General features: G+C 38.5%; 32 protein-coding genes (1 of these 32 only partly in view). 12 read left to right on the top strand and 20 right to left on the bottom strand.

Annotated elements, in window-relative coordinates; translation table 11 throughout:
• Nucleotides 1-46: 46 nt before the first annotated feature.
• Together DBR40_RS09830 and DBR40_RS09825 are read right to left on the bottom strand one after the other, a co-directional pair.
• Nucleotides 47-2,596, bottom strand: coding sequence for an ATP-dependent Clp protease ATP-binding subunit (locus DBR40_RS09830; protein ID WP_124559574.1), 2,550 nt, complete (start codon nt 2,594-2,596; stop codon nt 47-49).
• A 716-nt stretch (nt 2,597-3,312) separates the two neighbouring features.
• Entirely contained in the window at nt 3,313-5,766 is a 2,454-nt protein-coding gene (locus tag DBR40_RS09825) for a mechanosensitive ion channel family protein (RefSeq protein ID WP_233603845.1), read from the bottom strand.
• Nucleotides 5,767-5,920: 154 nt separating this feature from the next.
• Here DBR40_RS09825 and DBR40_RS09820 point away from each other — a divergent pair, with 154 nt between their 5' ends.
• A complete protein-coding gene (locus DBR40_RS09820; RefSeq protein WP_124559573.1) occupies nt 5,921-6,766 on the top strand; it encodes a hypothetical protein in 846 nt (281 codons plus the stop codon).
• A 258-nt stretch (nt 6,767-7,024) separates the two neighbouring features.
• Entirely contained in the window at nt 7,025-8,704 is a 1,680-nt protein-coding gene (ettA, locus tag DBR40_RS09815) for an energy-dependent translational throttle protein EttA (protein ID WP_124559572.1), read from the top strand.
• Nucleotides 8,705-8,809: 105 nt separating this feature from the next.
• On the opposite strand, the gene DBR40_RS09810 is transcribed toward ettA, so the two are convergent.
• The 7 genes from DBR40_RS09810 to DBR40_RS09780 all read right to left on the bottom strand — a co-directional run bounded on the left by DBR40_RS09810 (nt 8,810) and on the right by DBR40_RS09780 (nt 15,200).
• A complete protein-coding gene (locus DBR40_RS09810) occupies nt 8,810-9,196 on the bottom strand; it encodes a hypothetical protein (RefSeq protein WP_124559571.1) in 387 nt (128 codons plus the stop codon).
• A 19-nt stretch (nt 9,197-9,215) separates the two neighbouring features.
• Complete coding sequence (locus tag DBR40_RS09805) at nt 9,216-9,563, bottom strand: hypothetical protein (RefSeq protein ID WP_124559570.1); 348 nt, start codon at nt 9,561-9,563, stop codon at nt 9,216-9,218.
• Nucleotides 9,564-9,805: 242 nt separating this feature from the next.
• A complete protein-coding gene (locus DBR40_RS09800) occupies nt 9,806-10,543 on the bottom strand; it encodes a GDSL-type esterase/lipase family protein (protein ID WP_124559569.1) in 738 nt (245 codons plus the stop codon).
• A 51-nt stretch (nt 10,544-10,594) separates the two neighbouring features.
• The gene (locus tag DBR40_RS09795; protein ID WP_124559568.1) at nt 10,595-13,288 is read right to left on the bottom strand and encodes a TonB-dependent receptor domain-containing protein; all 2,694 of its coding nucleotides are present in this window, start codon (nt 13,286-13,288) and stop codon (nt 10,595-10,597) included.
• Complete coding sequence (locus DBR40_RS09790; protein ID WP_029274124.1) at nt 13,272-13,505, bottom strand: DUF1456 family protein; 234 nt, start codon at nt 13,503-13,505, stop codon at nt 13,272-13,274. The genes DBR40_RS09795 and DBR40_RS09790 overlap by 17 nt, the downstream gene beginning before the upstream one ends.
• A 121-nt stretch (nt 13,506-13,626) precedes the next feature.
• Complete coding sequence (locus tag DBR40_RS09785) at nt 13,627-14,931, bottom strand: DEAD/DEAH box helicase (RefSeq protein ID WP_124559567.1); 1,305 nt, start codon at nt 14,929-14,931, stop codon at nt 13,627-13,629.
• 50 nt (nt 14,932-14,981) lie between these two features.
• The gene (locus DBR40_RS09780) at nt 14,982-15,200 is read right to left on the bottom strand and encodes a hypothetical protein (RefSeq protein ID WP_124559566.1); all 219 of its coding nucleotides are present in this window, start codon (nt 15,198-15,200) and stop codon (nt 14,982-14,984) included.
• 216 nt (nt 15,201-15,416) lie between these two features.
• Here DBR40_RS09780 and DBR40_RS09775 point away from each other — a divergent pair, with 216 nt between their 5' ends.
• Together DBR40_RS09775 and DBR40_RS09770 are read left to right on the top strand one after the other, a co-directional pair.
• Nucleotides 15,417-15,890 (top strand): ribonuclease H-like YkuK family protein, encoded by a 474-nt coding sequence (locus tag DBR40_RS09775; RefSeq protein ID WP_124559565.1) that lies wholly within the window; start codon nt 15,417-15,419, stop codon nt 15,888-15,890.
• Between the two features lie 112 nt (nt 15,891-16,002).
• Nucleotides 16,003-16,470, top strand: coding sequence for an SRPBCC family protein (locus DBR40_RS09770; RefSeq protein WP_233603844.1), 468 nt, complete (start codon nt 16,003-16,005; stop codon nt 16,468-16,470).
• 14 nt (nt 16,471-16,484) lie between these two features.
• On the opposite strand, the gene DBR40_RS09765 is transcribed toward DBR40_RS09770, so the two are convergent.
• The 5 genes from DBR40_RS09765 to DBR40_RS09745 all read right to left on the bottom strand — a co-directional run bounded on the left by DBR40_RS09765 (nt 16,485) and on the right by DBR40_RS09745 (nt 22,605).
• Entirely contained in the window at nt 16,485-17,066 is a 582-nt protein-coding gene (locus tag DBR40_RS09765; protein ID WP_124559564.1) for a DUF4468 domain-containing protein, read from the bottom strand.
• A 95-nt stretch (nt 17,067-17,161) separates the two neighbouring features.
• The gene (locus DBR40_RS09760; RefSeq protein WP_124559563.1) at nt 17,162-18,181 is read right to left on the bottom strand and encodes a porin; all 1,020 of its coding nucleotides are present in this window, start codon (nt 18,179-18,181) and stop codon (nt 17,162-17,164) included.
• Nucleotides 18,182-18,218: 37 nt separating this feature from the next.
• Nucleotides 18,219-19,628 carry an ammonium transporter gene (locus tag DBR40_RS09755; RefSeq protein ID WP_124559562.1) on the bottom strand — a complete coding sequence of 470 codons (1,410 nt, stop codon included), beginning with the start codon at nt 19,626-19,628 and terminating at the stop codon, nt 18,219-18,221.
• Between the two features lie 346 nt (nt 19,629-19,974).
• Entirely contained in the window at nt 19,975-20,922 is a 948-nt protein-coding gene (locus DBR40_RS09750; RefSeq protein ID WP_124559561.1) for a TIGR01212 family radical SAM protein, read from the bottom strand.
• A gap of 240 nt (nt 20,923-21,162) precedes the next feature.
• Nucleotides 21,163-22,605: an APC family permease gene (locus DBR40_RS09745; RefSeq protein ID WP_124559560.1), complete on the bottom strand. Its 1,443-nt coding sequence runs from the start codon at nt 22,603-22,605 to the stop codon at nt 21,163-21,165.
• 263 nt (nt 22,606-22,868) lie between these two features.
• Between DBR40_RS09745 and DBR40_RS09740 the strand changes: the two genes are divergently transcribed.
• From DBR40_RS09740 to DBR40_RS09725, 4 genes are all read left to right on the top strand, one after another.
• Nucleotides 22,869-25,115 (top strand): sodium-translocating pyrophosphatase, encoded by a 2,247-nt coding sequence (locus DBR40_RS09740; protein ID WP_124559559.1) that lies wholly within the window; start codon nt 22,869-22,871, stop codon nt 25,113-25,115.
• 115 nt (nt 25,116-25,230) lie between these two features.
• A complete protein-coding gene (locus DBR40_RS09735; RefSeq protein WP_124559558.1) occupies nt 25,231-26,706 on the top strand; it encodes an amino acid permease in 1,476 nt (491 codons plus the stop codon).
• Between the two features lie 81 nt (nt 26,707-26,787).
• The gene (locus DBR40_RS09730) at nt 26,788-28,137 is read left to right on the top strand and encodes a porin (protein ID WP_233603843.1); all 1,350 of its coding nucleotides are present in this window, start codon (nt 26,788-26,790) and stop codon (nt 28,135-28,137) included.
• A gap of 79 nt (nt 28,138-28,216) precedes the next feature.
• Entirely contained in the window at nt 28,217-28,783 is a 567-nt protein-coding gene (locus DBR40_RS09725; RefSeq protein WP_124559579.1) for a MarC family protein, read from the top strand.
• A 264-nt stretch (nt 28,784-29,047) separates the two neighbouring features.
• Here DBR40_RS09725 and DBR40_RS09720 read toward each other — a convergent pair whose 3' ends face one another.
• From DBR40_RS09720 to DBR40_RS09700, 5 genes are all read right to left on the bottom strand, one after another.
• Complete coding sequence (locus DBR40_RS09720; RefSeq protein WP_124559556.1) at nt 29,048-30,208, bottom strand: RsmB/NOP family class I SAM-dependent RNA methyltransferase; 1,161 nt, start codon at nt 30,206-30,208, stop codon at nt 29,048-29,050.
• A 27-nt stretch (nt 30,209-30,235) separates the two neighbouring features.
• Nucleotides 30,236-31,450, bottom strand: a complete 1,215-nt coding sequence (locus tag DBR40_RS09715; protein WP_124559555.1) for an ABC transporter substrate-binding protein — start codon at nt 31,448-31,450, stop codon at nt 30,236-30,238.
• Between the two features lie 111 nt (nt 31,451-31,561).
• Nucleotides 31,562-33,091, bottom strand: coding sequence for a glutamine-hydrolyzing GMP synthase (gene guaA / locus DBR40_RS09710; protein WP_124559554.1), 1,530 nt, complete (start codon nt 33,089-33,091; stop codon nt 31,562-31,564).
• A gap of 345 nt (nt 33,092-33,436) precedes the next feature.
• Nucleotides 33,437-33,895, bottom strand: coding sequence for a deoxycytidylate deaminase (locus DBR40_RS09705; RefSeq protein WP_086547433.1), 459 nt, complete (start codon nt 33,893-33,895; stop codon nt 33,437-33,439).
• A 65-nt stretch (nt 33,896-33,960) separates the two neighbouring features.
• Nucleotides 33,961-35,397, bottom strand: coding sequence for an MFS transporter (locus DBR40_RS09700; RefSeq protein ID WP_124559553.1), 1,437 nt, complete (start codon nt 35,395-35,397; stop codon nt 33,961-33,963).
• Between the two features lie 143 nt (nt 35,398-35,540).
• Here DBR40_RS09700 and DBR40_RS09695 point away from each other — a divergent pair, with 143 nt between their 5' ends.
• Nucleotides 35,541-36,167 carry a LysE family translocator gene (locus DBR40_RS09695; protein ID WP_124559552.1) on the top strand — a complete coding sequence of 209 codons (627 nt, stop codon included), beginning with the start codon at nt 35,541-35,543 and terminating at the stop codon, nt 36,165-36,167.
• 398 nt (nt 36,168-36,565) lie between these two features.
• Here DBR40_RS09695 and DBR40_RS09690 read toward each other — a convergent pair whose 3' ends face one another.
• Nucleotides 36,566-38,467 carry a class II glutamine amidotransferase gene (locus tag DBR40_RS09690; protein ID WP_124559551.1) on the bottom strand — a complete coding sequence of 634 codons (1,902 nt, stop codon included), beginning with the start codon at nt 38,465-38,467 and terminating at the stop codon, nt 36,566-36,568.
• Nucleotides 38,468-38,689: 222 nt separating this feature from the next.
• Here DBR40_RS09690 and DBR40_RS09685 point away from each other — a divergent pair, with 222 nt between their 5' ends.
• The 3 genes in view from DBR40_RS09685 to DBR40_RS09675 are tightly spaced (at most 34 nt apart) and all read left to right on the top strand, a layout consistent with a single transcriptional unit that may run on beyond the window.
• Complete coding sequence (locus DBR40_RS09685) at nt 38,690-41,470, top strand: TonB-dependent receptor domain-containing protein (protein WP_124559550.1); 2,781 nt, start codon at nt 38,690-38,692, stop codon at nt 41,468-41,470.
• A 3-nt stretch (nt 41,471-41,473) separates the two neighbouring features.
• On the top strand, nt 41,474-42,805 hold the full coding sequence (locus DBR40_RS09680; RefSeq protein ID WP_124559549.1) for a DUF4876 domain-containing protein: 1,332 nt from the start codon (nt 41,474-41,476) through the stop codon (nt 42,803-42,805).
• Nucleotides 42,806-42,839: 34 nt separating this feature from the next.
• A protein-coding gene (locus DBR40_RS09675; RefSeq protein ID WP_124559548.1) for a DUF6850 family outer membrane beta-barrel protein crosses the window boundary here: on the top strand, nt 42,840-43,358 show its start. Its footprint extends 1,038 nt past the window's final position; 519 of the gene's 1,557 nt are visible here — the first part of the coding sequence; its start codon is at nt 42,840-42,842; the stop codon falls past the right edge of the window.

Genomic DNA, 43,358 nt, shown 5'->3' with positions numbered 1-43,358 from the left:
CCTGGCACACAACAAAAAACTCCCGATTTCCATCGGGAGTTTTGAGTTATTTAGCAGATGAATCTTCTTCTGCTGATTGTTCTTTCTTCTTTTCGCCTTTTTTGTGATTTACCGAAATCAGATCTGTTGTTTTATCATAATCAATTTCTAAAACATCTCCTTCGGTTAATTCGCCTTTAAGGATTTCTTCTGCGATCGGATCTTCAAGGTATTTCTGGATAGCCCTTTTTAAAGGACGGGCACCAAAATTACTATCAAAACCTTTCTCAGCAATGTATTCTTTTGCATTTTCGGTTAAAGCAATATCATAACCTAAAGTATGTACACGACCGAATAAAGCTTTTAATTCGATATCGATAATTTTGAAGATTTCTTCTTTACCTAAGCTATTGAATACAACCACATCATCAACGCGGTTTAAAAACTCTGGTGCAAAAGCGCGTTTTAAAGCACTTTCAATTACACCGCGGCTGTGCGATTCGGCCTGATTGTTTTTTGCCGAAGTAGAGAAACCAACCCCCTGACCGAAATCTTTCAACTGGCGTGCGCCAATGTTAGAAGTCATGATGATGATCGTATTTCTAAAATCAACTTTACGGCCTAAGCTATCGGTTAATTGTCCTTCGTCTAAAACCTGCAATAAGATATTGAATACATCAGGATGTGCTTTTTCAATCTCATCCAATAAGATTACCGCATAAGGTTTTCTTCTAACTTTTTCAGTTAACTGTCCACCTTCTTCATAACCTACATATCCCGGAGGCGCTCCTACTAAACGCGATACTGCAAATTTCTCCATGTACTCGCTCATGTCAATCTGAATCAGCGAATCGTCGCTATCAAACATGAAACGGGCCAGTTCTTTTGCCAATTCTGTTTTACCTACACCAGTTGGACCTAAGAAAATAAACGAACCAATTGGTTTTTTAGGATCTTTTAATCCGGCTCTTGTACGTTGGATGGCTTTGGTTAATTTCTTAATCGCATCATCTTGGCCGATAATTTTCTCGGCCACTTTGTCGTACATATTCAATAGCTTTTGGCTATCGGTTTGGCCAACACGTTGCACCGGAATACCTGTCATCATGGCTACCACCTCTGCTACATTATCTTCTGATACTTCGTAACGTTTGGTTTTGGTTTCAGCTTCCCACTCTGCTTTGGCTTTATCTAATTCTTCAATTAAATTTTTCTCTGTATCGCGGAGCTTCGCAGCTTCTTCGTATTTCTGACTGCGAACAACCTTGTTTTTCTCTAACTTGATATCTTCAATTTTAGCTTCGATATCAATAATGTTTTGAGGAACATGGATGTTGGTTAAGTGAACTCTCGATCCTGCCTCATCCAAAGCATCAATAGCTTTATCAGGCAAGAAACGGTCAGAAATATAACGCGATGTTAAAGTAACACAGGCCTGAATTGCCTCGTCTGTATAAGTTACACCGTGATGCTCTTCATACTTATCTTTAATACGGGTTAAAATCTCTACAGTTTCATCAGGAGTTGCTGGCTCAACCATCACTTTTTGGAAACGACGGTCTAAAGCACCATCTTTTTCAATGTACTGACGGTACTCATCTAAAGTAGTGGCACCAATACATTGAATTTCACCCCTGGCCAAAGCTGGTTTAAACATGTTTGAAGCATCAAGCGAACCCGATGCACCTCCTGCGCCAACAATGGTATGAATCTCATCAATAAATAAAATTACATCAGTAGATTTTTCAAGCTCGTTCATCACGGCTTTCATACGCTCTTCGAACTGACCACGGTATTTTGTACCGGCCACCAGCGAAGCTAAATCTAAAGTAACTACACGTTTGCCAAATAGCACACGCGAAACTTTACGTTGTACAATACGTAAGGCCAAACCTTCTGCAATTGCCGATTTACCAACGCCCGGTTCTCCAATCAAAATCGGGTTGTTCTTTTTTCTACGAGATAAAATCTGTGATACGCGTTCAATTTCTTTCTCGCGGCCAACAATCGGGTCTAAGCGACCTTCTTCTGCTGCCTTGGTTAAATCTCGACCGAAATTATCTAAAACCGGAGTTTTCGATTTTATATCTGAAACCTTTTTAGGTGTACTAAAGCTTTCTTCTTCGCGATAATCATCATCACCACCTGTAGAGGCACTGTTCGAAATATCGTCTCTGAATCCGTTCTTATTTACTTCTACCTCTTGTTTAAAAACATCATAAGTAACGCCATACTGTAACAAGATTTGTGAGGCAATGTTATCATCATCTCTCAAAACCGATAGCAATAAATGTTCGGTGCCAATTAAATCGCTTTTAAATATTTTAGCTTCTAAGTAAGTAATCTTTAAAACTTTTTCGGCCTGTTTCGTCAACGGAATATTGCCTAAGTTTACTGTAACACTCGATGTACCGCGAACGGCATCTTCAATTGAGCGGCGCAATTTACCAGTATCAACTCCTAACGATCGTAAAATTTTTATTGCCATACCATCGCCTTCGCGGATGAGGCCTAATAATAAATGCTCGGTTCCGATGTAATCGTGCCCTAAGCGGAGCGCTTCCTCCCTACTAAAAGAGATTACATCTTTAACCTGTGGTGAAAATTTTGCTTCCATAATACCTTTCTTAACAGCTACGTCCCTAAACTATAAAATAAATTATAAAAAGAGTAGGTGCTGTTTTCTTTATTTTATCAACAATTGCGCCATACGGGTGGATAAAGCGGCCTTTAAACGCCTGAAAGGCTTAAAATCAATGTAAGAATGTCGTTTCGATAAATATTATTTTATTTGTATTTATCTACGTAATAAGTGCAATAAAGGTTTTAAAGCGGGTTTTGCCAAAAACATACGCTAAAAATAATTTTATTGTCGGTTTATTGTAAGTATTTTTCCTCACTTAAAAACTGACAAAATGTATCTATTTATATAGGCAATTTACAAGTTTTGACAGAAAATTAAAAGTATCATGCCATCATTTAACATTTTCATTAGATAAAAATCAACAAGCTAATGCTGCCATTGTATTGTTGCGTTAATTACTATACGGCAATAACCTTAATTAGGTTGTTTTTGTTTTCAGAAAACAGGGCCAAAACTTAAGCGTACCATTAAGTAAAAAAGCCTTTCAATCCTGAAAAGCTTTTTAAATTTACTAACGTTTACGGTATCTACTAAGAATTAATCCGTGTTTTAAAAGTAAAACATTTATTCATCAAGTTATCAATCAGATGGTATTATGAAAATTTGCTGATAATTAAATTAAAACAAAGTTAGAAACTGGTTCATCAACCTTAAATTCATACAAATTTAGCCTGGTCCAAACACTCCTGCTATTCTTCTTTAGGATAGCGTACCGTAATTTCTTGCTGCTGAAAAGGAATACTGATATCATTAGCTTTGAAAGCCTCGTTAATGGCAACAATAAGATCGCTTTTAGTTGAATTTGCCTGACCAATGTGCTTAGTCCAAAAATAAATTCTAATATCAATGGCACTACTGGCAAACTGTTCAAACTGCACCAGCGGCCCCGGATTTTTGGCAATGCGCTCTTCGTCTCCCAATACCTGCATTAAAACCTTTCTGGTTTTTTCAAGATCAGTTTGATAGGCAACGCCAACAATTATGGATACCCGTTTACGGTTTCCGCCCAACGACCAGTTGATAAGGTGTGCGTTTAGCAAATCGCCATTGGGCATTACCACGTCGGCACCATCCCAGGTCGAAATTACACTACTTCTAAACCCAATCGATTTCATGGTGCCACCCTGGCCGTCAACATCCACAATATCGCCAACATTTACCGGTTTTTCGAAGGCAATAATTAACCCGCTCACCAGATTGTTTACCAAAGTCTGTAAACCAAAACCAATACCCACACCCAAGGCGCCCAGGATAATCGTAATCCGATCTACCGGTATACCTGCAGCTGCAATGGCCAAAAACAGGCCAACGGCCAGAATGGCAATACGAACCAAAAGCAACCAGCTGCCTATGCCATAGCTTTTTTGATCGTCTTTATGCTCTAAATGTTTATCGGTAGCAAAAAACGATACGACCTTCGAAACAATTAATGAGATTACGATAATTACGATAAACAATAAAACCGTATTGATACTAAAAGTATAATCGCCTATGGTTCTATCATTGCTAAAGAACTCTTTTAATGGTTTCGAGAAATAGTTATAGGCCGGAAAATTACGACCGAAAAGTACCAGCCAGCCTGCTACAAGCAATCCATAAAACAATAGCGGTGCCCGTTTACCTACTTTAGAAAAATTGAGGTAAAACAGCTTTTTATCTTGCCCCGAGTAGATGTTGAAAGCTAAAAACAGTCCTTCGTTAATTAGCCTAACCGTCCAGAGGAAAAGTATTGCTACCACCACATTTAGGTAACCGCTTATAAAAAGTGTTTTAGCCAGATTATATCTGCCCAATATATTCGCAAGCATCGAGAATGCCTCTAACACTACCATAAAACCAATCGAATATACAATCCATTTCTCTCTTAGCGTATCCCTTTTACCCCTTAACAAAGTAAACAAACCAAAAATTACTCCGGCACAAGAAATAATCAAAATCTGCCACCTTTCTGTTCGTGAGGCCTGCAATACCAGATTATCAACCGCAGCGAGCATAAAAAGTATAACCATGGTTATCCACACATTCATCCAGTACTTATTGATGAACTTTCTGAAAATGATACTTAAGGACAGACAGGAAGTTATCCAGAATATGACATTGAGAATAAAGGGTGGTGACCTGAAAATGAACTGAAATATGCTGGTAACAATTAGCAATGCCGATAAAAACGGATACCTGATTACCAGTTGACCGTCCATATCCGGGCGCAACAAATTCGATTCGATATAAATACTTTTAAGTGATTTAAGATAAGTGCACGATAAAAAAACCAGCAGCATCAGTGTCAGTAATTTTCCATAATTATTTTCGGCATAAAAGCCTAGGGTCATTACCCCTTTGACCCAGGAGTGGGTCAGTATTTCGCCAAACGGTCGATAATGTCCTTCCGGTCCTAAAATATTACCAAATTCACGTTTAAAACTATTGCCTGCCATTTCTTCCTGATAGGCTGCTATTTCTTCTAAATGGTTTTGTAATTTAAAAACGGTAACATTTACCTGCGCTAATAAATTTTGAATATTGGCATTCGCAATTTTAAGCATACTATCAACCGGCTTAATCTCTTTAGCTACAAGCACAACCTTCTGCAGGTATTTCATTAATGAAACCGAATCTTGCGGAAACTTAAAAAGCGCAGGTTCGCTCGACAAAGAATCCAGCTGATAACGAAAATTATTGAGTTGTTGCTGACTGGCATCCAAGCTGAGTTTTCGGGCACTCGCTTTATTAAGCAGTTCGGTTAATATTTTGGAAGTTGCCGTTAGGTTGCGAAAAGTTTGTGATGTACCCTTATTTATAAACACCCCATCACTCGCCCGCGCAAAATCATCATCTATCTCTCTCAATTGGGTTTTTATTCCCGGCGTATCTAAACCGTTGTTCAGGTAGTTTTTGGCCTTTTGTATGGCTTTCCTGGCTTGTTCAAATATCCTAATCTGATCGATTGTTGCTTTATCTGCTGCTAATTCAGCCTTGCTTTTTTTAGCCGAACTTTTGGCAAAATCCTGCATCCGCTCTACAAAGCTCCGTTTCAAACTATCAGCAGGCTTAAGGATATTTACGCTATCCTTATTTTGTGCCCGGGCCATGTTTAAGACAAACGGTAACATAAAGAAGAGAAGCAACAGTTTTTTGATTTTCATAAGCGGCGTAATTAATATCAATAATACAAAATTATATCAATTAGTTTTAAGTACCTGCATTTTGAAATTTCACTACAGAATTGACTTGATTTTCATCACAACCCCTAAAAATTCAGGCATGTTATAATTATATTTGGGTCATAAACCTATTAACATGAAAAAAATACATTTATTTATTTTAGCGATATTGCTCTCGTTCAATGTTGTTGCACAAACTAAAACTACCAGGGTAGACATTATTCAAAAAACCAACGGAGAAGAAATGAAGGGAAAAGTAACCCGGATTACCGATACTGATATTTCTTTTGTTTATGCCGGCGAAACCCTCGAGTATTCAATCAAAAAATCTGACATCCAGAAAGTAACCTATGCCAGTGGCCGTACCGAAGTTTTTAGCCAGGCTAGCCTTCCGGCGCAAGACCGTCAAAAAGATCAGGTAACCATGAACGCAACACCTGCCGATCATCATAACAAAATTGCTATTTTACCTTTTACATTTCTAATGGATAACCAGCCTGGTGCCGATGAAGTGGGCTATAAAGCACAGGAAGATACGTACAGCATCCTGTCTCAACATTCCGCAGGTTACACCATATTAGATCCGCGCACTACCAATGCTAAATTAATACAGGCGGGCATTACCAAAGAAAAAATCAGGGGGTTTTCGATGAAAGATATTTGCGATGCCTTAGGAGTAGAATATATTATTGATGGCAGCATTACCCAAAATAAAGGTTACCAAACCAGTTCTACCAGTGATAATTCCAATACCAAAATCAAAAGAAACGACAATGATAAAATTAGGGGTGGCTCAACTTCGAGTTCGAGTTATAGCAGTGCGGCGCAGCGCTATGATGTAAGTGTTGGCCTTCACATTTATATGGATAACAATGCCAGTATTTACAACCAAAACCACAAAGCATTTTTCTCTAATACCGATGGTTCGTACAGCAGCCCTTTAGAATACCTGCTAAAACGTTGTCCTTTATACCGCAAATAAAAACACTAAAATATTGCCTTTTAAGGCGAATTTCTAACTTATTAAAAACAGGGTTTCCACGTACCGCGGGAACCCTGTTTTTCTTTTAATACTACTTTATTAAGTTTACCAATAAAGCCCTTTGGAATAGCCTTGTTGTTTCTATCTTTGTAGCGATTTGATCCTAAGCCATTGAAAATGGCAAAGCTGGTCTTAAATCTAAATAACCTCTTTTTATAAAATACAAAGTTTAAACATTATTAAAATCATATAAATACTATGTCAGACGAGAAAATCATTTTTTCAATGGCGGGTGTAAATAAAATTTACCCTCCACAAAAACAGGTTTTAAAAAATATTTATCTTTCTTTCTTTTACGGCGCCAAAATTGGTGTAATTGGTTTAAACGGTTCTGGTAAATCGTCACTTTTAAAAATCATTGCTGGTTTAGATAAATCATACCAGGGTGAAGTTGTTTTCTCGCCAGGTTATTCTGTAGGTTATTTAGCTCAAGAGCCAATTCTTGATCCCGAAAAAACCGTTCGCGAAGTGGTAGAGGAAGGTGTTGCAGAAGTTACTGCTATTTTAAAAGAATACGAAGAAGTAAACGAAGCCTTTGGTTTGGAAGAAAATTATTCTGATCCGGACGCGATGGATAAACTGATGGCCAGACAAGGCCAGCTTCAGGACAAAATCGATGCTTTAGGTGCCTGGGAAATTGATTCGAAATTAGAAAGGGCCATGGATGCTTTGCGCTGCCCTGATCCAGATACTAAAATTGGTGTGCTATCAGGTGGTGAACGCCGTCGTGTGGCCATGTGCCGCTTGCTGTTGCAACACCCTGATGTATTGTTATTGGATGAGCCTACCAACCACTTGGACGCTGAAAGTATCGATTGGTTAGAACAGTTCTTACAAAATTACGAAGGAACCGTTATTGCGGTTACCCACGACAGGTACTTCCTAGATAATGTGGCCGGATGGATTTTAGAGTTAGATCGTGGTGAAGGTATTCCTTGGAAAGGAAATTACAGCAGCTGGTTAGACCAGAAAGCGAAACGTTTGGCCCAGGAAGAGAAAACCGAAAGCAAACGCCAGAAAACACTAGAACGCGAGCTGGAGTGGGTACGTATGGCACCAAAAGCACGTCACGCCAAATCAAAAGCACGTATTGCCAACTACGATAAACTAGCATCAGAAGATGGCAGAGAAAGAGAAGATAAACTGGAGCTTTTCATCCCTGCCGGACCGCGTTTGGGTAATGTAGTAATCGAAGCGACCAATGTAACCAAAGCTTATGGTGATAAAGTGCTGTTCGATAACCTGAATTTTTCGCTTCCGCCAGCAGGTATTGTAGGCATTATTGGTCCGAACGGCGCCGGTAAAACCACTTTATTCCGTTTAATTACCGGGCAGGAAGAAGCCGATGCCGGTACTTTCCGTGTGGGCGAAACGGTTGAACTGGGTTATGTAGATCAGATGCACAACGATTTAGATGCCGATAAAACTGTTTATGAGAACATTACCGATGGTTTAGATAACATTCAATTGGGTAACAAAGCAGTTAATGGACGTGCCTATGTTTCCAAATTCAATTTCAATGGTGGCGATCAACAGAAAAAAGTAGGTATTTTATCAGGTGGAGAGCGTAACCGTGTCCATTTAGCCATTACCCTTAAAAAAGGTGCTAACGTACTTTTACTAGATGAGCCTACCAACGATATCGATGTAAATACTTTGCGCGCCCTCGAAGAAGCTTTAGAAAACTTTGGCGGCTGTGCGGTAGTAATCAGTCACGACAGGTGGTTCTTAGACCGGATTTGTACGCATATTCTGGCATTTGAAGGCAACTCGGAAGTGTATTTCTTTGAAGGTAACTACTCTGACTATGAGGAAAACCGCAAAAAACGTTTGGGTGATGTTACACCAAAACGCATCAGATATAAAAAATTAAATTAAAGCAAAAGTCCCGATCAAAATCGGGACTTTTTTGTTTGAGAAACTGGCGTTAATAAAAAATTTTCCGAAGAAGTCAAGTTTTAAAACTTGACTTCTTTATAGCCATTACATAGATGCTGTAAATGGAGCCAGTCTTTGAGCTTCTTTCGCTTTTCGTTTTCCTCTGAAAAAGAAATACAGGTTAATAAACAGCATGATGCCAAGGTAAATAGCAAAGCCCCCAATTTTAGAACTTAGCGCTTCGATTAAATTGCGGTAATCGTTTTCGTAGATTGTAATTTTCATAATTAAAAGTGCAAAACCGATATTCAGCAGGTAAAAACCTGTTTCAAAAAGTTTATTGGTTGCAAAAGCTATTTCTTCGCGGCCTTTAAAAATATCGAGCATGTACACTTTACTATTTTTAAACAGCGTTTTTGAAACATAAAAAGTTAAGAAAAGTACAACAGGTAAATAAACTGCGTAGCCGATTAAAATTTTTGTCGTTTCCATAATCCGGATTTTTAGATTGTTATTTAATTAATTTATGAATGGTATTGGTGAGCAAAAAGATATTTAAGTAATGAAGCACCGAGAGGATGCAAATGATAGTCGCCACTTTTATGGACATAATTTCAATAAGCTGTAACGATGAGGTGATGGTCTCCCAGCCAATCAGTGTCATACTGCAGTAGCCAATATTTACCAGATAATAAGCCACCAGTAATGATTTATTAATTTGCTGGCAGAGCTCCAGATGATCTGGTATCAGTTCGGCTACGAAAACATTGCCGTTACGGTAGCAGATTTTTCCCACCACCACAATGATGAATACGATAATCGAAATAAAAATGCTGTATCCTAATATATTGTAATCCATAATGAGCAGATTTGACACCAACAATAAATTAAACTTTCAGGAAAAACTGAAAATATAGATCAAAAAATTTAGGGGTACTTCCCCTATCTGTTTCAACCGCTTTTCTTTCTCGCTTTTGATGACTCAAACATAAATCAATATTACTGAAATTTCAAATATTATTGAAAGTTTATTTCAAAAATATTTATCAGGTTGCCACGGAGGCTCAGATTAACATCGCATGTTTCGTTTCCCCAGTAAAACTAATGCCGACTCTTAAATGCTCTTTTAATCGCCGCTTCGGTTACGGTTTCCATTATTTTATAACCCGCCAAATTGGGATGCACCCCATCAACCGTTAACTCAGCCCTTTGGCCATTACGTTCGTCAACCAACGGTGTCCAGTAATCTAATACGGTAAAATGTTTTTGTTTGGCATAAGCCACAATCAGCTCATTTAGTGCCATAATTTCTTCGGCAGCATGTACGCTTTTATTCCATGGATACTGGTAAACCGGAAGGTATTTGCAAAGGATAACTTTAATGCGGTGTAATTTGGCTAGCTCGGCCATGGTTTTAATGTTATCCATTATCTTTTGGTTGGTAACATGGCCGGTATTACCAGCAATATCATTGCTTCCTGCTAAAATAATTACAGCTTTTGGCTTAAGGTTAATCACATCCTGCCTAAACCGGATTAATAGCTGTGGCGAAATCTGTCCGCTAATACCCCTGTCCAGGTAAGGCTTATCGTTAAAATACCCCGGATCTTTTTGTTTCCAGAATTCAAAAATCGAACTCCCTAAAAACACAACTCTTTTTTCCTTCCGCTTTCGGGGCGGCAAAAGCGCGTTTTCTTTCTCATACTTGGTAAGGGCAGCCCAATCATCGGCAAAATTTTCTTTTTTCGGTTTAGTTTTTAACGAATCGGCATCAACACTTTGCGCTGATAAGCCGCCTGTGGTAATCACTAAAAGGAAAAATAGGATATAGCTCTTCATAAGGCTTGGGACTGTTTAAAAGAAGCGCTAAACTAAAATTTAATTTCAGCTTTAGTTCAATTCGCCCGTATTAAAGTTGTTAACTCTGCTCCTGATTCTTTTATCGCCAAATTTGCTGATGCTATAAGTAAGAGTGGCTTGTACAAACCTGCTAATGAACCGCGTTCTGTTCTCGGAGATGGAATTGTTGGTAATACTGGTTTGAAAAAGTGCCCCCTGGTTAAAAAGATCGTTCGCCTGAACTGTAAAACCAAGCCTGTTATCTTTTAAGAAATTGGCATTCATGCCCATATTTACCAAAAGCGGATTGCCGGCATTTAAATTATAGCCGAAATTAAGGCTTTTAGAGGCTGAGGCATTCAACCTGAAACGTTTGTTAGGAATCCAACTTGCACCACCATTTAAGGCCAAAACCTGTACATTTTTAATGTTCTGGTTCAAAATAGAATAGGTATTCGAACTAAAACTATATGATACACTGCTATTTACCGAAAATTTCTTCTCGTTAAGGCTAAACCTGAAAGCGTTCGAGAGATTTATTCCGCTGCTCCTGTTCAATACATTATCCGTGTAAAAAACATTGTGACTATAAGCTACATTCCCATTTAACGACAATGAAAGTTTATTGGTCATTAGGCGTTTGTTTAGCGAGTAATTGCCGCCAATATTATAAATGCCATTTACATTTTCGTAGGTAGTTTGCTGTTTTAAACTATTCAGTGTATCTCTTAAAAAAATGGTATTGCTCACCACGCTGTTAAATGCAAAAGAACCCGATAAACCCGCCATAATGCTCCAGCCAGATTTAGCACCAAACTGGTTATAGCTAAGATCGGCCGAGTGGCTTGTAGTGGCCTTCAAATCAGGATTTCCAATAATGAGGTTTTGCACATCGTTATTGTTGCGGATGGGCTGAAGCTTATTAAAATCTGGCGAACTGGTATAGCCATTATAACCAAAACTTAAGCTCCTGTTTTCTTTAATCTGGTAGCTGAGGTTACCGGAAGGCGAAAAATTTAACTGATAATTGCGCAGTTGCTGCCCTGTATTCTGGTATTTACCGATAATAATGCTGGGCGAAAAATTTAACCCGAAATTATAACTGATCTTTTTCGCATTTGTATTAAACCCAATGCTAATGTTCTGGTTAATAAAATTCGAAACGTAATCCTGTCCCAGCGAATCGACCAGAAAGCTGGCTCCAAATTTATCGGTAACGGTAGTATTTTGGGTATTCTGGCTCCTGCTTACCGAAAAGCGGTACGATAAATTGATAAAACTATACCCTGTACTATCGTTAGCCCGCTTTAACGAATTGGAAAACTGAATGTTCCCTCCTACATTGGAACTACGGGTATCGTTTTCAACAAGGCGGTTTAACAGCGAATCTTTAACCAGCACATTGGTTGTTTCGTTGTAATAACGAATAATATCGTTAATACTGCTGTTTGATTTGCCCTCATTGGTACTAAAATTAAAACCCATTGATAACGATCGCCTGTTGTTCGATAAGCGCCGCGACCAGTTAATATTACCACCTATATTTGGGCTATTGTTTCTCGAACCGGAGTTAGAAATAAGGTCTTGCCTGATAATCCCTGTTTTATCGGAAGTTGAAAAAGCATTGTTTTTACTGCTGCCCAACGATCCCGAAAGCGCTGCATTGAAATAGTTCTTTTTAGTAGCCCCGTTTAGTCCAAGGTTTATGCTGTTGTTAAGTGAACTGCTATTATTGGCGCTCTCCCGTAAATCATAAATGGTTCCTTGCGGATTAAATGTTTCGAGATAGGTACTCTGAATTGAATTATTGCGGTTATTGTTAAAATTGTAATTGGCGTTAACACTAAACTCCTTAGAAATTTTATCTCTGATGTTTCCGTTTAAGCCGGTATTATGTAGCTTGCTAAACTCATTATCGGTTAATCCGTAGCGACCACCAAAACCAATTTGCTTTGTTTTTTTCCAGATACTTCCTGTCGTTCCCAGGTTATGTGCATTATTGGTGGCTGATGATGCATTTACCCCGCCAAAAACACCTTTGTCCATCCCGGGTTTGGTAACCAGGTTTAACATTTTTTGAGGGGTACCCACTTTTATACCTGTAAAATTGGCTTCATCGCCATAATCGTCTATTACCTGCAGCTTGGCAATAATATCAGCTGGTAACTGCCTGATGTAATCTTCTACATTACTGGTAAAAAAATCCTCGCCATTTACCCGCAGTTTGGTCATTTTTTTGCCCATAGCTGTAACGGCACCTTTTTCATCAACTTCAATACCTTGCAGCTGTTTCAGCAGGTCTTCTACCTTATCGTTTTCCCTTACAGTGTAGGCACCTGCGTTGTACTCGATGGTATCTTTTTTAATTTTTATCGGATCTACCTTTACTTTAACCTCTACATCTTCCAAACGAATGGTTTCAGTTTTAAGCGTAATAGGCTCTAAAACTGATCCTTTTTTAGATGGTTCTATTTCGTAAACGGAAGTAAAAGGTTTATAGCCCAAAGCCTTCACAACAAGATAGAACTTATTGCTGTTTACTTTATGAAAGGAAAAATCACCCCTGGCACCCGAAGTTGTACGCAGGGTATCCTTATCGGTCATTATCTGGATACTCACCCCTTCTATGGGCTTTTTCAGTGAATCAGTTACACTACCAGTTACTTTAGATTGAGCGCGCGCGTTAACAGAGAGAATAAGCAGTACAAAAAATAATAAAAAGCAGGAATTATTGCTTTTTTTCATCTCTAGGGCCTCTTTTATAAATTACAAGACCATTTAAAAAGTTTCGCAGGATCTGATCGCCGCAGGGCTTAAAATTTTCGTGGTCTTCATTTCTGAAAATATCGCCCAACTCCGCTTTAGTTACCTTAAAACCCACTAAATCACAAATGGTAATAATATCTTCTGTTTTAAGTGATAAGGCTACTCTAAGTTTTTTTAATATATCGTTGTTGCTCATGCGGTTTGTATTGTAAAATGAATTGATGTTGTAATGCTGGAAGGTTGAAATGTTAAATGTTGGAAAGTTAAGATTGCAGGATTTAACTCACAACTCCGAACTTTCCACCCCAAGCTCATTTCTAACTCGCTATATCTAATTTAAGTTTCTTTCCTTTAATTTTTTCGCCGTTTAGCTTTTTTAACAATTGGGCTACCTTGCTTCGTTTTACCGCTATATAACTTGTGGTGTCTTTAACTTCAATTAAACCTAAATCATCTTTGGTTAAATCTCCCTTATGTAAAAACAGGCCAACAATATCAATCTTGTTAATTTTATCCTTCTTACCATGGGCAAGATATAAAGTTACCCAATCGCTCGCCTCAGGCAAGTCGTAACGATCTGATAAAACTTCTTCTTCTATATCGTCGGGCAGGTATTTGTAGTTTTCTTCGCTGGTTAAAATGGCATAAGCCGTTCCTTTTGCATGCATACGCGCCGTACGACCGTTACGGTGAATATAAGCATCTTCGGTGTAAGGCAATTGGTAATGTACAATATGTTCAACCTCCGGAATATCTAAACCACGGGCTGCAAGATCGGTAGTAATTAAAATTTTATGGCTTCCGTTCCTGAATTTCAGTAGTGCTTTTTCGCGATCGAACTGCTCCATACCACCATGAAAAACATCGTGACCAAGGCCATGTTCAAACAACAAATCGCTAATACGGTCTACAGTTTCGCGGTGATTACAAAAAACGAGTGTGTTTTTATTCCCTATTTTACTCAGCAGCCTGAACAGGTAATCAAGTTTATCGGCGGCTGGTGCGGTTATTTTCTTCAGCTTTAATGCTGGCTTAATAGTTATGTTTTTAGAAAAATCAACTTCTGCAGGTGCATTAATTTTAACAAAGGCCGGAATTTCTTCCATCTTTGTAGCCGAAGTAAGCATGCGCTGCTTTAATGACAATAATGAACTGATGATGTACGACATATCATTTTCGAAACCAAACTCGAGCGACTTGTCAAATTCATCTAAAACGAGTGTTTCAATAAAAGATTCGTCGAAATTCTGGTTATCGAGGTGATAAGCTATCCTGCCTGGGGTACCAATGAGTAGCGCCGGCGGATGTGCCAGATTGTTCTTTTCTACGCGTACAGCATGGCCGCCATAACAGCAATTTACTTTAAAAGATGTACCCATCTGCTTAAATACCTGTTCAATTTGCAAGGCCAGCTCGCGCGATGGTACCAAAACCAATGCCTGCACCCCTTTAACACCTTGCTTTAAATTGGCCAGTACAGGCAATAAAAAGGCCAGCGTTTTCCCCGAACCGGTTGGTGCAATTAACACCACATCTTTCCCGGTTTTGGCTGCCTGCACAGCAGATTCCTGCATCTGGTTTAGTGCAGTGATATTTAGTTTTTTTAAGGCATTTGCTATCATTCGGCCATAAAGGTAAGCATTTCTGTTTATGGCTAAATCTAACTTAGGGCTTAACGCTTAAAAAATCTGGTCCGCAGTTTACGGAGTGTCTCAAAATTTAATCTTTTATCTAACAGCATCAGCATTCTCCCACGCAGCGATAGCGATGAAGCCAGTTTCTCGTTAACAGCATCAACTGATGATAAAATCCTGTCGGTCAATTCATCTGCGAATTTATTGGCCCTGCTGTTTTGTAATAACTGTAATTCCTGAATTAATTCTGCTTTCATAATATAAGAATTGTTGTTGATTAATGTAAATATAACGACTCTTATATGCATTTGTTTCAAAAATTAGCGCCACAAAACGGACTATTTTTACTAACTTGTTGATAACTAACTTTTTGTTAGCAAATAAACAATCCAGCCTTAACATATATTTAATTTTTAGCGGCTATTTTTAATAAAAACCTGATTACCATTTATTAACCTCAAAAACGACAATGTATGACGTGGAAAAAATTTAGTGGTGAAGTGATCCAATCTTCGATCCTCGAAGAAATTGAAAAGGCAATTATCAGAGAAACAGAAAATGGCTTTAAGCTAAAAGTTTGTATCGGTACCGACTCGCAGGTTAAAGGCGCTATAACCGATTTTGCAACAGTAATTGTGCTGTTAAGAGAACATCATGGCGGTTTCATGTACATCCACCAGGAAAAAAATTCGGCTCAGGTAAGTATTAAAGAAAGAATGTTAATGGAGGTTCAAAAATCGATTGAAACGGCTTACTCCATTTGCGATTTGCTTGATATTTATGATGTAGCTCTGGAAGTACATGCCGATATCAATACCAATCCATCATTTAAATCGAACAAGGCACTTAACGATGCTATGGGTTATATCTTAAGCATGGGCTTTATTTTTAAAGCCAAACCAGAAGCATTTGCCAGCTCTACCTGTGCTGATAAAATGGTGCATTAATTTCTAAACATCAGACCTTACAGGTTTTAAAAACCTGTAAGGTCTGAAATAATAAATCTGTTTGTTCTTAACAAAACCGCATCTTTGCTGTTGTCTTTTTAAAACAAAAGCCTTGAAGACTTATAGATTAGAATTTACGCAAAAACTTCCTGTTGATTTGGCCACAGCCTGGGACTTTTTTTCTTCACCAATGAACCTGGCAGAAATTACGCCAACCGATATGACTTTCGATGTAACCTCGCCAAATATGGAAGGCACCAAAATGTACCCCGGGTTGATTATCACCTACAAAGTTGCACCAATAGCCGGCATTAAATTAAACTGGGTAACTGAGATTACACATGTAAAAGATCAGGCCTATTTTATAGATGAGCAGCGCTTTGGCCCATTTGCGTTCTGGCATCACCAGCATCATTTCGAAAAAATAGAAGACGGGGTTTTAATGCACGATATTTTGCATTACGGGATTGGCTGGGGGCCAATTGGAACTATTGCCAACGCGCTTATGGTAAACAAAAAAATAAACGAAATTTTTAAGTTCCGTTACCAGAAAGTGGCTGGTTTATTTGGCAAATTGTAATTGCCCGTCCGCTGTTACCACTGTTTAGTGGAGATGGTTTCAGGTTTCTTTTTTGCTGGTACCGCCACCCTGTTGGTAGCCATAAACTTTTTAAATTCAGCGCCAAATTTCTCTATTTTGGTGTAAGTACTATTTAAAATATCTTTCCATGCACCAGCGCTTAGCTTACCCGGTGTACGCTCTAAAGGAGTACCTATTTGGGTTGTTGCAACAAAATTTCCGTACCGGTCTCTCTGATATGGAATAAACTCGAAATTTGTTAACCAAAAGCGGTACTTTCCATTTCTTACTTCGCAAACAAACTGATAGCTTACTTCGCCACTCGGGTGACCGGCAACCAGTATGGTTTTATCGATTACCGTTGTGCCCTTGGCCGAAATCGACGAATCGTTAACACTTTCCTGATGCATTGTTTTTTTGTACAGCACGTTCACAAAAGCTTTAGCCCTTTGCAGCAAGGTATCTTTGGCTACAGTTTGAGAATCGACAACCTGATAAAAAATAAACTTTCCGGAATCATCTTTCGAAAACTGTTTTTGCTGTGCAGCTAACCTGATTGAAAAAGTGGCGAGTACAATAAAAAAGATATATTTCATGCAAATGGGTTAAACAAATAATCTGAATAGGTAAAGTTACTAAAAAGCCGCCCCGATTTTAATTGGGACGGCTTAATATTTAATCTGTTTATTTCTTAAAACGCATAAACTGCGGCTAAAGAGAACTGGCCAGCGTTTGGAGCTGCTGCGCCACTTTCTTTAAAGAATGGTTTATCACCACTGTGGTCTAATCTTACCTCAGGAATGAAGGTTAAACCGCCAGATTTAATGTTTGCGGTAAAAGTTACAGCAGTATATTTCAGTCCTTGCACAGCGCCTACGTTTTTATACTTAAAGTACTCACCTCTTAAACCTAATATTACACCATCTGCAACAGCATATTGTGGGTAAAGGGCTGCACCAGCATAACCACCACCATCGTTATCGATATCATAATTGGCAGCGTTTAAGCCTAATTTAAATTTTTCGGTAATCTGGTAAGAAGTGGTTAAATCTTCAATAGTACCATAACCGCCTGCTCCTGCTCCCGATAGTACGTTCAGATAAGCAGTCCAGCCTTCAACCGGGGCAACCATTAACTGGCCACCAACCGCAGAAACACCACGGGTTGCACTGTAAAGGTTCCAGTCGTTAAATACACCAGCCATTAAACTCACTTTATCAGAGAATTTATATGTGGCTTTAATACCAGCATTCTGGAATGGTCCATTCGTAAATAAATACGAAGTAGAGTAGTTAAAGTTACCCACCGGCGAAATCAATTCATAACCTATAAAGGTTCCCATGTAACCAGCTGTCATCGAAAACTTATCGGTAAAATCGTAGTTTACATATAAGTTCTGAATGTTGAAGGATGAACCTCCGGCAGCTGCATCAGGAATTGACTGCGACTGACCTCTTGGGCCGAAAGAAAGTTCGCCAACAAACGATGCTTTACCTGTTTTCTTCTTCAATGCAATATCAATCATTCCTAATGAAACCGAATTGTGATCGCTGGCAAAAGAAGTGGTAATATTGTTTGGTTTTTTGGCAAAATCGTATTTAAAATAGGTATCAACCGACCCTGAAATTTCAAGTGGTGATGTAGTTGTTTCCTGAGCCAGGGCACAGCTTGCGCTGGCCATCGCGAAAATAGCGGTTAAAATTTTCTTCATGTTTGAGCTTATTTTTGAGTTTAGATATTAAAAATCCTTAAGAGATTGCTTCGGTTATCGGACTGTTTTTTTCGATATAGATGGCTCTTTCTTCAACCAACAAAGTACCTTGTGAGTATTTTTCATCATGTTGAGATGCATCAAGACCGATTTCTTCTTCTTCATCAGAAACCCGGATTGGATTAATCAAGTTTACGAATTTGAAAATCACGAATGATACGATAAAACTAAATGCGATTACAATTAGAGCACCTTTTAACTGCGTTACGAAGAAAGCAGGGTTACCATAAAATAAACCATCTGCGCCAGCAGCATTAACTGTTTTGGTTGCAAAAACACCAGTTAACAACATACCAACAATACCACCCACACCATGGCAAGGGAAAACATCTAAAGTATCATCTAAACTTGTTTTTTGTTTCCATGAAACCGCAAGGTTAGAAATTACAGCAGCTATTGCACCAATAAAGATACTTGAAGGAATGCTTACGAAACCTGCACCCGGGGTAATGGCTACCAAACCTACTACAGCACCGATACAGAAACCCAATACTGAAGGTTTTTTACCACGTGCTACATCGAAGAACATCCAGGCTAAACCGGCAGCACCTGCAGCAGTATTGGTAGTTAAGAATGCTGAAACAGCTAAGCTACCAGCACTTAAAGCCGAACCTGCGTTAAAACCAAACCAACCGAACCATAATAAACCTGTACCAATTAATACATAAGGAATATTAGCAGGCGGCACTTCTTTGTGTTCTAAGTGAGATTTTCTACGTTTTAAAACCAATGCACCAGCTAAAGCAGCCATACCAGCAGAAATGTGAACTACGGTACCACCTGCAAAATCTAATACACCCATTTTAAATAAGAAACCTTGTGGATGCCAGGTCCAGTGTGCCAAAGGAGAATAAACGAATATGGCAAACAATACAATAAACAGGATATAAGAAGTAAAACGGATACGTTCTGCAACAGCACCTACGACTAAACCTGGTGTAATAATGGCAAACATTAACTGAAAAACCGCAAATAAAGAAAGTGGAATAGTTAAGTCAGAAGTTGCGCCCTGTAAATGAGGAGCACCAGAGTTAACCCCTTTAAAGAACAGAAAAGTTGAAGGGTTTCCAATGAAACCACCAATAGTATCGCCGAAAGCTAAACTAAAACCAACTACTGTCCACAAAACGGTAATTACACCTGCAGCTACCACACTTTTAATCATGGTAGAAAGTATGTTTTTACGATGAACCATACCGCCATAGAAAAACGCCAGACCTGGTGTCATTAAAAATACAAGCGCAGCAGCAATTAAAATGAAAGCTATATCAGCCGCACTGTACTTGCCTTCGTCGAAATTAGGTAGAAGTGGAGTAAATAGAGCTAAAATTGCGACAATCATCAAGATCGCAAAAGGCGCATACTGTTTAAAGGAGAATCTACTCATAGTTTTTAGTTTAATTTGTTTGTACTATTTAAATATTTGAAAATGTTGTCATTTATTTTTATAAAAATACGACATATTGCAATTTTAACACCATAAAATTGAATTTTTCATATAAAAATTAGTAATTTTTATAAAACACAACAAAAAAACAACTCAAAAATGAAAATAGTTAAAAAAACAGGGTTTTTAGATATGAGTTTTTAATAAAAACAAAACCACAAAATAACCCAAACACAAAGGTTTCACACCAAAAAACAATCAAAAACGGCAATAAAAATCATACAAAAACAAAAAAACACATGAAATTTCATGTGTTTTTATAAAAATTAGTAAAAAATATCAGTTTTTAACCAAAATATTCAGAACCCTGAACAACCCCACGTTTTTCGATTTCTTTATCCATATAAGTCTGAATTGCCGATTTATTAAGTCCCCAATTCGGTGCAATTAGCAAATCCCAGTCGGAAATACCAAAAAGACGCTGAATTACAATGTCCGGGCGTAGTAGAGGAATGAGCTCGCAAAGTAAATCGGTATATTCTTCGAGTGTAAACAACTTAAAAGGCTCTTTTTTGTACTTAGCCCCCATAATAGAACCATCTACCACATGTAAATGATGAAATTTAACAAATTTAATCTGCGGGAAACGGTTAATTTCATGTATATACCCGCGCATTTGCTCCCTTGTTTCCCAGGGGAAGCCAAAAATGGTATGCACGCACAAATCAAGCTTACTATCTTTCAACAATTCGACTGCCGCCACAAACTCGCCGTGACTACAGCCCCTGTTAATCTGATCGAGGGTTTCATCGTAAATAGACTCCATACCCATTTCAAGGTCAACATCAAAACGATCGGTATAACTTTCAAGCAGAGCCACTTTTTCTGCATCAATACAATCGGGACGTGTACCCACAGCAAAACCTACAATATCTTCGGTATTGATAGATAAAGCCTCATCGTACATCATCTTTAAATAATGTACCGGTGCATAGGTATTGGTATTCGGCTGAAAATAGACAATATATTTATCTGCCCTATATGAATTTTTAGCCCTCAACATACCTTCAGCAAGCTGATCTTTGATATTTGGGTTCTTTCTGGATGGCTCGGGCGTAAATGAATCTACATTGCAATACGTACAACCGCCATAGCCCTTGCTCCCATCCCGGTTAGGGCAGGTAAAGCCACCATCTACAATTACTTTAAATACGCGCTGCCCTTTATACTTTTCACGTAAGTGCGTGCCGTAATTTTTATATCCTTTTATACCTAAATCTACCTGTGTTCCCATTTGCTGCAAAAATACGGAATTAGTTTTATAATGCTGATTAGCAAAAGGAAGATGTGAAAAGGATGAATATTAAGCCATCGCCTACAGCTACATTAATTTATAATCTTCGATTTACCAAAGTTAGAACAGGGTTTTCGGTATCGATTGACATCAGAATCGGCTTTTCTTAAAAAAATAGCACAAAAAAACCTCGCAGCGATTGATAACTGCGAGGTTTAATACTGAATAATGTGCTTAAACCTACCCTTGCTGTTCTTTTTTATTTATGAAAAAATAAACAGGAACACCCAATAATACGATTAGCAGCCCCGGCCAGGTATATTGTTGTTTATAAATAAGCAACAAAGTGCAAAATGCGGCACCAATTAATAAATAAATGATTGGCGTAACCGGATATAACCATGTTTTGTAAGGTCTTTCTAAATTAGGTTTTTTAAACCTTAAGTAAATTACACCAGCAACCGTAATCATATAAAATAGTACAATAACAAAAGAAATCATGTCTAATAGATTGCCGTATTGCCCACTTAAACATAAAACGGATGCCCAAACACCTTGCATCCAAAGTGATTTTTCGGGAACTCCATTTTTATTATTTTTAAGTGCTGCTTTAAAAAACATGCCATCTTCTGCCATGCTTTGAAAAACCCTTGCACCTGCCAATACGATTCCATTAACGCAACCAAAAGTAGAGATCATTACTAAAACTGCAATAACAATGGTACCTATTCCGCTACCAAAAATCTGTTCAGAAGCCGCAACAGCCACCCTATCGTTTAGCGCAAAAGCAATACTATCTCTATTTAAGGTATTGAGATATATAAAATTAACCAATAAATAAAGGATCATTACTGCAGTAGTACCCAAAACCATTGAGCGAACTACATTTTTCTTTGGATTTTCAATTTCACCCGAAACAAAGGTTACATTCTCCCAGGCTACGCTCGAAAATACCGACCCTACCATTGCAGCTGCAATTCCGCCTACTATGGTCATTCCCGAAATAGATTCCCAACCTGATTTTAGGAAATTGCCAGTGGGATCTGTTTTGAGATTATTAAAGGCCGACCATCCAAAACTCATGTTATTAGCCCAAAAATTATTCTTTACCAGCAGAAAACCCAAAATAATTAAGCCAATTAAAGCTATAATCTTGGATCCTGTAAAAACATTCTGCAATAACTTACCGCTTTCAACACCTTTAGTATTTATATAAGTTAAAAGCAGGATAACACCAATAGCCAAAATCTGTATCCAGGTAATTTTGTAACTGCCACTTTGAAAAATTGGAGCAGCATCGTTTAAGGCTGGTATTAAATAGGCTGTAAATTTACCAAAAGCAACAGCAACAGCCGCAATAGTACCTGTTTGAATAACTGTAAATAGTCCCCAGCCATAAAGGAAGCCCATCATTTTACCAAAAATCTCTTTCAGGTAAGTGTATTGCCCGCCTGCTTTTGGAAACATAGATGAAAGTTCGCCATAAGAAATTGCTGCCGCAACCGTCATTACCCCGGTAATTACCCAAACAACAATCAACCAGTATCCCGACCCCAGGTTTCGCATGATATCGGCACTAACAATAAAGATACCGCTTCCAATCATGGAGCCCATTACCAGCATAGTAGCATCAAAAAGGGTTAATTTTCTTTTAGAGCCCCCTTCTTCGTTTTGAATTTTCATTTTGTACAGTTCAGTTTGGTTTAGTTTAGTTTAGGGGCTAATTTATTTTAAAAAAACGATAATCCATGTATTATTTTAACTGAACATTTTTTTATTCGCCATTACATTTATATACGGATGATAAATATTTTATTAACTTGCTAGATATAAATGTGGTGAGACAGGTGCGTAAGGCTAAAAAGCTAAAACCTTATTTCGTAAAAACAGTTTAATCCTTTAATAACCCGCAAAACAAATAACCAAATATAAACCAATTATTAACTATGGATTTTTTACAAAACAATTTAATTTACTGTATTCCGGCCCTGGGCCTTGTCGGTATTATAGTTATGCTAATTAAAAGTGCCTGGGTAAGCAAACAGGATGCGGGTGATAAAAACATGCAGGAGCTTGCTGGTTATATAGCCGATGGTGCAATGGCCTTTTTAAAAGCCGAATGGAGGGTATTGAGTATTTTTGCTGTTTTTACAGCTGCATTATTGGCCTATTCGGGCACCGTTACCGAAATTAATGGTATTCCATTGCATTCAAGCTGGATTATATCTATATCCTTTATTATAGGCGCAGTGTTTTCGGCAACTGCAGGCTACATTGGTATGAAAGCGGCTACTAAAGCCAACGTACGTACTACACAGGCTGCAAGAACCAGTTTAAAGCAAGCCTTAAAAGTTTCGTTTACCGGCGGAACTGTTATGGGGCTTGGTGTTGCAGGCCTTGCCGTTTTAGGTTTAGGCGGGTTATTCATTGTATTTTTAAAGCATTTCAACGTAGTTTCGGTTAATAGCACCGAAATGAAAACAGCCATAGAGGTTTTAACAGGTTTCTCATTGGGAGCCGAATCGATTGCTTTATTTGCCCGCGTAGGTGGAGGTATATACACTAAAGCGGCTGATGTTGGTGCCGATTTGGTTGGTAAGGTTGAAGCAGGTATACCGGAAGATGATGTACGTAACCCCGCCACCATTGCCGATAACGTAGGTGATAACGTAGGTGATGTTGCCGGAATGGGTGCAGATTTATTCGGCTCGTATGTAGCTACAATTTTAGCAACAATGGTATTAGGTCAGGAAATTAATGTTACTGATAAATTTGGTGGCATGTCGCCAATTCTTTTGCCTATGGTAATTTGTGGTTTAGGTATTATATTCTCTATTATAGGAACCTGGTTTGTTACCATTAAAGACGAAAAATCGAACGTACAGAATGCCCTGAATCTGGGAAACTGGTCATCAATTATAATAACCGCGGTAGCTTCTTTCTTTATTGTTAAATGGATGCTGCCTGAAACCCTAAGCCTTCGTGGTTACGAGTTTTCGAACACCAATGTATTTTATGCCATTATGGTGGGTTTAGTAGTGGGTACTATTATGAGTATCGTTACCGAATACTTTACTGCAATGGGCAAAAAACCTGTAAACTCTATTATCCAGCAATCTTCTACAGGTCATGCTACCAATATTATTGCAGGCTTATCAGTAGGTATGAAATCTACAGTAGTTCCGATTTTGGTATTGGCAGGCGGTATTATGGCTTCCTTTCATTTTGCAGGTTTATATGGTGTGGCCATTGCCGCAGCCGGAATGATGGCTACTACAGCCATGCAGTTAGCCATCGATGCTTTCGGACCGATTGCCGATAATGCAGGTGGTATTGCCGAAATGAGCCAGTTGCCGCCAGAAGTACGCGAACGCACCGATAATTTAGATGCGGTTGGAAATACCACTGCAGCTACCGGTAAAGGCTTCGCTATTGCTTCTGCAGCGCTTACCTCACTAGCTTTATTCGCAGCCTTTGTTGGAATTGCAGGCATTTCGGCTATCGATATCTATAAAGCACCAGTACTGGCCGGTTTATTTGTTGGCGGAATGATTCCTTTTATTTTCTCTGCGCTATGTATCCAGGCCGTGGGTAAAGCTGCCATGGATATGGTACAGGAAGTACGTCGCCAATTCCGCGAAATACCTGGTATTATGGAATACAAAGCCAAGCCAGAATACGAAAAATGTGTGGCCATCTCTACCAAAGCTTCTATCCGTGAAATGATGATGCCTGGTGCCATTGCCTTAATTACACCAGTAATTGTAGGCTTTACCTTTGGCCCTGAAGTTTTAGGCGGTTTACTGGCCGGTGTTACCGTAACCGGTGTATTGATGGGAATTTTCCAAAGCAATGCAGGTGGTGCCTGGGATAATGCCAAGAAATCTTTTGAACAAGGCGTAGTGATTAACGGTGAAACACACTATAAAAAATCAGAGCCGCACAAGGCTTCGGTTACAGGAGATACTGTTGGTGATCCTTTTAAAGATACATCAGGTCCTTCAATGAATATTTTGATCAAATTAATGTCTATCGTTTCACTTGTTATTGCACCTTACATCGCAGTTAAGGCAATTGCAGGCGAACACCGTACAGAAGTTCGCAAAGAAATCAGAATTGAGCAAAAAACCGATAGTTTAGGCCATACAATTACCGACACTTTAACGAATACCACAGACACTTTACAGCGTTAGTTGTAAAAACCTAGATAGAAAAAGTGTAAAAGGGATTTTTAACTATCATCCCTTTTACTTTTCCGTAATTTTTATTTAGGTTTGGAGCTGAAATAATCTAAACAAAAACTAAAATATGGGTTTATTTACTAAGAAGCCGATGCATTTACTGCTAGAAGAAGCAGGAGATTCAGCCAAAGGCTTAAAGCGTACACTTAGCGCAGGTGCACTAGTGGCATTAGGTGTGGGCGCAATTATTGGTGCTGGTCTATTTGTTAGAACAGCAGCAGCAGCGGCACAAAATGCTGGGCCATCCGTTACCATCGGCTTTATCATTGCCGCAATTGGTTGCGCATTGGCCGGTTTATGCTACGCAGAATTATCATCATCCATTCCGATCTCAGGTAGTGCGTACACTTACACTTATGCCACCATGGGCGAGCTTATGGCTTGGGTAATTGGTTGGGATTTAGTATTAGAATATGCAGTTGGAGCTGCAACAGTAGGTATTGCCTGGAGCGAATACCTGAATAAATTACTGGTCGAAGTACTCCATACATCGCCCATACCTTACGAATGGTGCCACTCACCTTTCCAATCACATCCTGATGGTACCGTAAGCGGCATTATCAATCTTCCTGCTTTATTTATTGTTGGTTTATTGAGTTTACTGTTAATTAAAGGAACTTCAGAATCTGCTTTTGTAAACGGTCTTATCGTAATTACCAAAGTAAGTATTGTAATCTTAATTATTGTTTTAGGCTGGGGCTTTATTCATGAGGCGAACCACCATCCGTATATTCCTGAAGCAACTACTTATGTAGACCATGCTGGCATCAGCCATAGTTTTGGTGGTTTCTGGGGTGTTCTCGGCGCTGCTGGAACGGTATTTTTTGCCTTTATCGGCTTTGATGCGGTTAGTACTGCAGCGCAGGAAACTAAAAACCCTAAAACAGCAATGCCAATTGGTATCTTAGGCTCATTAGCTGTTTGTACCGTTTTATACATTTTATTTGCACACGTTTTAACCGGTATTGCTCCAGTTGAGTTCTTCAGAACTAAAGGTGGCGAAGCATCGGTAGTGGCTGCAATTAGCGAATATATGACAGGTTACGGCTGGTTAGCTAAATTGGTTACTGTAGCTATTTTGGCAGGTTTCTCTTCTGTAATCCTGGTAATGTTATTAGGCCAGAGCCGCGTGTTTTATTCGATGAGTAAAGATGGCTTATTGCCAAAAATGTTCAGCGATTTACACCCTAAATTCAAAACACCGTACAAAGCCAACTTAGTAATTTTGGTAATTGTAGGTTTATTTGCTGCTTTCATCCCTGGCGATGTGGTAGGTGATATGACTAGTATCGGTACTTTATTTGCCTTTATGTTGGTTTGTATCGCGGTAATTATCTTAAGAAAAACTGATCCAGATCTTCCACGTCAGTTCAGAACACCTTGGGTTCCTATCATTCCTATTTTAGGTGTTGTAACCTGTGGATTAATGATCCTAGGTTTAGGCTGGACAAACTGGTTAAGGTTATTTGGCTGGTTAGCTCTAGGTTTTATTATCTATTTTGGATACAGCAAAAAGAATTCTCATTTAAAAGATTCGAAATAAGCTGAATATTTAAAAAATTTAAAGCCCCGATTTAAAAGTCGGGGCTTTTTTTTGTGTTAAATAATTGTTAATAAATTACCTTTGCAAAAAAAACAAAACATGACCCGTTATTTTGCTTCCATTAAGCACGTTTCTATTTCTGCAATTATATTACTGCTCTTTATTTCTTCAGCTGGTTACGCACAAAGAACAATTAACGATGTAATGGACTCGACAACGGTTAATCACCTGTTAATTATCTCGAAGAAATACGGCTCCTTATCCTTCAGTGGTTATTTACAACCACAGTTCCAATTGGCGCAATCGAAGGGTACTCAGGCCGAATTTCAGGGTGGTAATTTTGGTGATTTCACTAACAACAGATTCAGGCTAAGAAGAGGGCGCCTAAGGGCCGATTATATGATGCTAACAGACGATGGAGCCCCTTCCACTTATTTTGTGCTTCAGTTTGATGGTACCGAGCAAGGTGTGGCTATCCGAGATTTCTGGGGGCGTTACTATGAAAACAAATGGAAGATATTAGCAGTAACCCTTGGTCTTTCAGGCCGGCCATTCGGAAATGAGCTCCAACTGTCATCATCAGTTAGAGAGGCACCTGAGCGGGGTAGAATGTCTCAAATTTTAATGAGAACAGAACGTGATCTTGGCGTAACCTTTACTTTAAACCCACGGTGGAAAGATGCCAAACTCAAAAATATTGTATTGGATTTTGGTATCTACAATGGCCAGGGCTTGGCTGGTAACGGAGAGTTCGATAACAGTAAAGATTTTATCCTTAGGTTAAGCCATAAAACCTATGCTTTTAAAAACTTCACCATAGCTGGCGGAATAAGTACGCTTCAGGGAGGTTTAGATCATCGCTTGCCCGTAAGCTACAAAATGGAGCAATCAAATGATACGTGGAAAATGGTTAAAGACTCATCGGCTTCGACTGTAAACAAGGTGGCACCGAGAAGATATTATGGAGCCGATATCCAACTGGCTACAAAAACCAAAAGCTGGAAATCGGAGCTTAGGGCAGAAGTAATATCGGGCTTACAAACGGGTACTTCAACCACTTCAACTACTCCGGGTTCTTATCCTGTTGATAATAAGGCCATAGCTTTGCCATTTTACACCCGTACCTTTAACGGCGCTTACTTTACCTTCGTGCAAACCTTAAATAGTACCGATAACCAGCTTATTTTGAAATATGACTGGTATGATCCAAATGCTAAAGTAAAAGGGCTTGATATTTCGGGTGATAAAGGACTTTCTCCTGCCGATGTTCGTTTTGATACCTTTGGTTTTGGCTTTTTACATCACTTTAACCCGCATTTTAAAGCTGTTCTTTATTACGATATCATTAAAAATGAGGCAACTCAGATTCAAGGTTATACAGCCGATAGAAAAGATAATGTACTTACACTGAGAACACAGTTCTATTTCTAATAAATAATGGTTCAATTGAGGAATTGATACAAATTCCGCTACCTTTGCTTAAAATTGCTCTGCTATGAAATCTGATTTTATGACGTTCAACTTAAGCCAGATACTATCAACAACGATGGTGCTGTTTGCCATAATCGATATTTTGGGAGCCATCCCTGTAGTAATCGAATTGCGCAGAAAGGCTGGTCATATCGAATCTGAAAAAGCTTCATTGGTGGCGGCAGGCTTAATGATCCTTTTTCTTTTCCTGGGCGAATCTTTATTAAAAGTAATTGGCCTGGATGTAGAATCTTTTGCCATTGCGGGCTCATTTGTAATCTTTTTTATTGCCATGGAAATGGTTTTGGGCTTAACCATCTTTAAAGAAGAAGCACCCGAAACGGTATCGATTGTTCCCCTCGCTTTCCCGCTAATTGCCGGCGCCGGAACCATGACTACCCTGCTTTCATTAAAAACAGAATACCATACGCAGAACATTCTGGTTGGGATTTTATTGAATATACTCTTTGTATACTTCGTTTTAAAGAATACCAACCGATTAGAAAAACTATTTGGTAAAACAGGCTTAAATATCCTAAGAAAGGCATTTGGGGTAATTCTACTCGCTATTGCGATTAAACTTTTTAGAAATAATACGGGGTTGTAGAAAACAGATCTACAATAAAGCTGAAAGCCATTAAAGTGAGGGATGCTTAAACAAGTTCAGCAATACGAAAAACGCTTTTCCTTAGACTATAATTACAATTATTACATTAATCCGTAACAAAAATTTCGTATATTGATCTAAACAGAAAGCTCATTACACTATGAACAGCTTTGAAGAATATACCTTAATTATTGGAGCTATAGCCGTTTTAATCGAAGCGGTAAAATACTTCAAAAAGAATTTCAGATCATGGTTTGAACATGGCTAGGTTTTGATTAGCCGCGCTACAAACATGGTATCAGCTTGATTTTCATACCCTTTTATCAGTTCCATTTTTTCCAGTTCAAGCGGTAACGTATCGGTAAGGTGCTTAACTATAGCTTCATTTTCTGCTGCAAAGGCCGAACAGGTGATATAAATCAATGGCTTACCAGGTTTAAGGTATTTCACTACATTTTGGGCAATCCCCTTCTGTATCGTCGCAAACTGATTGATTTTACGTTCACCGAAAAAAGTCAGCATTTCGGGTGTACGCCCCCAGGTGCCCGAGCCCGTACAAGGTGCATCTAAAATGACCCCGTCAAACTGATAGTGGTGTAAAACCTGATCGTTATTTTGTAAAAGATCCAGCTCTTTTTTATGGTACTTTTTGATCCCTGCCAGCCGGAAACGTTCATCTAGGTTCAGGAGCACACTTTCTCTTAAATCGGTTACCAGAAGCTCAATTACGGGCTCAAAGCTATGCAGAAGCAAGGTTTTTCCGCCTGATGCTGCACAGCAATCCCACCACTTATCCCATTTATTGGGTTTAAAATATTCGCCTGTATGTTGCGAAGAAAGATCCTGTACCTGATAGCTTCCTTCTTTTAAAATGGTTTCGAGCTTAGTACCATTAGGCATGGCTAAAGCTGTATCAGAAATGGCATTAATCGGGATATTTTCATCCTCTAATTTAGCAACAATACTGGCCGAATCGGCCGCAGCTACCCGGATAAATAAATCAGGCTGCTGAAAGAAAGAAGCAAAAAACAATTCTTTACTTACGCTTTCAGAAAGTGCAGTATGAAATGGATATACTTGTGTTAAATCAAATTCAGGGTATTTAGCTTTAACAAGTAAAAGTTTTTCTTCCAGTGCCAATGTAATACTAGCTGCCAAACCCGAAAGATTCTTCTCTACAATCAGGCTTAGTGTATCGTGGCACAAAAAATCGGCAACACTTAAACGTTCTTCGTTATTGAGTGCAGGCAAGGCTTTTCCTAAACGAAAAAAACTATAAACGTGCCGGGTAGCCCACCTCCTGTCAGACGAGCCCATTTGCTTATTTTGCTTAAAATAAGCCGGCAGAAACCGATGTAAAGGCAAACTTCCATCGTAACTATTTAAAATCTGTTCGAAGGCTCTGATCTGATGGTCTACTCTCATGTATGATAAAATGGAAGAAATTAAGGTTTACTCAACAATGTTTAAGGTAAAGTTTTTAAACCTCAATAACATTAAACTGGTGTTAATATAGCCTAATTTTTCATCATGGATAAACGAAAAATTATTATGCAAACCTTTATAACGGTCTTTTACAATATAATCTTTGTAATCTTCGCCGTAGGTAGCAAGCAAACGGCCAAAATAGTAGGCAATATCGAAACCTTTAAAGGCATACTCTCCTGGCTCAAAGCCATATTTATAGCGATATTTTTTAATAAATGAGGTTACTGCACTATTTTTATAATCAATTTTGTAAGATGAACTGACGATAGTATTCAAATCCTGCATTTTATCGGTCGGATAGTTTTGTTTTACCCAATTGGGATGACCGAACAGGGCTATACTATAACCACCTGCCGGAAGATGCTTTAATTTGTACAGTTTTTCGATAGTAGGCAGTACAAAGGCACGATCGGAAGAAGTTACCACCACTGCGTATTGTTTACCCTTAATCATTTTGGTTTCGAAAGCATAAGCCGAAGCATACTCCTGCACTGTAAATTTAGTATTAGCCTGAAAATAATTCCTGATGGGGGCACCAAATTGTTCATCTTCGGTTTTCCGTGGATTGATGAGCACTACAATGGTACTGGCAGGGTTAAAGTTTTTGGCAATGTAAGCGCTTATTTTTTTTGCATGGAGATCGATATTGTTTACAATAGAGATCAGGTTCGGGTTGTTAAAATCGGCTGGTTGCGAAGCAGCCAATGGAGAAACCACCAACGCATTGTTTTCTTTCGAATAAGCAGAAATATATTTCAATCCTTCCGGAAAAACAGGGCCAATAATTAAATTACTCTGCTTAAAGCGATCGTTCTTATACAACGAAGCAATATGTGCGTTATCATCTTCGGTATCAAAAACATTAAGTTTAAAGTTTAAACCCTGTGCTGCTGCTGAATCCAGGCCCAGTTTAAAGCCCTGATAAAAATCGATGGGCATGGCATATTTTTCAATCTCTGCTTTGGTAGCCGTTTTTAAATTCAGTTCGCTTAACTTAAACGGAACCAATAAGGAAACACTGGCACCCTGCGCAAACTTTTTAACAGGCTTTTTATCAATCGCTTTTTCATTCTCGACAGGTTTTGCCGGTTCAGGCTTAGGGGTTTTAATTTTAGGCGAACATGCCGCTAAAACTAACGCAGACCAAACCAGTAATCCATAAACCTTTTTGAAATTCATACCTATCGTTTTTAACAAAATATGCTAGCAAAGTTTATTCCACCTTGCTAGCATAATCATATTATTTACATAAAGACTCCTGACTAAAGACTCAGGAACCCAGACTAAATGCTATTCCCACTCAATAGTTGCCGGTGGCTTAGAGCTAATATCGTATACCACCCTGTTAATCCCCTTCACCTTGTTAATAATTTCGTTCGAAATTTTAGCCAACACAGGGTAAGGTAAGTGGCACCAATCCGCTGTCATACCATCAAGCGATTCTACAGCTCTCAAAGCAATTACGTTTTCGTAAGTACGCTCATCGCCCATCACACCAACTGATCTTACTGGCAAAAAGATTGCCCCTGCCTGCCAAACCTGATCGTAAAGACCTGCTTCTTTTAAGTTATCAATATAAATTTTATCAGCATCCTGTAAAATAGCCACTTTTTCGGCAGTTACCTCACCAATAATACGGATACCTAAACCTGGTCCCGGGAAAGGGTGACGACCTAAAATAAACGATTCTAAACCTAATGCAGTACCTACTCTTCTTACTTCATCTTTAAACAAAGTTTTAAGCGGCTCTACCACTTTAAGTTTCATAAAGTCTGGTAAACCACCCACATTGTGGTGAGACTTGATGGTTGCCGAAGGGCCCTTTACCGATACAGATTCGATAATATCAGGATAGATTGTACCTTGAGCTAACCATTTTACATCTTGGATCAAATGCGATTCTTCATCAAATACCTCGATAAATACGCGACCAATGATTTTACGTTTTTGCTCCGGATCTTCTACTCCAGCCAGCTGGCTTAAGAATTTATCCTTTGCATCAACACCTTTAATGTTTAAGCCAAAGTCTTTATATTGTTCTAAAACACTTTCATATTCGTTTTTACGCAATAAACCATTATCAACAAATATACAATGTAGGTTTGTACCAATAGCCTTATGCAATAATACAGCAGCAACACTACTATCAACACCTCCAGAAAGGGCTAAAACAACTTTGTCATTACCTACTGTAGCTTTAATATCGGCAATTGTAGTTTCAACAAACGCTGCTGAAGTCCAATCCTGGCTGCAACCACAAATATCAACAAGGAAGTTTTCTAGAAGGATCTTTCCATCAATACTGTGTGTTACCTCAGGGTGGAACTGAATGGCATAAGTATCAGAATCTTTAATGTGGTAAGCGGCAACCCTTACACTATCGGTACTGGCAATCAGCTCAAAATTATCCGGAATGCTGGTAATGGTATCGCCATGACTCATCCACACCTGCGAATCGATGTTAATGCCTTTAAATAATTTGTTTTCCTGATTAACAAAGTTAAGGTTTGCACGGCCATACTCGCGTGTTGAAGAAGGCTGTACATCGCCACCAGAATGTTGAGCAATGTATTGTGCACCATAACAAACAGCCAGTAAAGGATATTTTAAATGGTATTTCGATAAATCGATTTGAGGGGCATCTTCCTGACGAACAGAATATGGACTACCTGAAAAAATAATACCCTTTACATCAGGGCTAATCTCAGGAAGATTGTTGTATGGATATATTTCACAGTAAATATTTAGTTCGCGAACCCTACGGGCAATGAGTTGTGTAAACTGCGAACCAAAATCGACGATAATGATTTTTTCTTGCATCCGCAAAGGTACCAATTAGATATGAGATTTGAGACCTGAGATTTAAGATTTTTAATGCAGGCAGAGGGCTTGGGGCAGAGGGCATGGAGATGGGCATTATCGCGAGGCTTAGGACATCTGATTATCCAGAATATAGTCCTAAGTCAAGGGTCAAAATCTATAAAAATCTAACCGAGCAAATTATTCTATTAACTGAGCTTAACTTCCAAGGCCTCTTGTTTCTCCCCCCAGCAACTTCGAAAGGCAACGTACAATGCGCTATGACCAGATAAAACCTATTAACCTTATAAACAGATGATCAACTAACAGTTCTCAATTTGCGGTTACCAATGAACAAATGAATCTTTAAGATTCAATCAAAACCACCTCTACACCAAATTTCCTTAAAAAATCTACGCCCTCATCACTTGGTAAGCCTTTGTATGCTGCATACGATTTTGAATAGTACACCAGCTTGATACCTGACGATAAAATCAGGCGGGCGCAGGCAATACAAGGCGACAAAGTAGTGTACAGCGTGCAACCTTCAATCTTCGATCCGTTTTTTGAGGCATAAAGAATCGCATTTTCTTCGGCATGTAAGGCCAAAGAGCAGCTCCCCTTACTATCTCGGGCACAACCATGCTCAGGCCATTCCTCATCGCAATTGTGAGTGCCAGCCGGTGGACCGTTATAACCGATAGAAATAATGCGGGTATCTTTTGTTAAAACCGCACCAACATGCGCACGCACACAATGTGAGCGGGCAGCCAAATCGGTGGCCAGGTTCATAAAAATGGAATCGAAACTTGGTTTATCTGTCATTTGTTTAAATAAAAAAAGCCACAAAGAAATTCATCTTTGTGGCTGCTAAATTACTTTATTAAAAATTAATGTCCGCCAGAAATTTTCTGGTCGAAGTTAATTCCTTGTGATCTTAATATAGATGCCACTCTCCATGCATAAAATGCCAGATAAGCAAAACAGATAATCCCAACCACATAACTGTATTGAATACCTGTAAACTCAGATACATAACCTTGTAACCAGCTGATAATACCACCGCCCATAATCATCATAATTAAGAAGCTACTACCCTGACTGGTATGTTTACCTAAACCACTAACAGCTAAAGTAAAGATACATGGCCATAAAGTACTGCAGAACAAACCAACGCTGGTAATGGCGTAAACACTCGTCATACCGGTAGTAAACATACCAATTAACAGAGCAGTAATACCAATGGCAGAGAAAATCAACAACATCCTGGCCGGGTTACCTTTACTGGCCATATCTGCTACAATCAGTACCAGAATAATAGCTGCGTAAACATAAAAAGGAGCTAGATCATGTTTTGCGATGGCATTTACTAATAGAAAAATACCAAAGGCTAAATAAGGCGCAATAAAACGCAATATTTTCTGAGTGCTTACATTATCGGTAAAAGCTTCAACAGCTCCTGTCCAACGGCCAATCATCATACTGGCCCAGTACAACGAAATATATGGCGCAATATCTTTAATTTCGAAACCTAAATCTTTCTCCATGTAAGCAGGCAAGTTACTCGCTGTCGAAACCTCAACACCTACATAAACAAAGATGGCTATCATACCCAAAACCAATTGCGGATAATTTAATGCAGATCCCTTAATCGATTTAGTATCATCTGCCGAGGCTTCCACTAAAGCAGGTCTATCAGGCAAAGATGACATTTTTAAGAAAATCGCTACCGCAATAAAAGCTACTCCCAAAATTAAATAGGGAATTTTAACGCTCTCTACACTAATGTTGGTATTCGCATTTGCTGCAGAACCAAAAATGGCAAAACTTACAATAAGCGGACCGATGGTTGTACCAAAGTTATTAATACCACCTGCAAGTGTTAAACGTTGCGAACCTGTTTTAATGGGACCTAAGGCAATAGCCAATGGGTTGGCAACAGTTTGCTGTAAAGAGAAACCCAAAGCTACAATAAACAAGCCCGAAAGCATTAACGGGAAAGAGTGAAGATTTGCAGCCGGGTAAAAAAGTAAGGTACCCGCTGCCGAGATAACCAAACCAAGTGACAATGAATTTTTATAGCCTAGTTTGTTTACAATATCCTGTCCCATAATAACAGAAATTAGATTGTAAATTAACGCACCCACAGTATATGCAATGTAAAATGCCAATGAAACCAACTGACTTTCGGCTTGCGATAAATCAAAAGCCTTTTTAAATACCGGGATGAGAATGTCGTTACTGGCGGCTACAAAGCCCCAAAAAAAGAATACGGTGACCAGTGGGATAAACTGCGCCCACTTGGTTTGCGTTTGTTCTGAATTCATATTATAAATTTAGTTTTAGTGGGTCTAAACATAAATAAAAAAAACTAATAACCAGTATTTTTTATGCAACCTATGCAACAAAAATAAATGTTATATGTTTAGGTATAAAATTGCATATTCGCATATTCTAAAGATCACAATGCATGTTTGAAGCCATATTACTAGGTATAGGAGCAGGGATTATTTCGTCGTTTTTAACAGGGCCGGTATTTTTTGCAATGATCAAAACCAGCATAGAAAGAGGCTTCAAGGCTGGTTTCTCTTTAGCCGTTGGCGTAATTATCAGCGATATTATACTAATTGGATTAGTACTTTTCGGCAGTCAGTTTTTCGATTATAAAGCCGAATTCGATAAATATGTAGGCAGTATTGGCGGTGTATTTCTGCTTGCAGTAGGTATTTATTACCTGGTTTCTAAAATCACGGTGCATTACGATAGCACTACGCTACAAAAAGTAAGTAAACGTGGTTACGTTCTAAAAGGCTTTTTAATGTGCATCCTCACTCCTTCTACCCTCATGTTCTGGATTATTGTGAGTGGTATTATTTCTGTTAAGCTTAACAACATGCTAAACGAAAAACTGGTTTGCTTCTTTATTGCAATGGCCACCCAGTTAAGTATCGATGGAGCAAAGAGCTTTTACTCGAGTAAGCTCCGTTATAAAATAAAAGAAGATGCACTTAAAAAGCTGAATAAAATTGCAGGTGTGGTGATCATCTTTTTCGCCTTCTGGCTCATTATTAAAACCTACCTGAAATTTTACGCATAGGTTTTTAACACCACTTAGGGCACAGCGTATTTTTAGCCACGGAAACGAAGATTACACGGAAATATTTTATTAAAACATAGTATTAGTAGTTCGTGAGGACAAACCACGGAGTAGGCTTGAACTACAAATAAAATCTGCGTTTAAATCTGCTTAATCTGCGGGAACAAAAAATAAGAATTGCCATTTTAAACATGATGTTAGTAGTTCGTGAGGACACGAACCACGGAATCGGAGCCGGTATTGGTTCGAGATATGGAAACACAAAATAGATCCTGAAATAAATTTAGAATGACGCAATGAATGATAGCAGATTATAAAAAACTTCTCTGTGCCTTCGTGAACAAAAAAATAGCCCATATAAAAATATGAGCTATCTATTATTCAAAATATTTTAGGGATTAATACGCCCTTTGGTTATTTCCTTCTTTCCAGTTAACAAAAGCTTTGTTTACCACTTTGTTACCACCTGGTGTAGGGTAATTTCCAGAGAAATACCAATCACCTTTGTTTTTCGGACAAGCTTCGTGCAGGTTCTCTAAACTTTGGTAAATTACTTCAACCTCTGCAACAGTACCTTTTGGGGTAATAATCTGTGCAATTTTAGCCGAAATTTCTTCTGGCGTAAACGGTTTATAGATATCCTTAACGTGGTTTACAATCTCCTCTTTAGGCAACAATAACGAAGCTTTACATTTGGTGTAAACATCTTCAATTACCTGCCACATGCCACGCTCGGTAAGCAGTTGTATAGCTGCATCAAAAGCTACAAACTGCCCCATGCGGCTCATATCAATACCATAACAATCAGGGTAACGGATTTGAGGTGCAGAAGAAACAATGATAATTTTCTTAGGGTGTAAACGGTCTACAATTTTAATGATACTTTGCTTAAGCGTAGTACCACGAACAATCGAATCGTCTAATGCTACCAAAGTATCCTTGTGGTTGTTAATAATACCATAAGTAGTATCATAAACATGGGCCACCATTTCACTGCGGTCAGCATCCTGCGTAATAAATGTACGCAGTTTAACATCTTTAACGGCCAGTTTTTCTACTCTTGGGGCCATCGACAATAAATCGTCTAACTGCTCGTCGGTTAACTGCTCTTTTTTATGTAAAAGTGTTTCTTTCTGGTGGTTACGTACATAACGCTGTACGCCATCAACCATACCAAAAAAGGCTACTTCAGCTGTATTCGGGATGAATGAGAAAACCGTGTTTTTCAAGTCGTAATTTACGGCTTTCAAAATTTTATCGCTTAATAAACGACCTAGTTGTTTACGCTCGCGGTAAATTTCAACATCACTTCCTTTCGAGAAATAGATCCGCTCAAACGAACACGATAACCTTTCGGTAGGCTCACGGAACTGCTCCATGCTTACCTCACCGTTTTTCTTGATAATTAAAGCATGACCCGGATCGATCTCTTTAACATCTTTGAACTGTATGTTAAATGCAGTTTGTAAAGCCGGACGCTCTGAAGCTGCAACCACAATTTCATCATCATAATAGTAATAGGCCGGACGGATACCTGCCGGATCGCGCATGATGAACGAATCGCCATTACCAACCATACCGCAAATCGAGTAACCACCATCCCAGGTTTTAGCCGAGCGGCGAAGAATATTGGCAATATCTAAATGATCGGCAATTTTTTGCGTAATCGCAACATTGTCATGCCCTTCTTTTTTGTATTGATCGAAAAGCTCCTGGTTTTCATCATCCAAAAAGTGACCGATTTTTTCCAGTACTGTTACCGTATCTGCTTTTTCTTTTGGATGCTGGCCTAACTCGTATAATTGTTCCAATAACTCATCAACATTGGTCATGTTAAAGTTACCGGCAATTACCAGGTTACGGGTCATCCAGTTGTTTTGCCTTAAAAAAGGGTGGCAATTTTCGATACTGTTTTTACCATGTGTACCATAACGCAAATGACCCAATAACACCTCGCCAATAAAGCTTACGTTGTTTTTGAGCCATTCTGTATCCTGCATTAATTCAGGCGTATTTTCCTGGATATCGACAAATTTGTTCTGAACATATTCGAAAATATCCGCTACCGCATTAGAAGCCATGCTCCGGTATCGGCTAATGTACCTGCTGCCCGGTTTCATATCCAGCTTAATGGTGGCAATACCTGCGCCATCCTGGCCCCGGTTATGCTGTTTTTCCATTAAAAGATATAATTTGTTAAGGCCGTAAAGTGCTGTACCGTACTTTTGCTGGTAGTAAGAAAGTGGTTTTAACAGGCGAATAAAAGCGATTCCGCATTCGTGTTTTATCTGATCACTCATTGTGTGGGTTTGAAGCCGCAAAGTTATCCTTTTAAACCATTAGAACCTAAACAAAAATGCTTTCTTTTATTATGATGAGGTTTATCTGACAGATGAAGTAAAACTATCTCAAATCAAGCTAAAGCCAGATGAATCCGTCTTATTAATTAGAATCTTTCTAAATAATTTGCATAGTAAGTGTAAAATTCACACTTTTGCATCATTATTAAGATTTAGTCTAAATTGAAGAAACTTTACACATCACTATTATTCTTCTTTGTTTGTTTCACTGCGCTGGCGCAAATCAAGAACGTGGTTACCGGAAAAATGGTCGACCCGCAAAATAAGCCCTTAGAGCTTGTTAATATCAAAATTGTAGAAACCAACCAATACGCCATTACTGATAAGAATGGTATGTTCAGGGTTAACGGATCGGAAACGAATAACATTTTAACCCTCGAATTTTCGTACATCGGTTACCAGAAGTTAAGCCAAACAGTAACCGTTAAGGCCGGAGAAACCAATATGGGCAGTATTACCCTTAAGGTTTTAGATTTAAGTCTGGAGAATATCGAGATCAACGCCAAACGAAATTACTCGGGTTCTACCAACTCATCACTGATTATTACCAGAGATTTGATTGAACAAACTCCGGCATTGAGTGTAAACGATTTGTTGAATCAGATTCCGAATAGAAAAATCCAGCCACCCTCTTTACAAAACGTACAAAACATCAATTTAAGGGCATCTTACGCCCCTACAACTGATGGAAAAGGAGATTACGAACTTAATAATGCTTTTGGTATTGCCATTATTATGGATGGAAATACAATCAGTAATAATGCGAACATGCAGAGTTTCAACCCAGGAAGAAGTGGAGGAGTGGGCCAATCATTCGTAAAAAGTGGAGCCTACGGCATAAGAGGAACCGGCGACGATAAAACAGGATATACTGGCGATTACACTTTTGGTGGAACAGATTTACGCCAAATACCTGCTGATAATATTGAAAGTATTGAAGTTATTGCAGGTATTGCTCCTGCCAAATATGGCGATTTAACTGATGGTGCTATCATTATTGAGCGCCAGGCAGGTAAGTCTCCCGCTTACGTACGTATGCAATTAAGAGATAATGCTACATCTTATGGTTTTTCAAAAGGCTTTGAAATCAGTCCTAAATATGGAGCTGTAAATGTTGGTATAAACTATGTTAACTCTTTCGAAGATAACCGCGATAAATTAAAAGCCTACCGCAGAATCAACACTAATGCCATGTGGACTAATTTATTTGGAAAAACTAAACAACTAAAGAACACGCTCAGTGTAGATTATGGAAGAAACCTTGATGGGATTAAATTTGATCCTGATGATGAAAAAAGTACAGCTTCTAAATTCGATAGCTGGAATTTTAGTGTTGCAAACAGAAGCAATTATAGAGTTAACTCTGGATTCTTAAAAAATATTGGATTAAACTTAAGGTATTCTGAAGGTCATCAGATAAGCTATAAAGAAGAATTAGTGAATGATCCTTATGTCTTATATACCACTGCTACAACAACGGGCATTCATGAAGGAACATACGATACTGGGGTTTATACAGCAAAATCTTTAATTGATGGCCGACCAATAACAGCATCGGCAAATCTTGATTTCACAGGTGGTTTTGCTACTGGGAATCTTGTACACAATCTTTCTTTCGGAACAAGTTTTAGTTACAGTGCAAACAAAGGCCTCGGGCAAACTATAGACCCAAATGAGCCAAGAAGTGGGTCGAAGGTTGCAAGCACTTCATTAGGAACAAAGAGCTCTGAACGCTTTTACGACTTCAGCTTAGCTGTTGCCCAAAAAGATATTGGCTTTTATATTGAAGATCTTTTCACCGCAACCATACTAGGTAAACCATTAAATGTAAGAGCAGGTATTCGGTCTGATTTACAAAACGGATATGGATCTTTTTCGCCAAGAACCAATATTAATTATGAGTTAAGTAAAACTTTTAGAATAGGTCTTGCCTATGGTTTATCATACAAATCACCAGCTTTGGCACAGCGTTACCCAGGCCCCACTTTCTTCGAGATCCCATTATTAAATGCTTACAATGGTAAAGTTAATGAGAGTACATATTTGGTGTACGTAGAAAGATATGATCCTACCAATGTCAACTTAAAACCATCAAAAAGTGAAAGCATTGAGTTATCAGCCCAAATCAAAATACAAAAATTCAATCTATCCATATCAGCTTATAGTAAGAAATCCAGAAATGGAATTTCAACAGTTCAAACTTTACAAGCTATAGAATTGCCAACATATACAGCTACTATTAATCCAGGTTCAAAACCAACGGTTGTACAAAATGGCTCTAAGTTATATGCCATCAACTACTCTACTTTTAAAAATGACCTTTCATCAGACAATCAAGGTTTTGAAGTGATTCTAAATACACCTGAAATTAAAGAAATCAAAACAGCGTTTAATTTAAGTGGTGGCCTTTTCAGGACATTTTATGGTTCGAATTCATATACCTTAAGTAATCAAATGCCTAATGTTATTCCCACAGATCCAAATTATGCATATATAGGTGTTTATGAGCCTTTAAACAAAAAATCATATTTTAGTAATGCAAGAGTTACAAGTGTAACCCACATCCCTAAGTTAAGCTTGGTTGTATCATTCGTTGCAGAATTCGATCTTCTAGACAAAAAAATAAATACAGCAAGCTCAAGAATTCCTGTTGGTTACTATAATAGGTTTAACCAATATACTGCCATTACCAGTTTCGATAAAACAAATACTTCTTATGGCCATCTTTACATTTCACCAGAAGAACAATCAGAAAACGATCTTCCACGTGTAATTTCCAATTACCACTTAAGTATTGCCAAAGAGATAAAAAAGCGTTTCAAATTTGCATTTAATGTTTACAACGTTTTTAATCACCGTCCATACTACATTACATCAACTGGCGCTTATAAATATCCAAATAGCAGCCCAACGTTTGGAGCAGAATTATCTATTAAACTTTAAAAGATGAGAAAATTATTATTCATATTGTTTTTGGCTACAGCAGCTTTAACTGCTTGTAAAAAATATCAGGGAAATGTTACAGGAATCCACCCGGTAAAATACCAGGTGATTGCTTCATATGCCTCAGAAGATTTAGGAAAGTTATTGCCAAAAGCTAAAATTGAGGTTACATTTAAGAGTGCTAAAAATGGCTTGATTCAAAAATACATCACTAAAAGTGATGGCATCGTTTCGCTTGATTCCATTTCCCCCGGTGTTTATGACATATCAGCTTCTATTAAAATCCCATCAACAGATTACACCGCTTTAACTGGAGAAAAAGTAGATAAGGAAGTGGTTTTTAATGCCTCAGAGAAATCGAAAACCATTACAGTAGAAGATAATCAACAAATTGAGCTAAAACTGATTTCAGGCTCTACCGGACCATGGGTAATTAAGCAGATTTATTATGCGGGTTCTAATACTACAACTGGCGCGTCATTCCGCGATCAGTTTATAGAAATATATAACAATACAGATTCAGTTTTATATGCAGATAGTTTATATATAGCTGAAGCCTTAGGCGTCCAAAATTTCACTTCAACTAATATATATAGACAAAACAATAGTCAGTATGACTGGAGTAAATCGCAAGGCATGCCAACAGGTATAGATGCGAATAATGGCTACATATATACCAGAGCATTATTAATGATTCCAGGCACAGGAAAACAATACCCTGTTAAACCGGGTGAAAGTATCGTGCTGGCTCAAACCGCAATAAATCACAAGGCTCCGTTTACTGGTTCTGACGGAAAAACAGTTACCGTAAGAGACCCTTCTTTAACTATAGATTTAAGCGGAGCAGATTTCGAAGCCTATTATGCTCCCTTTTTGGCTAAACCATTAGCATCGGACATTGATAACCCAAGTGTTCCAAACGTTGATGTATTATCATATAGTGGAACAGATCTCATTTTCGACAATCCAGGCCGGATGGGTTACGTAATTTTTAAAAATACAGGTATTATAGACATTAAAAAATTACCTCAGTACCCTTATCCCACAATTGCACCGCCAACATCAAGTACTGATAAATATTACCAAATTCCAATTGATTTGATAATTGATGGAGTGGAAGTACAGCCGAGTAGTGCTGCCTCACGTGTTCCAAAAAAATTAGGCGCTACATTGGATGCGCTATACACCTATGCGCCCAATGGCGCATACTCTTCGCAATCAGTAATTAGAAAAACAGAAAGTATTGTGAATGGAAGAAGGATTTTGAAAGATACCAACAACTCTGCTGAGGATTTTGACTTCTTACCACTCGCAGCTCCGAGGGCTTTTAAATAACGTTGACACCATAGAAATACCGAATAAAACAAAAATGAAGAATACGATTCTATATATGCTTTTAGTTTTTAGTTCTGTACTTACGGCGTATGGCCAGAAGGATGACACACAAACTAGTAGCGTAAAAAACAAATTATTCTCTGCTGATTCAACGCTCTTCGCAGCATATGATTTTGCAAAATCAAGTCCTTTCTACATCAAGAAATTAATGCCGGCAACTTATAACAACTTAAGCATCGGTCACAATTTCGAAAAAGGACATTTAATGAGAGCACAAAATGCAACAAAAATTAATAACACCTTTTTAAGCACAGAAGGAATTTCACAGTTAAAATCAATTAGTATATGGGGGCAATTTTCATATAGCAGAACAGTTGAAGATAGTGTGGCATTTGCTCATCAAACACTAAATAATCTGGCAAATCCATACTATTATGGTTCAGTTAAAAATGTCAGTTATCAAAGAACGATTTACAACCTAAAAACTTTAGCAAGTAAGAATATTCTAAGCGACAACTTACCTATTGGATTAGGTGCCAATTATAGAATTGGC

It is taken from the genome of Pedobacter sp. KBW01, from assembly GCF_003852395.1.
Lineage (GTDB): Bacteria > Bacteroidota > Bacteroidia > Sphingobacteriales > Sphingobacteriaceae > Pedobacter.
Note: the sequence above shows the minus strand (reverse complement) of the source record. Positions and strands in the feature narration are given on the sequence as shown.

Coding starts and splice junctions, on each gene's coding strand:
- DBR40_RS09830 (WP_124559574.1), bottom strand. CDS start 2,596: ATGGAAGCAAAATTTTCACCACAGGTTAAAGATGTAATCTCTTTTAGT.
- DBR40_RS09825 (WP_233603845.1), bottom strand. CDS start 5,766: ATGAAAATCAAAAAACTGTTGCTTCTCTTCTTTATGTTACCGTTTGTC.
- DBR40_RS09820 (WP_124559573.1), top strand. CDS start 5,921: ATGAAAAAAATACATTTATTTATTTTAGCGATATTGCTCTCGTTCAAT.
- ettA (WP_124559572.1), top strand. CDS start 7,025: ATGTCAGACGAGAAAATCATTTTTTCAATGGCGGGTGTAAATAAAATT.
- DBR40_RS09810 (WP_124559571.1), bottom strand. CDS start 9,196: ATGGAAACGACAAAAATTTTAATCGGCTACGCAGTTTATTTACCTGTT.
- DBR40_RS09805 (WP_124559570.1), bottom strand. CDS start 9,563: ATGGATTACAATATATTAGGATACAGCATTTTTATTTCGATTATCGTA.
- DBR40_RS09800 (WP_124559569.1), bottom strand. CDS start 10,543: ATGAAGAGCTATATCCTATTTTTCCTTTTAGTGATTACCACAGGCGGC.
- DBR40_RS09795 (WP_124559568.1), bottom strand. CDS start 13,288: ATGAAAAAAAGCAATAATTCCTGCTTTTTATTATTTTTTGTACTGCTT.
- DBR40_RS09790 (WP_029274124.1), bottom strand. CDS start 13,505: ATGAGCAACAACGATATATTAAAAAAACTTAGAGTAGCCTTATCACTT.
- DBR40_RS09785 (WP_124559567.1), bottom strand. CDS start 14,931: ATGATAGCAAATGCCTTAAAAAAACTAAATATCACTGCACTAAACCAG.
- DBR40_RS09780 (WP_124559566.1), bottom strand. CDS start 15,200: ATGAAAGCAGAATTAATTCAGGAATTACAGTTATTACAAAACAGCAGG.
- DBR40_RS09775 (WP_124559565.1), top strand. CDS start 15,417: ATGACGTGGAAAAAATTTAGTGGTGAAGTGATCCAATCTTCGATCCTC.
- DBR40_RS09765 (WP_124559564.1), bottom strand. CDS start 17,066: ATGAAATATATCTTTTTTATTGTACTCGCCACTTTTTCAATCAGGTTA.
- DBR40_RS09760 (WP_124559563.1), bottom strand. CDS start 18,181: ATGAAGAAAATTTTAACCGCTATTTTCGCGATGGCCAGCGCAAGCTGT.
- DBR40_RS09755 (WP_124559562.1), bottom strand. CDS start 19,628: ATGAGTAGATTCTCCTTTAAACAGTATGCGCCTTTTGCGATCTTGATG.
- DBR40_RS09750 (WP_124559561.1), bottom strand. CDS start 20,922: ATGGGAACACAGGTAGATTTAGGTATAAAAGGATATAAAAATTACGGC.
- DBR40_RS09745 (WP_124559560.1), bottom strand. CDS start 22,605: ATGAAAATTCAAAACGAAGAAGGGGGCTCTAAAAGAAAATTAACCCTT.
- DBR40_RS09740 (WP_124559559.1), top strand. CDS start 22,869: ATGGATTTTTTACAAAACAATTTAATTTACTGTATTCCGGCCCTGGGC.
- DBR40_RS09735 (WP_124559558.1), top strand. CDS start 25,231: ATGGGTTTATTTACTAAGAAGCCGATGCATTTACTGCTAGAAGAAGCA.
- DBR40_RS09725 (WP_124559579.1), top strand. CDS start 28,217: ATGACGTTCAACTTAAGCCAGATACTATCAACAACGATGGTGCTGTTT.
- DBR40_RS09720 (WP_124559556.1), bottom strand. CDS start 30,208: ATGAGAGTAGACCATCAGATCAGAGCCTTCGAACAGATTTTAAATAGT.
- DBR40_RS09715 (WP_124559555.1), bottom strand. CDS start 31,450: ATGAATTTCAAAAAGGTTTATGGATTACTGGTTTGGTCTGCGTTAGTT.
- guaA (WP_124559554.1), bottom strand. CDS start 33,091: ATGCAAGAAAAAATCATTATCGTCGATTTTGGTTCGCAGTTTACACAA.
- DBR40_RS09705 (WP_086547433.1), bottom strand. CDS start 33,895: ATGACAGATAAACCAAGTTTCGATTCCATTTTTATGAACCTGGCCACC.
- DBR40_RS09700 (WP_124559553.1), bottom strand. CDS start 35,397: ATGAATTCAGAACAAACGCAAACCAAGTGGGCGCAGTTTATCCCACTG.
- DBR40_RS09695 (WP_124559552.1), top strand. CDS start 35,541: ATGTTTGAAGCCATATTACTAGGTATAGGAGCAGGGATTATTTCGTCG.
- DBR40_RS09690 (WP_124559551.1), bottom strand. CDS start 38,467: ATGAGTGATCAGATAAAACACGAATGCGGAATCGCTTTTATTCGCCTG.
- DBR40_RS09680 (WP_124559549.1), top strand. CDS start 41,474: ATGAGAAAATTATTATTCATATTGTTTTTGGCTACAGCAGCTTTAACT.